This window comes from uncultured Parolsenella sp., assembly GCF_958346945.1.
Lineage (GTDB): Bacteria > Actinomycetota > Coriobacteriia > Coriobacteriales > Atopobiaceae > Parolsenella.
On the sequence record NZ_CATVTL010000011.1, the window covers coordinates 1 to 49,245 of the forward strand.

Genomic DNA, 49,245 nt, shown 5'->3' on the forward strand with positions numbered 1-49,245 from the left:
AGCGGGGAGCGGGCCAGGGAGGAGGCGCCCGCGAGCAGGGCGTCGCGCAGGCCGCGGGTGGGGGCCTCGGCCACCACCAGGGCCGAGGGGGCCGCCGGGGAGGGGGCTACCAGCACCCAGGAGCCGCCGGCCAGGCCCAGGCGCAGGCAGCCGGCGGGGTGGGAGACACTCTCGACGGCGACTCCTGCGACCTCGGGCGGGTTCACGCCCGGCAGGGCCACCCTAAGCATCTGAGCCTCCCCGGGGCCAAGCCTGACCTCCTTGCGGCCATACTCCATGCGGCCAAGCCTCGTATCGAGATCGGCCACGATCTGGGACACGGGCCTCCCGTCGCGAGCGAATATGTCCATAAGGAGGGTTGCTGCCGCAAGGGAGTCGCGCTCGTAGCCAAGCTGGGGCACGCAAACGCCGCCAACGGCATCGCCCGCGCAGACGACGTCCCCGGTGGCGACCTCCTCGCGCATCCATGCGTAGCCGATGGGCGTCACCGTCAGGGGCAGACCCAGGCGCTCGGCCTGCCTGCGCACGATGGAGCTCACGAAGACGGGGGCTGCAAGCCTACCCTTAAGCCCGCGAACCTTCACGAGGTACTCCATGATGAGCGACAGCGTCTTGTGCGGGTTCACATAGTTACCGTGCTCGTCGACGAGGGCGATGCGCTCCCCTGCTCCGTCAAGCGCAATGCCGTAGGAGGCGCCGTTCGCGGTCACGGCCTGCTCGCAGTCATCGATCCAGGGCTCCGCCACCATGGGATGGATTCCGCCAAAGTCCTCGGCGTCGTCGGCATGGATCTCGACCACGCGGGCACCGAGGGAGGACATGAGACGGCGGGCGATCGAGGTCTGCGCGCCATACATCGGGTCGCACACGACGAGGGGCGACTGAGCGCGAATCACCTCGTCATCGACGAGGCTGGAGACCTCCTCGAGATAGCGGCTTACGAGGTCGATGAGCTCGACCTCGCCGCGCGACATGGGGAGCTCGGGCACAATGTAGGACTCGAGCAGGTCGGTGTCGGAGGAGGTGGCGGCAGAGCCGTCGGCCATGCAGATGCGCACGCCAAAGTAATCGGCAGGCCTGTTGCCCGCCGTGAGCATGACACCCACAACCGCCTCGCGGTCCCTGCGCACGGCCTCGTTGAGAACCGAGGCAGGGCAGTGAACGTCGCTCACGCGCGCCTTGATCCCGTAGGAGGCGACGACCTCGCCCATCTCGAGCGCGATGGCGGCATTGAGCGGGCGGCTGTCATAGCCAATGACCACGTTGCCCTCGGGCTGACGGTCCTTGACGAGGCGGCCGAGGGCGCTCGCGATGCGCAGCGCGTCGGCATGGGGCTCACCCTCGTCAACGCGCACATACCAGGCATCGCCCAGGAAGTTGATGACGCTCATAGATGCATCCTCCAGGAATCGGGCACAAAAACGCCCCGCGGGCTCCTGGGTCCGCGGGGCGTGGGTCACATGTGGAGCCGGAGCTATCGAATGAGATCGGCAGCGCCGCCAAGAGCCTCGATGAAGGCCTCGCGCGTGGCGGGGTCCTCGAGAGCGGCCCTGGCGCACACGCCTGCCCAGGCAGCGGGGGTACCGGTGTCGCGGCCCTCGTCGACGTCGACGACAAGAGCGTACATCTCCTCGGACTCGAGGAGGCGCACCATGGCGTCGGTGAGCTGAATCTCGTTGCCGGCACCGGGACCCTGCGTGGCGAGAAGGTCCATGATGCGCGGCGAGAGCAGGTAGCGGCCCACGATGAACAGGTGGCTGGGGGCATCCTCGGGAGCGGGCTTCTCGACCAGGCCGGAGATGCGCCAGACGGAGCCGGGCTGCTCGGGATCGCCCTTGGTGATGCAGTCGCCGGCGATGATGCCGTAGCGCGAGACCTGGTCGGCCGGCACTGCGGCGACGGCGATCACGGAGGCGCCGTTGTGCTCGTCGGAGACGGCCTTCATGCGGCGGCACATGTCGTGGCCGGGCACGAAATAGTCACCCAGCAGGATGAGGAACGGGTCCTCGTCCATCTGGGGGGCAGCCTGCAGCACCGCGTGGCCCAGGCCCTTGGCCTCGTCCTGATAGACGAAGGAGACCGGGAGCTCGGAGGCGTGACGCACCGAGCTGGCCAGGCCGTCCTTGCCGCGGCCGAGCAGGGTCTGCTCGAGCTCGTCGTCGGCGGCAAAGTGACGCTCGATGGCAGGCTTGTCGTGCGAGTTGACGATTACGACACCGTCAACGCCGTCGACGGCGAGCGCCTCCTCGACGACCTGCTGGATGACGGGGAGACCCTGGACGGGGAGAAGCTCCTTGGGAACGGCCTTGGTGGCCGGGAGAAAACGGGTGCCGAGTCCGGCGGCGGGGATGACTGCCTTCACGATGCTCCATTCAACGGTTTACCCCGAGCGCAGGTTCGCGCCGGGAACTTGAATACGCATATGCGTTCAACTTTGCGATAGTACCCGCCCACGGTACAAAAAGGGTCGTCTACATAGAAAGAGCGCCGCGCAGACGCGAAAAGTCCGCACGGCGCTCCCGCTTAAGCGATTAAAAGCCCAACTATTCCTTGTCGATGGTGACACCCTGACGCTCGAGATACTCGAGCAGATGACGCGAGGTGTCTGCGGAGAGGGCATGCTCCATGAGGCAGGCCTCCTCGTCTGCCACCTCCTCGTCGACGCCAAGCTCGACGGTGAGGAACGTGCGCAGCATGCGGTGACGGCGCCAGACCTCCGCGGCATACCCGCGGCCGGCCTCGGTGAGCTTAACGCGGCCGTAATGGGTCTGGTCGACGAAGCCGCCATCCTTGAGCGAGGAGAGCGCCTTGTTGACGCTCGCCTTGGTGACGTCGAGTCGTTCGGAGACGTCGACCGAGCGGACCGAGTCGTCGCCGGGGTGCTCAAGGATGAGGCAGTAGATGGCCTCGAGGTAGTCCTCGCCCGCGTTCGTGAGGGCGTGACCCTCGTTCTTTGCCTTCATGATGCGGACCTCCATACCTGGCAGGCACAGCCTGCGATTAAAGTTAGCTTTAGTTTACACTGCGCCTTAGCGCCGAAGGGCGAGAAAAACGCAGGCGAGCACGACGACGATGGCGGCGACAACCGCCGCAGTGAGGACGGAGCGCCTGCGCATGCGCCTGCGGACCATGCGCTCGTGGTACGTGGAGCCCGAGGTCGTGCGGTCGCAGTCGTAGAACCCCGTGGTTCCGGGGTCTTTAGCAGAGCCAAACAAGGCTAGTCCTCGACCGAGACGTCGGGCACGGTGTCGCGCCAGACGTTGGCGCCCAGGCCGCGCAGCTTCTCGACGAAGCGCTCATAGCCTCGCTCGATGTGGTAGATGTTCGAGACCGTGGTCTCCCCTTCTGCCACGAGGCCCGCGAGCACGAGCGAGGCGCCGCCGCGCAGCTCGGGCGACTCAACCTGGGCTCCGGAAAGGCGCTCCACGCCGCGAACGATGGCGTGGTGCCCCTCGATGCGGATGTCGGCTCCCATGCGCGCGATCTCGCCGGCGAACATGAAGCGGTTCTCGAAGACGTTCTCGGTGATGACGCACTGGCCGTCTGCCAGGGAGAGCATCGCCATGGTCTGCGCCTGCATGTCGGTGGGGAAGCCCGGGAAGGGCAGCGTCTGGATGTCGACGGACTTGAGACGACCCTCGCTCGAGGCGATAACGCCATCGGGCTCGCGCTCGATCTTGACGCCCATGGCCTCGTACTTCTTGAGGACGAGGCCAAGGTGATCGGGGTTGAAGCCCCGAACGCGGACGGGGCCGCCGGCCATGGCGGCCGCGGCGATGAACGTGCCGGCCTCGATGCGGTCGCCCACGACGGCGTGGGTGACGGGGTGCAGCTCGGAGACGCCCTCAATCTCGATGACCGGAGTGCCGGCGCCACGAACCTTGGCGCCCATCTCGTTGAGCATGTTGGCGAGGTCAACGATCTCGGGCTCGCGGGCGGCGTTGTCGATGACCGTGGTGCCCTTCGCATGGACCGAGGCCATGATGAGGTTCTCGGTGGCGCCGACGCTCGCGAACTCGAGCGTGACGGTGGTGCCGATGACGCCGTTGGGCGCGCTGGCGTGGATGTTGCCGTGAGCAACCTCGAACTCGACGCCCAGGGCCTCGAGGCCGAGGATGTGCAGGTCAATCTTGCGAGCGCCGATGTTGCAGCCGCCCGGCATGGCCACGACGGCCTTGCCGAAGCGAGCGAGCAGCGGGCCCATGACGGCGGTGGAGGCACGCATCTTCGCCACGAGCTCGTAGGGCGTCTCCCAGTTGTTGACATTGGTGGTGTCGATCACGAGCGTGTGCTCGTCGACCACCTCGATGGTTGCGCCGAGGCGCTTGAGAACCTTGCCCATGACGTGTACGTCGGAGATGTTGGGCACGTTGGTAAGCGTGTTGACGCCAGGGGCCATAATCGTGGCTGCCATGAGCTTGAGCGCGGAGTTCTTGGCACCCTCGACGGTAACCTCGCCGTGGATGGGCAAGCCGCCCTCTACCTTGATGACGTCCATGTTCCTCCCGATCCCATTGCATATGAGCAGGTGGGCGCCCGGCTAGCGGACACCCACCTGGGTCTATCCAACGCTTAATTGTAGACGAGCCGCTACTCGGCTGACGAGGACGCGCCGGCCTCCTTTAGAAGAAGATCGCACCAGGCCATCTTGTTCTCGTAGTAGGCGCGCTGGTGGTCGTCCTCGGCAAGGGAGTCGCGCTTGTCGCGGGCGGCATCGTGGGTGCGGCGAACCGTCTCGACCTCGATGTCGTCGGTGGCGCGAGCGTGGTCGGCGATGATCACGACGACGTCATTACAGATCTCGGCGTAGCCGCCGGAAACCACGACGTCGCGCTCGCCGCCGCCATCCTCCTCAAGCCTCTTGATGCGCACCACGCCGTCGCCCAGAGCACAGATCTCTGAGGCGTGACCGGGAAGCACACCAAGCTCGCCCGAGTAGGTGACGAGCGTCATCGAGGCGCACTTGCCCTCGAAGAGCTGCTTGTCAGGCCTCACGAACTTGCAGGTTAGATACGCCATCCATGCCTTCCCTACTCGGCCTTGGCCTCGTCGGCGGCCATCTTGGCGGCACGCTGGCGCACGTCATCGATGGTGCCGGCAAAGCGGAACGCCTGCTCGGGGATGTCGTCGCACTCGCCGTCGATGATGGCGGCGAAGGAGCGGACGGTGTCCTCGATGCGCACGTAGCAGCCGGGGTTGCCCGTGAACTTCTCGGCAACGTGGAACGACTGCGAGAGGAACTGCTGGACCTTACGGGCGCGGTCGACGACGAGGCGCTGCTCCTCGGAGAGCTCGTCCATGCCGAGAATCGCGATGATGTCCTGGAGGTCGGTGTACTCCTGCAGAAGCTCCTGCACGGCGGTGGCCACGCGGTAGTGCTCCTCGCCGACGATCGAGGGGTCGAGGGCGTCGGACGAGCTGCCCAGCGGGTCGACGGCCGGGTAGATGCCCAGCGAGGCGATGTTACGCGACAGAACCGTGGTGGCGTCGAGGTGCGTGAACGTCGTAGCAGGGGCCGGGTCGGTGAGGTCGTCTGCGGGGACGTAAACGGCCTGAACCGAGGTGATCGAGCCCTCGCGCGTCGAGGTGATGCGCTCCTGCAGGTCGCCCATCTCGGTTGCCAGCGTGGGCTGGTAGCCAACGGCGGACGGCATGCGGCCGAGCAGTGCGGAGACCTCGGAGCCGGCCTGGGAGAAACGGAAGATGTTGTCGATGAACAGCAGCACGTCCTGGCCGGAGTCGCGGAAGTACTCGGCGGCGGTGAGGCCGGCGAGGCCGACGCGCAGACGGGCTCCGGGCGGCTCGTTCATCTGGCCGTAGACCAGGCAGGTCTTGTTGATGACGCCGGACTCGCTCATCTCGAGGTAGAGGTCGGTGCCCTCACGGGTGCGCTCGCCGACGCCGGTGAACACCGAGGTGCCGCCGTGCTCCTGGGCGAGGTTGTTGATGAGCTCCTGGATCAGGACCGTCTTGCCAACGCCGGCGCCGCCGAACAGGCCGGTCTTGCCGCCGCGGACGTAGGGCTCGAGAAGGTCGATGGCCTTGATGCCGGTCTCGAAGATCTCGGTCTGGGTCGTGATGTCCTGGAACTGTGGGGCCGGACGGTGGATCGGGTAGTACTGGACGCTCTCGGGTATGGGGGCGCCGTCGACCGGCTTGCCGGCGACGTTCCACACGCGGCCGAGGGTGGCCTCGCCAACGGGCATCATCATGGGCGCGCCGGTGTCGTGGACGCGCAGGCCACGCTGCAGGCCGTCCGTGGACTCCATGGCGACGCAGCGGACGACATTGCCCGGCAGCTCACTCTCGACCTCGAGGGTCACGTTGATTGCGCCAATGGGCGTCTCGCCCTTGACGACGAGAGCGTTGTAGATCGCGGGGACCTTGTCGTCGAACTTGACGTCGACGATGGAACCCACGATGCGGATGATGGTGCCATCGCCAGCGCCGCGCCTCATGTAATCGAGGGCGGCCTCCTCAAGCACCGTGCGCTTCTCAGTGGTTTGTGCCATCAGTTGTCCTCCAATGCGGACGCGCCGCCGATGATCTCGTTGAGCTCCGTGGTAATGGAGCCCTGCCTCACGCGGTTGTACGTGCGGCTCAGGTTGGTGATGACTTCCTCGGCGTTCTCAGTCGCCGAGTGCATGGCGCGACGGCGTGCGCCATGCTCGGCCGCCGCAGAGTCAAGCATCGCGTGGAAGATGACGGTGCGGACATAGGCCGGGATCAGGTAGCCAAGCACCTCGGAGGCGGAGGGCTCGAACTCGAACGGACTGTTGAGGTCGTGCTCGAGCGTGCTCATGGCCTCGGGGTTGCGCGGCTCGTTGGGCATCTTGAAGGCGTCCGGGTTGATCGGCAGCAGCTGCTCGTTGACGAGCGTCTGCTCGACGCGGTTCTTGGCGTGCCAGTAGATGAGCTCGACGCGATCGATGGAGCCCTTGGCGTAGGAGTCCATCACGTACGTGGCGATCTGGTCGGCCTGGTCCATCGTGGGCTCAGATGAGGTCCCGGTGAACGAGATGGTCGGCTCGACGCCGCGGTACTTGAAGAAGTCCGTGGGCTTGCGGCCACTGGTGATGACCTCGTAGCTCACGCCCTTCGCCTTGAGCGCGTCGATCTTGCGCTGCACGTCGCGCTGGGGCTGCACGTTGAAGCCGCCGGCAAGGCCGCGGTCCGAAGCGATGACGATGAAGAGAACCCTCTTCTCCTCGGCATGCTTGGCGAGCAGCGGCTGACGCTCGTCGAGGCTTGCGCCCACGACGGCACCCATCATGCGGCTGATGGCGTCCTTGTACGGCTCGGCCTCCTCCGCACGCTCAAGCGCGCGACGGATCTTCGCCGTGGAGACCATCTCCATGGTGCGCGTGATCTGCATGGTCGCCTTGACCGACGAGATGCGCCTCTGAATTTCGCGGAGATTCGACATGGGCCGATGCCTTACGCCTTCCCCTGGTCGTCCGAAGCGGTCAGCGCGGCCTCGGCCTCAAGATCTGCCTTCCTCGGGTGCTGGAGGAGGAACTGCTTCTTGAAGCTGGCGATGTGACCCTTCAGGCGCTCAGCGGTGTTGTCAGAGATCTTGCCGCCACGGACCTCGCGACGAAGCGCCTCGTGACGCTCCTGCATGTAGGTGGCCAGCTCGTTGCGGAAGGTGCAGACCTGGTCGACGTCGAGGTCGTCGAGGTAGCCCTCCTTGCCGGCGAACAGCACGATGATCTGGTCGGCGACGTCGAGAGCGGCGTAGCGCGGCTGCTTGAGGAGCTCCGTCATGCGGGCGCCGTGGGACAGCTGGTACTGTGTCGAGGCGTCAAGGTCGGAACCGAACTGCGCGAAGGCCTGCTTCTCGGCATAGCTGGCGAGGTCGAGTCGCAGCGTACCGGCAACCTGCTTCATGGCCTTGAGCTGAGCGTCGCCACCGACTCGGGACACGGAGATGCCCACGTCGACAGCAGGGCGCTGGCCCTGGAAGAACAGGTTGGACTGCAGGTAGATCTGACCGTCCGTGATGGAAATCACGTTGGTGGGAATGTAGGCCGAGACGTCGCCCTCCTGCGTCTCGATGATCGGGAGCGCCGTGAGCGAGCCGCCGCCGTTGGCGTCGGAGAGCTTGCAGGCACGCTCGAGCAGACGAGAGTGCAGGTAGAAGATGTCGCCGGGGTAGGCCTCGCGTCCGGGCGGACGGTGCAGCGTAAGCGACATCTGACGGTAGGCCACTGCCTGCTTGGACAGGTCGTCATAAATGACGAGAGCGTGGCCGCCGGGGTGCGTGGCATCGGCGGGGTTGCCGTTGGCGTCGTTGTACATGAAGTACTCACCGATGGCAGCGCCGGCCATAGGGGCGATGTACTGCATGGACGCGGAGTCGGCGGCGGTGGCGGCGACGATGACCGTCTTGTCGAGGACGCCGTGGGCCTTCAGCGTGCCCTTGATGGCGGCGACGGTGGAAGCCTTCTGGCCAATGGCAACGTAGACGCAGACCATGTCGGTCTTGGCCTGGTTGACGATGGCGTCGATGGCGATGGCCGTCTTGCCGGTCTTGCGGTCGCCAATGATGAGCTCACGCTGGCCGCGTCCGATGGGCACCATCGCGTCGACGGCGAGCAGGCCCGTCTGGACGGGCTCGCAGACCGGCTGGCGCTCCATAATGCCGGGGGCCTTGAACTCGATGGGGCGACGATCGGTCGTGTCGATGGGGCCACGGCCGTCGATGGGCTGGCCAAGGGGGTTCACCACGCGGCCGAGCATGGCGCGGCCCACGGGGATGTCCATGACGCGGCCCGTGGTGCGGACCTCGTCGCCCTCCTTGATGGCATCGACGTCACCAAACAGAACGGCGCCGACCTCGGACTCGTCGAGGTTCTGGGCCAGGCCAAAGACGCTCTTGCCCGACACGGAGCTGGTGAACTGTAGCAGCTCGCCAGCCATGGCGCTCTTGAGGCCGGAGATGTGCGCGATGCCGTCTCCCACCTCGGTGACGACAGACGCTTCCTGCTCATCAACCGTGGCGTTGATCTGCGACAGCTGCTCGCGCAGCGTGCGCATAATCACGTCGGAGCTGATCTTGTCTGCCATTAATCCTCACTTCCCATGAAGGTCGAGGACAACGTCTTGCGGATGTTCGCAAGCTGGGCGCGCACGGAAGCGTCGTAGCGGTTGCCACGAGCCTCGAGTACGACGCCGCCGATAATCGACGGGTCAACGCGCTCAACCAGGTAAACCGGGGCGTTCATGTCCTTCTCGGCCTTGGCAATGACCTTCTGGCGAAGGTCGTCATCCAGCGGGACGGCAGTCGTCACCGTAACGGAGACGGTCTTGTCCTCGCTGTCGAGAATGTCCTTGTACGTGCGGGCGACGTCGCCGACGAGGCTGAGGTCATCCTCGCTGCGCATGGCGGCGAGGGTCTCGAGAACCTCGGGCGAGAACTTGAGGGCGTGGTTCCACTGGACCAGGTCCTTGTTGGCCCTGCCCTCCTGACGCGCGGCATCGATGAGGGCGCGAGCGTACTTCTCGGACTTCTCCTGATCGCTACGCTTCGTTGTCATGACCGGTGCCCACTTCCGCGAGGTACTTCTCGGCCAGCTTGCGCTGGTCCTGCTCGCTGAGGTCGTTGCCAATGATCTTGCTGGCGATCTCGACGGACAGGTCGACGACGGAGCTCGAGAGCTCGATCATGGCCTTGCGGCGCTCGGAGGCCACGGCATCGTGCGCCTTGGCGACGGTGGCGGCGGCGTCCTCCTGGGCCTTGGCAAGGATGTGCGAGCGCTCGGCCTCGGCCTCACGCTTGGCCTTGACGATGATCTCGTCGGCCTCGCGGCGCGCCTCGGCAACCTGCTGCTGGTACTCGCGGTGCTCCTTCTCGGCGGCGAGCTTCTCGTTGGCGGCCGCGTCGAGGTCCTCCTGGATCTTCTGCTGACGCTTCTCCATCATGCCCAGAATCGAGGGCCAAGCGAGCTTGGCAAGGACGACCCAGATGACGAGGAAGGCGATGAGGGCGGGGATGAACTCCGCCATCTTCGGAAGCAGAAGGTCCGCACCGCTTGGCGCCTCGGCGAGTGCCGGCGTCGGGACAAGGGTGCCAAGGGCAGCGATGCCTGCGGCGAGCCCAAGCCTCTTAGTGTTGCTGTTCATTCGTGCCTCCACTGATCGTTTTCGACGTTCGCAAACCTTAGGAGATCAGCGTAACGACGAAGCCGATGAGTGCGAGGGCCTCGACGAAGGCGGAGCCCAGGATGAAGACCGTGAACAGGCGGCTCTGCATCTCAGGCTGGCGCGCGATGGCCGACGTGGCGCCGTAGGCGGCAAGACCAATGCCAATGCCAGCACCGATAACACCAAGACCATAACCGATAGCTCCCACGATTCCTCCTTTGTTAGTCGCCCAATGCTTATCCCGGGCGATTCGTGAGCGTTGTCTATGCACTGCGGGACGGGCCCGCGAGTTGCCAATGATGTGCGGCGATGCCGCGAGGCTGCTAGTCGCCCTGCTCGGCGAGCTGGATGTAGACGGCGGACAGCAGCGTGAAGACGTAGGCCTGGATGATGCCGACCATGATCTCGACCAGGTAGATGATGATCAGGATGGCAACCCAGAACACCGAGGCGCCCGCCTGGCCCAGGGCCATCAGAGAGAAGCCCTGCAGCAGAGGCTCAAAGAAGAGCGAGGCCAGGATGGCGAAGGCGCCCATGACCACGTGGCCGGCGAACATGTTGCAGAAGAGTCGGACGGCCAGGGTGATCAGACGCAGGAACGTCGAGAAGAGCTCGATGACCCACACGAGGATGTTGATCGGGAAGGCCACGCCCTCGGGCGCGAGGCTCTTGATGTAGCCGATGACGCCCAGGCGCTTGCAGCCCACCACGATGAAGTAGACGAACGAGCACAGGGCCAGCGCCGCCGTGACGCCAATCGTGCCGGTGCCGGGGTGGCAGCCGGGGATGACGCCGATGATCGAGTTGGCGCAGATGAAGAAGAACAGAGCGGCCAGGAAGGGGAAGTGCTTCTTCCAGGTCTGCTCGCCAACGATCGACTTAACCATGTCGTCGCGCACGAACTCAACGACATACTCGACGCCGTTGACGAATAAGCCCTTGGGCACGAGGCTCTCGGCCTGCTTCTTCTTGAACACGAACAGGACCACGAGCATCAGGGCAAGCGCGATGGCAAGCCAAAAGATGTAGGTGGTGAGACCCACCGTGGTATCGCCCACGATGGCGTGGGACATGAAGCTATCGAGAAGAGAGTCGATCTCCTCGGGAAGCTTGTCTAGTGGAGACATGCATCGTCCTTTCGCTTGCCCCGCAGCGGCACCTAGCCGCTCGCTTTCCCGCGGGCTGTCTGCGCCCGTACGGTGTCTGGGATTTTACCCCTTGTGCGGGATAGTATTTCCCAGCGAAGACCGTACGACGGACTCGCGTCGCACGCTCCTCCTTCTAAATCCGAATGGGCATACTAGCACTTCCGCATTCGGGTGGTAACACTATTTTTTGCGGGGTCTGAGCTTGTTATTTCCATAAGCTGTAAAGTTCGAGCTACCGCGTTTGTTACGCTCGCCGAATTTTTTCTCGCACTCATGGATTTCTGGATGAACGGGGCCGTTCGCCTCTTAGGGGAGCCTGCGCCAGGTGACGAGAGCGGCTACCGTGACGCCGGCGAGAAGTGCGAGCGCCGCCGAGACCGCTACGGGCACAAAGGCCGCAGGGTTGGCGCGCCTCGCGAGGGCCGCCCCCACCAAGATGATGGCGGAGGAGACGATGACGCACGCAAGCCCGCTCTTGACGCCGGGGCCCTTGCTGCCCCGCGCAGCCGAGCGCGTGAGCACAACGGCGAAGGGCGCCGCCCCGGCCAGGCCTAGGACGACGCCCGCGAGAATCTGTGCGGCCACGACTAGAGCGTTCCGAAGATGCGATCGCCGGCGTCACCCAGACCGGGCAGGATGTAGGCGTGGTCGTTGAGCTCGCGGTCGACGGCGCAGGTGTAGAGCCGCACGTCGGGGTCGAAGTCGAGCACGGCGCGCACGCCCTCGGGAGCGGCGACGAGCACGAGCAGGCGGATGTTGCTCACGCCCGCGCGGCGGAGGTACTCGATGGCCGCGGTGGCCGAGCCGCCGGTGGCGAGCATCGGGTCGACGATCAGGCAGGTGCGGCTCTCGACGTCGCCGGGGAGCTTGCAGTAGTACTCGCGCGGGACGTGCGTCTCGGGGTCGCGCTCCATGCCGACGTGGCCCACACGGGCGGCCGGGATGAGGTCGAGAATGCCGTCGACCATGCCGAGGCCGGCGCGCAGGATGGGCACGATGGCGACCTTCTTGCCAGCGAGGTGCTGGCAGACGCAGGTCTCGAGCGGCGTGGTGACCTCGACGGGCTCGAGCGCGAAGTCGCGCGTGGCCTCGTAGCCCTCGAACATGGCAAGCTCGCGCACGATGTCGCGGAACTGCTTGGTGCCGGTCTGCTCGTCTCGCAGAATCGAGAGCTTGTGCTGCACGAGCGGGTGGTCGACGACCGTGAGACGGGCCGCCTGCTCCGGCGTGAGGTTGAGTCTGTCTGTGTTCTCCACGTTGTGCTCCTTTATGAGGGTGGCCGCCGCTTGAGCGACGGCCACGCGCATGTCGCGCTCGAGGCGCGGCCGTTCCTGGCAGCTGGCGCTACTTGCGCTCGTCCTCGGCCATGATCTTGGCGACGCGGCCCGTGTGGCGTCCGCCGCCGAACTCGGTGGTGAGGAAGGTCTTCACGAACTCGCAGTTGTCCATCGGGGCGGTGAAGCGGCCCGATAGGCAGATGACGTTGCAGTCATTGTGCTCGCGGCACAGCTCGGCGAATTTGTTGGTCTGGACAACGGTGGCGCGCACGCCCGGGACCTTGTCGGCGGTCATGGCCATACCGATGCCCGTGCCGCAGATCAGGATGCCGCGATCGGCCGTGCCCTCGGAGACGCGACGGGCGACCTTGTCGGCGAAGTCGGGGTAGTCGACGCGGTCGGCAGTCTCGGGGCCCAGGTCCTCGACCTCGTGGCCAAGGCCGCGGACGAAGTCGCAGATGACGTCCTTCTGGCAGAAGCCGGCGTGGTCGGAAGCAACGACGATGCGCATGAAAGCTCCTTTGTTACGCATGAATGTGACGTCAGAAGCGTACCACGCGCGGCGGATGCGCGGCGGCTCGCACAATGTCCCTAGCTTATCGTGCGGCGAACGGCCTCGTGCCAGCCCTCGAGGAGCTCGGCGGCGCGCTCGGCGGGCATGGCGGGCGCATAGGCACGCTGCCCCTCTGCGAGGCTCGCGAGCTCCTCCCGGTCTGCCCAGAAGCCGCAGGCAAGGCCCGCGAGAAATGCCGCGCCCAGCGCGGTGGTCTCCGCACAGCCAGCCCGCACGACGTCGATGCCGAGAAGGTCTGCCTGAAACTGCATGATGAAGTCGTTGTTGGCCGCTCCCCCGTCGACGGCGAGCGCGGAGAGGGCGTGCCCCGAGTCCGCCTCCATGGCCTTGAGGATGTCGTAGGTCTGGTAGGCCATGGACTCGCAGGCAGCGCGCACGAGACGGGCCCGGTCGGTACCACGGGTGATGCCCGCGATGAGGCCGCGGGCGGCGGGGCGCCACCAGGGCGCGCCGAGGCCCGTGAAGGCCGGCACCACGTAGCAACCGCCCGCGTCTGGCACCGACGAGGCGATGGCGGCCGTGTCGCCGGCATGCTCGATGAGGCCCAGGCCGTCACGCAGCCACTGGATGACCGAGCCGGCCTGGAAGACCGAGCCCTCAAGCGCATAGTCGACCCGCCCGCCCTCGGCGATGCCGATCGTGGTGACCAGACCGTTTTGCGAGGTCACAGCCCTGCTTCCGAGATTCATGAGCATGAAGCAGCCAGTGCCGTAGGTGTTCTTGACGCCGCCGGGGTCAAAGCAGCAGTGACCAAACAGCGAGGCCTGCTGGTCTCCGGCAACGCCCAGGATGCGCGGGTGATGGCGCATGATGTCGGCACTGACCTCGCCAAAGCCGCCCGACGAGGGGCGCGGCTCAGGCAGCATCGAGCGGGGCACGCCAAAGATCTTGCAGAGGTCGTCGTCCCAGTCGAGGCGATGAATGTCGAAGAGCATCGTGCGGCTGGCGTTGGTGTAGTCGGTGGCGTGGACGCGGCCGCGCGTGAGGTTGTAGATGAGCCAGGTATCGACGGTGCCGCACATGAGGCCGCCCGCTTCGGCGAGCTCGCGCGCACCCTCGACGTTGTCGAGAATCCAGGCGATCTTCGATGCCGAGAAGTACGGGTCGGGAACGAGGCCGGTGCGCTCGCGGATGAGGTCGCCGTAGCCCTCCTCCACGATCTTCTCGATGCGGCCCTGCGTGCGGCGGCACTGCCAGACGATGGCGTCGTAGATGGGCTGGCCGGTCTGGCGGTCCCACACGACGACTGTCTCGCGCTGGTTGGTGATGCCAATGGCATGGATGCGGTCTGAGTGGATACCGCTCTTGAACTGCACCTCGATCATGCAGGCAACTTGGGCCGAGAGAATCTCGACCGGGTCCTGCTCGACCCAGCCGGGGTGCGGGTAATGCATCGTGAGCGAACGCTGTGCCACGGCGACCTTGCGGCCATACTCGTCAAAGAGAATGGCGCGCACGCTCGTGGTACCCGCGTCGAGCGCCATGATGCAACCCTCGGGCGCCGCCTGCACGCCCATCGCGTCGTCGTAGGCCGAATCTATGACGCTGTCCATGATCGTTGCCATCGCAAGCCTCCCATCAGTTGATTGCGACCAGTGTAGGAAGGTGCGGACGCGTGACGACGATGCTGTCGGTGGACGGCCCGGGCGGCGCAGGCTCGCCGCAGGCCCCTATGCGGAGGCGACGATGCGAGCGACGAGCTCGGCGGGGATGGGCCCCTCGCGAATGATGCGCGGCTCGGCGCCGGTGGCGTCGACGATGGTCGAGGAGGCGCCGTCGGGCGTGGGGCCGGCGGCAAGCGTGAGGTCGGAGGCCTCGGCGATGCGGCGCTCGATGTCGTCCGAGGTGGCGGGTGCGGGCATGCCATGGGTGTTGGCACTCGTCACCGCAAGCGGCCCCACCTCGCGAGCAAGGGCGCGCACGAGGTTCGAGTTGGGAACGCGCAGGGCAACGGTACCATTGCGCTGGTAGTCTGCCGGCACGTCATCGCTCGCACGGAGCACAAGGGTAAGGGCACCAGGCCACAGGCGGTCTGCGAGGGCGTGGGCCCAGGTGGGGACGTCGACCGCCAGGCGGTCGAGTTCGGAGGCATCGCTCACAAGCAGCGGCAGCGTCTGGGAGAGATCGCGACGCTTGATGTCGAAGATGCGGCGATGGCCGGGGTTGTTGGGCGTGGCCGCGGCACCAATGCCATAGACGGAGTCGGTGGGCATCACGACGACACCGCCCTCGCGCAGCACGGCGGCGGCGTCTGCCACGACCTCGGACGCGGGGTCGTCCTGGCTGCACTCGACGATGCGGCCGGCAGCCTGGTGCTTGGGTGCCACGGCGGGCAGCTCGCCCGCGAGGCGCGCGACGATGAAGCGCGCGCGGCCCGTGAGGTCGCGGCGGATCTCGACGCTTGCCCACACGCCCTGCTCGCGCGCGAGGGCAGCGGCGGCATCGAGGCAGTCCTCGTGCAGCTCGACGGCCATGAGGCCGCCGGGCACGAGCGCCATGGGCGCAAGCTCGAGCAGGCGGCGATAGATGTCGAGGCCGTCGGCGCCACCTGCAAGCGCGAGCGACGGCTCGAACTTGGCAACCTCGTCGGGAAGGATGCGCATCACGTCGTCGGGTATATAGGGCGGGTTCGAGACGAGCACGGCGAAGGTGCCCATGAGCTCGGGCGACACGCCGGCGGCAAGGTCGCACTCGACGATGTCGATGGCATCGGCAAGGCCCAGGGCGTCGCGGTTCTTGCGCGCGAGGGCCGCTGACATGGGCGAGATGTCGGTGGCGACCACCTGGGTGCCGGGGCGCTCGCTGGCGATGGCGCAGCTCACGCAGCCGGTGCCGCAGCCAATCTCGAGCACGCGCACGGGGTTAAGCGCGCGGGCGGCGTCGATGCCCTCGAGGGCCGCATCGACCAGAAGCTCGGTTTCGGGGCGCGGGATGAGCACGCCGGGGGCGCAGGCAACCTCAACAAAGCGGAAGCTCGTCTTGCCCGTGATGTACTGAAGCGGCTCGCCCGCCGCACGACGCTCGATGAAGCCGTGCATGAGCGAGAGCTCCTCGGGAGAGAGAGGCTCGTCAAAAGCCATGTAGAGGCCCGTGCGGTCCTTGCTCGTGGCGACGGAGAGCAGCCACTCGGCCGAGAGGCGCGCATGCTCGTCTCCCTTGCGTGCGAGGTAGTCACGCGTCCAGGTGAGGCAGCGGTTGATGGTCCAGACGTTGTCCTGTGCCATGGGAACTCCCGGGTTGGCATTGACGTTGCGGGCGCGGCGAGCGCGCGAAGGTACTACGTGTGCGAAACGCGCCTAACTATCATGCCTGGGGCCGATAATTAGGCGCGCTCGACGCACGTCATGGTTGGCTTGCGAGCGCGAGGGCGCCGCGAGGGGCTACACCTGCTGAGCGAGCTTCTCGGCACGGTCGGCCGCGGCGAGGGCCTCGATGACGTTGGAGAGGCCGTCGCCAAGCAGCACCGCGTTGTAGGTGCTGTTGAAGCCGATGCGGTGGTCGGTCACGCGGTCCTGCGGCTGGTTGTAGGTGCGAATCTTCTCGGAACGGTTACCGTGTCCGATCTGGCTCTGGCGCTCGGCACCCAGCTCGGCCTGCTGACGCTCGAGCTCGGCCTCGTAGAGGCGGGCGCGCAGCATCTGCATGCAGACCTCGCGGTTCTGAATCTGGGAGCGCTGGTCCTGCGACTGCACGACCGTGTTGGTGGGCAGGTGCGTGATGCGCACGGCCGAGTAGGTCGTGTTGACGCACTGGCCACCAGGGCCGGAGGCGCAGTAGGTGTCGATGCGCAGCTCGGTGGGGTCGATCTGGATGTCGATCTCGTCGGCCTCGGGCAGCACGGCGACGGTGGCCGTGGAGGTCTGGATGCGGCCCTGGCTCTCGGTCTTGGGAATGCGCTGGACGCGGTGGACGCCGCTCTCGTACTTCATGACCGAGTAGACCTTGTCGCCCGTGACCTTGAACTCGATGGTCTTGAAGCCGCCGGCGTCGGACGGGCTCGAGGACAGGACCTCGGACTTCCAGCCCTTCTGGGCAATGAAGCGCTCGTACATCTTGAACAGGTCGCCCGCGAAGATGCCGGCCTCGTCGCCACCCACGCCGGCGCGAATCTCGACGATGGTGTCCTTCTCGTCATTGGGGTCGCCAGGGATGAGCATGAACTTGATGTCTTCCTCGAGCTGGGGGAGTTTCTCCTCGTTGGCGGCGATGTCCTCCTGCAGCATGGCCTTCTCATCGGCGTCGGTGGCTTCGTGCAGCATCTCCTTGGCCGCCTCGATGTCGTCGAGGGCACCGAGGTACTGGCGGGCGGCGGTCACGAGGTCGGTCTGGGAGGCGTGCTCCTTGGCAAGGCGCGCGTACTCCTTCTGGTCGGCGAGGACGGCCGGGTCGGAGAGCTTCTTCTCAAGCTCCTCGTAGACGGCAATGAGCTTCTCGAGCTTGTCACGCATGGGAACTCCTTGGGATAGCTGACCGGGGCAGGGCGCCACGCCGGCCAAAGGGCGATTCGACACGATTGAGGGGCGGCGGGCACAAGGCCAGCGCCGTCTTGGGCAAGGTAGCTAGAGCTTGTCACACCTCAGGTACATGAATCCCCTTTCGCACAATTGCTCGTATCATACCCCGAGATGGTTGGGGCGGCCACCCGCACCCCTCGCCTTCGCGAGAGCGACACGAGCGAGAGCGTTCGGGTGGGCGGCAGACGTGCCGTGGGGCACGAGGGCAAGTCAAGAGCGTGCCACAGCGCCTGGCGGCCGGCGGGCCATCAGCGAGTCAGGCCGGCCCACCGAGCTCTCAACCGCATCAAATGGGTAACCTACCAACTACGATTGAGACGCACGAAACCGCGCCCACAGGAGGACACATGCCCAACAAGCCCGAGCCGCTCTTCGTCAACGGCCACTACGTCTACACGCTGAGCTCGTACGACCCCGTCGAGGTCACGCTCACGATTCCGCACCTCTCCGACGACGAGGTGGGCATCGCCATGGGCTCGCTCATCGCCCAGCACGGCTGGAACAGCGCTGACGTCCCCAGCGACGCCTGGATTGCCGAGAACATCACGGGCATCTCCAACTTTGACGAGCTCAGGCAGGCGGTGCGCGAGGAGCTCGAGGCCATCAACGACCAGTACGTCGAGTCGACCAAGACCGGCCTGTGCGCCGAGAAGCTCGCTGAGCGCCTTGAGCAGAGCATTCCGGCCGAGGCCGTGCAGCACTCGCTCGACACCCTCTACCAGGGCATTGCCATGCAGGCGCACGACGCCGGCCTCTCCCCCGAGCAGGCCATCGCGTCCATGGGCATGACCCCCGACGAGTTCGAGCACGCCATGACGCACGAGGCGGAGGGCCTTGCCGCCCAGGACGCCGCGCTCGACGCCATCGTCGACGAGTACGCCATCTTCGTTGATGAGACCGAGGTGCCCGAGCTGCTGGGCGTCTCGCCCAAGGACGCCCAGTCCATGATCGAGGACGCCAAGGAGCACCACGACTTCGACGAGATGATGGCCTTTTGCCGCCGTCGCAAGGCCGTTGCCGCCGTGGCGCGCGACGCCAAGTACACGATGGAGCACGAGACGGCCGAGCAGGCGGCACAGCGCGTGGCCCAGATGCGCGCCCAGCTCGACGCGATGGCGGCGGGCGAGAAGGGCGAGGGCGACGACCAGGCGAGCGGCCACCCGCACCTCGAGCTTGTCTAACCAACACGGACGACATGGGGGCGGCCGCCAGTGGGATGGCCGCCCCGAACAGAAAAAGGGCCCGCGCTGCAGGTGCAACGCGGGCCCTCGTTCTTGCCTATGAGAGCGAATGCTACTCGGCAGCGGCCTCGGTCTCGGCGGGAGCCTCGGTGGCCTCCTCGGCAGGAGCCTCAGCGGCAGCCTTGGCAGCCTCGGCAGCGGCCTTCTTCTCGTACTCGGCGGCACGCTTGGCCTTCTCGGCGGCCTTGGCCTCACGCTCGGCCTTCTTGGCAGCGGCGGCCTCGGCGGCCTTGGCCTCGCGGGCGGCCTTGGCGGCAGCGGCCTTCTCGAGCTGGGCGGCAGCGGCGCCACCGAACTTGTCGGCGAAGCGCTGGACGCGTCCACCGGTGTCGACGAGCTTCTGCTGGCCGGTGTAGAACGGGTGGCACTTGTCGCACAGGTCAACCGTCAGAGAGGGGACGGTCGAGCGGGTGACCCAGGTGTTGCCGCAGCTGCAGCGGACGGTGCACTCGACGTAGTCGGGGTGGATACCATTCTTCATGAGCAGGACTCCTTCTTGCTTCGCGCCTGGTTCCGACCAGGCTCTGGATGCTCCCGCGTGCGTGCACGCGGGATGCTCTGGTTTCCGACCAGAGCGTACAAGCCTTTGAATGGTAGCATGGCACCAGTTCCGTGTCACGAAAAAGTCGCGAAGCCGCCGCTCACGCGCGCCAGGCTCCACGCCTTCATCACCTTGGGAGTCGCCATGTTCCTTGCGATTGACGTTGGCAACAGCCAGACAACGGTTGGCCTGTTCGAAAGCGGCGCCGTGCAGCGTCACTGGCGGCTCAAGACCGACCGCCTCGACACGGCAGACGAGCTGCACGCCCAGCTGCGTTCCTTCCTCGCCCTCGAGGACATTGCGCTCGAGAATGCCGAGGGCGTGGCCGTTGCCAGCGTGGTGCCCCAGCTCACCGCCATGTGGCGCCGCGCGCTCATCGACGCCACGGGCTCCGAGCCCTTCGTCGTGAACGCGGCGGCCGCGAGCGCCATGCGCATCGACATGCCCTACCCCGAGCAGGTGGGTGCCGACCGCATCGCCAACGCCGTCGAGGCACACGCCACCTATGGCGCGCCCGCCATCGTGGTCGACTTTGGCACGGCCACAAACATCGACGTGGTCGACGCAAGCGGCTCCTACCGCGGCGGCTGCATTGCCCCGGGCCTCATGCTCTCCGCATCGGCGTTGTTCGAGAAGGCCGCAAAGCTTTCGAGCATCCCCATCGAGGTGCCGCCCGCGCCCATTGGCGACACCACCGAGCACGCCTTGCAATCTGGCCTGGTGCTTGGCGCGGCGGCGCAGGCCGAGGGCCTTGTTGCCCGCATCAAGGCCCAGCTTGCCCGCGAGCAGGACGCCGAGAAGATCGACTGCCCCGTCATCGCGACGGGCGGCCTTGGCGGCGTGGTGGGCCAGGCGACCGACGTCTTTGACGCCGTCGACGTGGACCTTACCCTGCGCGGCATCTGGCGCATCTGGCAGCAGGCAAGGTAGCAGCCGACGCGCCGCCTGGGCGGCGCACATCGAAATGATGAGGGCGGCAGGGACGTTCGAATCCCTGCCGCCCTTCTCGTCGACCTTGAAGATGAGGCAGGAGGGCTGTCCCTCCGTCTCATTTAGCGAAGGCTTGCCTGCTCGGGCGAGATGACAAGCTCGCGGCCATCGGCCAGGTGCACGGTGGCGCGGCCCCAGACGTCGACCGCCGTGAGGGTGCCCGCGGCGGCAACGCGACCGTTGGGATAGACGACGCTCGCCTCGCGCCCCATCAGGGCCAGATCGTCAAAGAACTCGGAGAGGATGGGTGCGAGCGGCCCAGCGGCGCCGCGGCCAGCCCTGACGTCCGCGGCCCAGGCATCGACGCGCGCGCAGATTGCGCGGGCAAGAGGCTCGGCGTCCTTCTCAGACAGGAGGCCCGCACACGTTGCCTCGCAGACGGCAAACATCCCCGCCTCGCCGGTACCGGCGTGAACGTTCAGGCGGCAGAGCTCGCTCGTGGCATGGCCGTCCCCGTCCACGAGCACGACGTCGCCCGGCCACGCGAGCGTGGCCGCCGGGCTCTTCACGCGAAGGGCATCGAGGGCACCCAGCGCGCAGACAGGGCGCGTGCCCATGAGGTGCCCCATGGGCACGCCAGGACGCAGCAGCACCGCTAGCCGCAGCGCGCCATCGGCGGCCTCGCACAGGCAGGCGCCAGATGCCTCGCCGGCACGTCCGCGCTCGACAAGGTCCTCGGTTACTCCCATGCCAGCTCCCCCAGGTCGGCGCGGACAAGGCCCACGCGCTGCTCGCGCGGCAGAACGCTCACGCCCGCGTGCGCAAGGAAGCGCACCGGATCGTGCATGAGGTCCTCCATGGGCACGATCACGAAGTCGCGCTCGCCCAGACGCGGGTGCGGAAGCACCAGCTTGCGACCGGCGTGCGTCTCGCCCTCGACCCACATAAGGTCAAGGTCGATCGTGCGGGGACCGTGCCCCTCCTGGCCGGCAGGGCGCGTGCGGCCCAGCTTCTTCTCGATTTCGAGCAGCTCGTCGATGAGGACAAGCGGAGCGAGCTCGGTGCGAATCTCTGCCACCGCGTTGGCGACCGGCATCGCGATGCCGTAGGCGGGGTCCGTCTCGTAGGCGCGGCTCACGCCCGTGACGCACGTGAGCGGGATGGCGTTGATGAGCGCGGCGGCGCGGCACAGGTAGTCGAGGCGGTCGCCCACGTTGGAGCCAAGAGCCACGAAGGCACGACGCGGGTCGGGGTGGGCAACGGACCAGTAGGAGTTGAGCGCCTGAGAGACGCCGGCCACGTCATGGACGCGCAGGATGCGGGCGCCGGCCTCGACGGCGGCGATGCAGACGCCGGCGGTGGCGGCATCGCGCGAGGCGGCGTCGGTGACGCCGGAGACCGCGCCCACGAAGCGCTTGCGCGAGACGGCGCAGAGCACCGGATAGCCCATCGAGACCATCTTGGCATTGGCACGCTGGATCACAACGTCCTCGTCGGCGAGCTTGCCAAAACCGGGGCCCGGGTCAATGCAGATGCGCTCGCGGGCAACGCCAGCACGCATGAGCTCGCGGGCCTGGTCGCCCAAAAAGCCCATGACGCGGCGCATGATGGGGGCAGACTCAGGCAGCGTGAAGCGGCGGTTGCCGCCGGCAAGCGTCACCGTTGAGCTCGTGACGCCACGGGCGCTGCGGCGCATGACCTCGTCGAGACGCTCGGCGGCACGGGCGTCGGCGCGCTCGGCCTCGGTGGGAGCGCTCTTCTCGGCAGCGTTCTTCTCGTCCGCGTCCTTGTCGGCATGGGCCGCGGCAGCGCGGGCCGCGGCGGAGGAGTCGAGCGTGACCGAGCGGCGCGGCACGCGCTCGGAGACCTCGCCCGCGTGCATGACGATGCAGCCGCAGTCGCTCTCGACCGCGACGCGCACCATCTCGGGGTTCGTGAAGCCCGTGACGTCGTTGACGATGGCGGCGCCAAGCTTTACGGCAAGGCGGGCAACCTCGGGGTGGCGCGTGTCGATCGAAACGATGGCACCGGCGTCGACGAGGGCGCGCACCACGGGAATGACGCGGCGGGCCTCCTCGTCGGGCGAGACCGGGCGAAAGCCGGGGCGCGTCGACTCGCCACCAACATCGATGATGTCGGCGCCATCATCGAGCAGCTTGAGGCCCCACTCGATCGCGGCCTCAGTGGTGTCGTGAGCGCCGCCATCCGAGAAGGAGTCGGGCGTCACGTTGAGCACGCCCATGATGCGCGGGCGCGCGAGCGTGAGGGCATGCTTGCCGCAGTGCCAGGTCATGAGATCTTCTCGAAGCATAGGCACCTCTCCGTCGTGATTAGCTCTCTCGATTGTAGCGGGCGGGCAGATTTCGCGCCGTCGCGCGGAAAGCCAACACAGAACGAGGCCGCGGATGACACGCGTGTCAAAAAAGGGCGGCCCCAAAAGGCCGCCCCATCAAACGCTATCTTCCGGGAAGAACCCGGCGGCTTCCCTACCTCTCGCTACGCTTGCGAGCAATCACAGAGCCAGCTACGGCAACAACGCCGAGAAGCGCGACGGCGAAGATTGTCGCGTTGGCACTATCGCCGGTCTGGGGCAGGGCGGTATTGCCCTTGCCACTCGCAGGCTTGCCGGAGTCGCTCGGCTTGCCAGGAACAACGGACAGCTTCGCGATGGGCTCGGTCCTGGTCTGGGTCTCGAAGGCCGTGTTCTCGAAGGTGGCGGTGTAGGTGCCCACGCCCTCCTTCAGGGTCGAGGCGGGAGTGGTCACCTGGTAGGAGGCCTTCACGGTCTCCTCCTCCACGTGGCTGGCGTCACGCTTGCAGACGCGCTTGGCGGTGCAGTACCAGTCGTCGCCCTGCTTGGCCCAGGAGTACTCGGGCTCGCCCCAGTCATGGCCGAGCGGGTCGAGGTCGTCGGACCTGGTCTGAGCCGTGAAGCACTTGTGCTGGAAGGTGGCGGTGTAGATGACCTTGCCCTTCTCGGTGCAGCTGGTCTCGGTCGTGGCATTGGCCTTTACGGTCTCATCAATCTCATAACCGCAGTAGCCGCACTTGGCGTAGCCGGTGCAATACCAGTCACCGTCCCTCTGCTCCCATTTGTAGCCGTTCTGGCCTCTGCTCTCGTCGACCTTGTAGTTGGGCTCGTGCTCGCCGTCGGTGTAGTCGTGGGTGAGCATCTTGCCCTCGGACCACACGAGAGTGTCGCCGATGGTGACATCGGTGCGGCCGGAGTTCTGGTTCCTCCAGAGCCCGCTGTATCCGCCGAAGCCAAACACCCTAGAGCACGTGAACGGATCAGTCGCAAGGCCGGTGGCGACGGTATCGCCCGCTATGTTGATCTTGTACTTGAATCCGCCCATGTTGCTGTCGTCGATATTGAGGGCGGTCTTAGCGGTCGAGGTCGAAATGAATTTGCAGTTTTTCACGTTGACGGTGATGTCATGCTTGCCCGCGCTGTAATCGGCGTGGACGTAGATTGCCTTGCCGCTGGCGTTGAAGGTGCAGCCATCAAACGTCATGGTTGGCGAGCTGTACGTCCAGATGGCGTAGTCGCCCTTCGGGGCATTGAACGTCGTATTGTTGAACTCGGCGGACTCGTAGCCCCAGTAGAACGTCTTGCCGTTAACGACGCAGTCGTCAAGCACGGTCTTGTTGGCGCGAATGAAGCCAAGGTAGTCGGCACTGCCGGAACGCATCGTCATGTTCTTGAAGGTGACGGTGCCGGCGCCGTCGAAGGAGTAATCGCCGTTGTACTCGGTGCCAAAATTATCGGGGTTGGGAACCTCTGCACCGATGTTCCATGCGGTCTTGTCCGCGCCCAAGCCCACAAAGGTAAGGTCCTTGCCCTTGGTGAGGCCCTCGGAGCTCTTCCCGTAGAGGGTGTAGTTGCCCTCACCGAGCATAAGGGTGTCGCCACTCTCCGCCTGTTCGGTGGCGACGGCGATGTCGGTGTAGGTTGCCTTGGTGCGATCGTTAGTGATGCTCGGCTCGGCAGCCAGCGCCGGGGTGGCGCTCACGAACAGGGCGCAAACCATGCTGAGAATGGCCGCTGCTACGACCCCCCCCCCGCTTAAACAGGGTTCCACACTTACGTTCCATTTGAATCTCCTTTCGACGCTCGCGCATCCGCCACGCGAAGCGAACCCATTGCCACGCCCGAAGTCATTAGGTCGATTGAAGTCAACCGATTTAATTAGAACGCCACATAATAATAGAACTTTCCCGTAATATACCTTATATACAATTAGTTAGGATCACTTCGACCGTCGGAGGCAATCTAGAAGTCGAACGCCTTGGCGATGTCGGCCTGGATGATGACGCTGGCACGCGAGCTCACGGGAATTTGATCGCGGTTCACAACCACGAGCTCCCGGCCAAGGAAGTAATCGACGAGGCCCGCCGCGGGATAGACCACGAGGCTCGTTCCGCCCACGATGAGCATGTCCGCCTCGCGAATGGCGCGCACGGACTCCTGCACCACGCGGTCGTCGAGGCTTTCGCCGTACAGGACCACGTCGGGCTTGATGGGACCACCGCACTCGGGGCACACCGGCACGCCGCGATCGTCCTCATGCTCGCGCGCCATAATCCACTCGGCGGAATAGGTAGCGCCGCAGCGACGGCAGATGTTGCGATGGACCGACCCGTGCAGCTCGAGCACGTTCTTCGAGCCCGCAGCCTGGTGCAGACCGTCGATGTTCTGGGTCACCACAGCAGTAAGCTTCCCCTCGCGCTCGAGCTCGGCGAGCTTGAGGTGCGCCTGGTTGGGCTTGGCGCCAAGCGCAATCATCTTCGTACGATAGAACTCGTAGAACTCCGCCGGGTGAGTCTCGTAAAAGCCGTGGGAGAGCATGGTCTCGGGAGGATAGGCAAACTTCTGGTGGTAGAGCCCGTCGACGCTGCGGAAGTCGGGGATGCCGCTTGCGGTGGAGACGCCCGCGCCACCAAAGAAGACGATGCGGTGCGCGCGCTCGACGCGGCGCGCCAGCTCGGAGGCCGCCTCGGACGCGTCGGTGATGGTAACGGCGTTGCTCATACTTCCTCCGTATACATAGGGCTTCTGAGGTCATGTTAGCGGACAGACATGTTATCCCAAAGGTAATCCTTTCTCGCATAAGCATATCTAGCTGCGGATTTGCAAATTAATGCAGCTTTTTCAGACCCTATCTGAGAGAAATGTACAGCTATTCAGGCTATCCCCGGCGCCCGAGTGTAGCTTTTCATGGACGAGAAGAGCGGACGGGCTTTACTCGCGGTCTCTTCCGAAATAGCCGCACGAGACATCCTCGGAGGCACACGCCGTACGGGTCGCGCCCGCCTTCGGGGCTAAAATGGCTTGCATTGTGGGTGCCTCGCCAACGAGCCCAGCGCCCAGAAAGGACGACCATGTCGCAGCCAGACAGCTTCATCGCACCAGACGTCGCACTCGTGCTCGAGGGCGGAGGCATGCGCGCCGCGCACACGGCGGGCGTCGTGGCCTCGCTCATCGAGCACGAGGTCTGGCTACCCTACGTCTGCGGCCTCTCCGCAGGCTCATCCAACGCCATCAACTACATCGCGCGCGACGCCGACCGCACGCGCCGTTGCTTCGTGGAGATTGCGGGTGACAAGCGCTTTGGCGGCTTTGGCTCGTTTGTGCGCCACAACGGCTTCTTTAACTCTGACTTCCTCTACATCGAGGCCATCGAGGACGGCACCTTGCCCATGGATTGGGAAGCCTACCAGGCAAATCCCACCAAGCTGCGCATCCAGTCCTTTGAGCGCGACACCGGCCGCGACGTTACCTGGACGCGCGCAGACACCACCGACCCCCTCACCACCGCTGCCCTCGTACGGGCAAGCTCCACGATGCCGTTCGTGATGAACCCCATCAGCTTGGGCGGCCAGGTCATGCTCGACGGCGGCCTGGGCACGGGCGCGGGCATTCCCCTGCACATGGCCGAGGAAGACGGCTACGAGCGCTTTCTCTTTGTGACGACACGCCCAGCCGGCTACCGCAAGTCTCCCATGCATCGCGGGCAGCGCGGTCTGCTCCGCAGGCTCTGTGCCGGCCAGCCCCACCTGTTCGAGGCGCTCGACACTCGAGCTGAACGCTATAACGCCGCACTCGACCATGTCGAGGAGCTCGAGCGACAGGGCCGCACTCTTGTCATCCGTCCCGAGAGCATGCCCATTCAGAACACCGAGACCAATGTCGAGCGCCTGCGCGCCGTCTTTAACCACGGCCACGCCCTGGCTGAGCGAGAGATGGACCGCTGGATCGACTGGCTTACCCGCTAGCCCCAAGGAGGCACCATGAGCACCACCCACGAGCTGAGTCTTGTTTCTTGGAACGTCAACGGCCTGCGTGCCGTCATGAAGAAGGATCCGAGCTTTGTCGACGTCGTCGAACAGCTCGACGCCGACGTCTTTGCCGTCCAGGAGACTAAGCTGCAAGAGGGCCAGATTGAGCTCGACTTGCCCGGCTACCACCAGACCTGGAGCTACGCCGAGCGCAAGGGCTACTCGGGCACCGCGGTCTTCTCGCGCGAGGAGCCCCTGCGAGTGCTGCGTGCCGATGCCGTGCTCGAAGTTGCCCACAATGCGTTGAGCGCCGAGGACGAGGCGCTCGTGGCCGTTGCCGCAACCGAGGGTCGCGTCTGCGCGCTCGAATTCGACAGCTACTGGTTTGTGAACGTCTACACGCCCAACGCCCAGGGCGAACTCGCGCGCATCGACACGCGCCTTGCGTGGGATACCGCCTATCGCAAGTTTCTCGTGAAGCTTGCCGCCGAGAAGCCCGTGGTGACCTGCGGCGACTTTAACGTGGCACACGAGGAGATCGACCTCAAGAACCCCGGCCCCAACCGCGGCAACGCCGGCTTCTCCGACGAGGAGCGCGAGAGCTTCACGCGCCTGCTCGATGCCGGCTTCACCGACACCTTCCGCGCCAGGTTCCCCGAGCTCGCGGGCGCCTACAGCTGGTGGAGTTACCGCTTCAGGGCCCGCCAGAACAACGCAGGCTGGCGCATCGACTACTTCCTCGTCTCGAACGACGTGACTGAGCGCGTCACCGGAGCATCAATTCTCTCCGAGGTCATGGGCAGCGACCACTGCCCCGTGGAGCTCTCCATCGAGCTGTAAGGAACAGCGGGCGGACGAGGGTCAAAAACTCGCCCGCCCGCTTCGTCTCAATTAGGTGAGGCAGGGATACCCCACGCCCCTTGCCTACAGAGCAGGAGCGCCGATGCCCGACTCGTCGAGCGCGGCGAGGAACGACTGCCTGCTCGCCGTGGCGATGAGCTCAGGCGGGAAGTGGATCTCCTCGAGCATGGCCAGCGCATGGTCAAAGTGCCCCACGCCCACGCAGATGTGAGCATCGGTGTTGACGGCAACCTTGCAGCCCAGCTCGGCGCACGTCTCGGCAATCTTCTTGCAGGTGGCATCAACCGCGGGACGTCCAAAGTCGAGGCTGTGCTCGTTTATCTCGATGAGTTTGCCCAGTCGCTTAGCCTCGCCTACTACCTCGGGGATGTCGAAGGGCACGGCCGAGCGGCCCGTGTGGGCGAGCATGAGAACCTTGGGGTTCCGCAGGGCGTTGAGGTACATCTGCGTTGTGGCCGCAAGCGAGGCGTCGCGCGAGAAGGAGCGGTCGTGCACGCTGGCGATCACGTAGTCGCTGCGCTTGAAGACGTCGTCGCGCAGGATGCGCGGCTCATCGAGCGGGCAGCCGTTGATCTCAATCTCGACCGGAATGTCGTGACCAAACATGTTGCCCTCGAGGTCGACGATGTCGGCCTCACAGCCATGGAGCAGCGTGACGCCCTCCCACTCGCGCGGCCAGCACGAGTAGTTGTAGAAGAACTGGAAGTTGCGCATGTGCTGGTCGGGGTAGAGCATGCAGCTGAAGTGGTCGGTCGAGGCGAGCAGCTCAAGGCCGGCATCGCGCGCGGCCAGGACGTTCTCGCGGATCGTCGAGTAGGAGTGGCGCGAGTAGAGCGTGTGGGTGTGGGTATCGCAGAGGTTCTGGTACATGCGGTTCCTTCCCGGGACTTACATCCCCATCAAAACGGGACGGCAGCCCTCCGGGGCCAACCATCCCAAAGAAAGGGCCGGGCACGCGATGCGCCCGGCCGCCAGCCATTACTTGTACTCGGCCGCAAGCGCGCGCCAGGCGGACATGGAGTTGACGATGGTGTCGTAACTCACGCAGTAACCAACGCGCACCCAGCCCGGGCAGCCAAAGCTGTCGGAGGGAACGGGCAGCAGCTCATGGGCGCGGGCACGCTCGAAGAACGCATTGGCATCGGGCTCGAGGGCCTTGACCCACAGGTAGAAGGCGCCCGCCGGCTCGATGTACTCGTAGCTCGCCTCGGCAAGGCCGGCCGTGAGGGCCTCGCGGTTGCGCGCGTAGGCGTCGACGTCACTCGGCACGTCGACGCAGTCGATGAGGACGCGCTGGAAGATGGCCGGAGCGCAGACAAAGCCCAGCGTGCGACCCGCACCAGCAACCGTGGGGATAAGGCGGTCGTGCTCGGGGTTGGTGGGAGGCACGAGCACCCAGCCAATGCGCTCGCCCGGCAGCGACAGGCTCTTGGAGTAGCTGTAGCACACGATGGTGCGGTCATAGATCGCAGGCACCCACGGCACCTCGGCGCCATAGGTGATCTCGCGGTAGGGCTCGTCGGAGATGAGGTAAATGGGGTGACCCAGCTCCTCGCCTCGCCTGGCCAGCGCCCCGGCGAGGGCCTGCAAGGTCTCGCGGGCGTAGACGGTGCCCACCGGGTTGTTGGGCGAGTCGACGATGACGGCGGCGGTGCGCTCGGTGATAGCGGCGGCGACGGCCTCGGCGTCGATCTGGAAGGTGGCGGGGTCTGCCATGACCTCGACGCAGGTGCAGCCGCAGGTCTCGATCCAGACACGGTACTCGGGGAAGTACGGAGCAATGACGATGACCTCGTCACCAGGGTTGGTCACCGCATGGAGCGTGATGGTGAGCGAGGCGGCGGCGCCACAGGTGATGTAGAGGTCGCCAGCGGCAGCCACGTCACGGCCGCCCATCTCGGCGGAAAAGCGACGCGTGAGGGAGGCAGCGACGGCCTCGCGGCAGGCCGGCAGGCCGTTGGCGGGCGTGTAGCCGTGGATCTGCGCCGGGGGAAGTGCGGCAGAGGCCGTGAGCGAGGCGGCGACCTCGGCGGGCGCCGGGACGCTCGGGTTGCCCAGGCTAAAGTCGAAGACGTTCTCGGCGCCAATCTCGGCCTTGCGGGCGGCGCCATAGGCCGCGATCTCGCGGATGGAGCTCTTGGAGGCTCCGTAGCCGTACATGGTCTCGTTGATCATTTACATCCCCCTCGCGCTAAAGGCAGACGGCCGCGCAAGCGCGACCGTCCGTCGTGGTTACTCGTTGTTGCGGTTCTCGTCAGACGCGCCTGGCTCGGCAGGCACGGCCGAGGCGGCGTCAGCGTCGACGGCCTCAGAGGCATCGTCACTCGCGTCCTCCGCGGCAACCGCGGCGCGCGCGGCCTCCGCAGCCTCGGCGGCAACAGCCTCGTCGAGCTCGCCGGGCTTCACGTCCTGCGAGGGCGTGGCGGCAGTCCCCTCCTCGGGATGGGCCTCGACGTAGGCATCCCACTTGTCGTCGAGCAGGGCCTCGACGACCTCGCCCTCGACCGTCTCGCGGGCAAGCAGGACGTTGGCCATCGTGTCCATCTGGTCACGACGGGCCTCGAGCACCTCGCGGGCGCGCTTGTGGGCCTCGCGCATGATGCGCTCGACCTCGTCGTCGATGCGCTTGGCGGTCTCGGCCGAGTAGTCCTGGTGGTCGGCGTAGTCGCGGCCCAGGAAGACCTCGTGCTGGGCCTCGCCAAAGACCTGCGTACCCAGGGCCTCGCTCATGCCAAGGCGCGTGACCATCTGGCGGGCGATCTTGGTGGCGCGCTCGAGGTCGTTGCTGGCACCGGTGGTGATGTCATCGCAGAAGAGCTCTTCGGCAGTGCGGCCGGCGAGAAGGACGGCGATCTGGTCGAGCATGCCGTCGCGCGTGTTGAGGAAGTGGTCCTCCTCGGGCAGCTGCAGCGTGTAGCCCAGCGCCTGGCCGCGGGCAATGATCGAGATCTTGTGCACCGGGTCGGAGTTCTCGAGCACGTGGCCCACGAGGGCGTGGCCGCTCTCGTGGTAGGCAATCGTGGTGCGCTCCTTGGCCGTCATGACGCGGCTCTTGCGCTCGGGGCCGGCGATGACGCGCTCCATGGCCTCCTCGACCTCGTCCATCGTGATCTTGGACTTGCGGCGACGCGCGGCGAGCAGGGCGCTCTCGTTCATGAGGTTCATGAGGTCGGCGCCCGTGAAGCCAGGCGTGAGCTTGGCCAAGCGGGCAAAGTCGATGTCACCGGCGAGGGGCTTGCCCTGCGCGTGCACGCGAATGATCCGCTCGCGGCCGGCGACGTCGGGGCGGTCGACCGTGACCTGACGGTCAAAGCGGCCGGGACGCAGCAGCGCCGGGTCGAGGATGTCGGGACGGTTGGTAGCAGCAATGAGAATCACGGCGTCGTTGGCATCGAAGCCGTCCATCTCGACGAGCAGCTGGTTGAGCGTCTGCTCGCGCTCGTCGTGACCACCGCCCACACCGGCGCCGCGCTGGCGGCCCACGGCGTCGATCTCGTCGATAAAGATGATCGAGGGGCTCGCGGCCTTGGCCTGCTTGAACAGGTCGCGCACACGGCTGGCACCCACGCCCACGAACATCTCGACAAAGTCAGAGCCCGAGATGGAGAAGAACGGCACGCCCGCCTCGCCAGCAACGGCCTTGGCAAGCAGCGTCTTGCCCGTACCCGGAGGGCCCACGAGCAGCACGCCGCGCGGAATCTTGGCACCCAGCTTGTGGAAGCGCTCGGGCTCGGCGAGGAAGTCGCGAATCTCGCTGAGCTCCTCGACCGCCTCGTCAACGCCGGCGACGTCTGCGAACTTGACCTTGGGACGGGTCTCCTCGGTGGTCTTGGCCTTGGTCTTGCCAAAGCCCATGGCCTGGCCGTTCTGGTTCTGGACGCCACGCATGAAGAAGACAAACACGCAGATCATGAGCAGCGTTGGCAGCACGGTGAACAGCAGCGTCTCGACCCATTCGTCACTCGAGGTGTCCACGGTGTAGGAGACCTTGGGGTGCTCCGCCATGAGCTCGGAGAGGCTGTCGTTTCCGGCATAGGTGCTCTTGAACGAGACGAGCTTGGAGTCGTTGCCCTTGTCGGCGTCGCTCTTCCAGTACTTGCCGGTGACCTCGCCGGAAGACACCTTGTAGGTGAGCGAGGAGACGCGATCGTCCTTTACGGCCGCCACAACGTCGCTCGTGGGGATGCTGGCAGACGCGGAGGAGACGCCGCCAAAGAGCGAGGGCATCATCGAGTAGACCAGGTAGCCAACGAGGGCAATCACAATGATTGCCGAGATGACGTTGGTGCGCGGCGTATTGGGACCGCCCTGCTCGGGCGGGCGCGGGCTGTTGTTATTGCTGCTCATAGACTACTTTCCGTAGACCTCCGGCTTGAGGATTCCAATGTAGGGAAGGTTGCGGTAACGCTCGGCGAAGTCGAGGCCGTAGCCCACGATGAACTCGTCGGGCACGTGCGCGCCCACGTAGCGCGGGGTCACGGCGGTCTGCTGGCCCGGGACGTCCTTCACGAGGAAGGCGGCGATCTCGAGGGAGGCCGGGTGGCGCGAGCGCAGGTTCTTCATGAGGTACTTGAGCGTGAGGCCCGAGTCGAGGATGTCTTCGATGATCAAGACGTCGCGGCCCTCAATCTTGGTGTCGAGGTCCTTGACGATGCGGACGACGCCCGAGCTCACCGCGCCGTCGCCATAGCTCGAGACGGCCATGAAGTCGATGCCGAGCGGGCAGTCGATGGCACGCATGACATCGCCCATGAAGACGACGGCACCGCGGAGAACCGCGATGAGCAGCGGGTTCTTGCCCGCGTAGTCGCGCGTGATGTCGGCGCCCATGCGCGAGACGATGCCCTTGATGTCCTCCTCGGACAGAATGACCTTGCTAACGTCGGGATGAATCTGCTCCATGGCGCGTTCCTCTTTCCTTCCCGAGGCAGGCAGCCTCATGTACCACCGGCGCCGCTCGTCAGGCACACTCAGTGGAAATTAGATTCTAGCAACCCTCACGGACTGATATTGCGCGCGGCCCAAACCATTTGGGTGCAAGTTAACGTTGGGTTCCGAAAAAGTTAGTCAAGGCAAGCTACTGAGTATATTTACTAATCGTAATGAGTAAATTTGCTCATTACGATTAGTAAATGATAAAGACGCAGGTAAAAGCATGCGTGACTTGCTCAGCAACACTCGCGCGCCTACTCGTTGGGCCGCCATGAGAGTTCGAGGGCAACGCGGGTGGCGCTCGTGACGCGGGCGCGCTCGTCGGCTCGCAGAGGCGCCACCCACACAACAGGTCCGCCAACACCACTGCGCACCACGGGCACCGCACCGCGCAGGCTCGCCTCGACCTTGGCATCAATGAGCAGGTCGGACAGCTTCTTCGACTGCCCATGCATCCCCAGGGGACACAGCACTTCGCCAAGCTCCGGGCCAGAGACCCATAGCCTGCCGCCCAGCTGTCCCACGCCACACGCGGCGGCGTCGAGCAGAACCGAGAAGCCCTCCCACTCGCGCGCGTGCGCCCTTGCCACCGCCACGGGGTCGCTTCCCACCGTGAGCTCGCGCAGCCTCGCCGAGAGCGTCCCCGCCGCAAGGTCGAGCTCGCCCACCTGGCCCGGGGCCGCAATGGTGGCCGACTTGCCCGCGACGCCCGCGAGGGCCGGCACCTCGAGCCAGCCGCTCGTCTCGCCCAGCCCCTGCGCCTCGCGCGCCCTGATGCTCAGCGCCCCGTAGCTCACGCGGACATCGACCCCGCTCGGCAACGTGGCAGACCCCGTGCCAGCGGCAACGATCTGCAGCACGCGCGCCACGTGACCCGCCTCGATGCGGCACTCGGGGCACGCCTTCGCGACCGCCATCCGCACGACCCGGCGCGCAATCGCCACGTCGGTCGCAGCGAGGCGCGCGGCGTCGAGGGCAACCAGGCCGTTCGCGCGGCGCCGCTCGAGGGCGCGGTAGGCACGCGCGGCCACCTGCGTGAGATAGGAGTCCTCGTCCGAGAGAATCTCGCAGGTGGAGGCCATCGACTCGAACAGCCGCGGGTTGCGCTGGCGGGCAAGCGGCACGATCTCATGCCTCACGAAGTTGCGCAGGTAGTGGGTATCGGCGTTCGTGGCGTCCTCATGCCATTCGACGCCACGCATACGCAGCAGGTCGCACAGCTGCTCGTGGGTCATGTCCAGAAGAGGCCGCACGATGCGGTTGCGGCGGCGCGGAATCGAGGAGAGCCCCTGCGTGCCCGACCCCTTGATGGCGTGCATGAAGAACGTCTCGGTGCGATCGTTCGCCGTGTGCGCCGTGACGATGCGCGCGCTCGACCTTGGCAGCCCCGCCTCGGCGCACAGCTCGTTTGCCAGGTGGTTTGCCGCGGCATAGCGCACCTCGCGCGCCACGTTCTCGACGTTGGAGTCGCCCCACTCGGCAGAGGCAGCAAGCGCCGCCACGTCGACCCGGCGCACCGTTACAGGGATCCCCAGGCTCTCGGAGAGCTTGCGCACAAAGCGCTCGTCGGCATCGGCATCGGCACCCCTGAGCTGGTGGTTTACGTGCAGAACATGCAGGCGCTCGCGGGCGATGCGCGCACGTCCGCGCCCGTCGTCGATATCGAGCTCGCCCGTCGCGGCCAACACGAGCAGCGCCGTTGAGTCCGCGCCGCCCGAGACCATGAGCACCACGGGGCCAAGCTTCTCGGCACCGGCGCGCCCGCTTGGACGCTCGAAGGCCTGACCCGAGCCATACCTGCTGCTCACGCTCGCCACGCCCGCTCACCCCATCCGTTTGGCCCGCGACGCTCCTCGCGGGCTATCCTATTGGCTTGTCTAGTGTACGACCACGAGGGGCCGCCCGACACTCCCCTCACAACCAATTCGCCGCAGCTAGCGACACACATAAGGAGCCAACCATGGCATACCAGCTAGAACTTTGCTGCCCCGCAACGCCAGGCGAGCAAGACTATGACGCCTCGCTCGCCACAAACGCCACGCGAACCTTCGTGGGCTTCGAGGGCCAGGGCGCCATCGAGGCGCGCGCGCAGCGCCCCGACGCCTTCCGCGTCTTTGTGAACGGCTCGCCCATCTCGCTCGCAGGAAAGGCAGACGCCGAGGGCTGGGTGCGCGCAAGCATCGCCCACGCAACCGTCAATGGCGACAACTACCTGCAGGTCAGCACCCTCGAGGCCAACGCGGGCACCATCGAGGTGCGCATTGCCTACCCAACCCTTCGCGACGACACCGCCGCCTGGGAGAGCAACCCCTCGCTCGCCCTGCTCGACCAGGTCATTAACGCCGAGGTCAAGGCCGGCTTCTCGTGCGGCCAGCTCGTCGTGGCAAAAGACGGCGCCATCATCGCCCGCCGTTGTTACGGGGCCACCAACTCCTACCTGCCAGATGGCACGCCCCTCCCGGCCGCCGAGCGAAGGCCCGTCACGGACGAGACGCTCTTCGACATGGCGAGCAACACCAAGATGTATGCCTGCAACCTTGCCCTGCAGAAGCTCGCGAGCGAGGGCAGGCTCGACCTCGCGGCGCGCGTGCGCGACTACCTGCCCGAGTTCCGCGACCAGCCGGGCGCCGCGATTCCCGGCAAGGACGAGCTCACCATCACCGAGCTGCTCCAGCACCAGGCGGGCTTCCCGGCAGACCCCAGCTACCACAACGTCGACTACGACCCCCAGCTCCACAAGGTCGTGGCCGGCAGCCGCGCCAACGCCGTCCTCTTTACCCAGAGCCGTGATGAGGCGCTCGAGAAGATCATCGCCACGCCGCTCGAGTACGCCCCCGGCACCGCCACGCGTTACTCGGACGTCGACTACATGCTGCTTGGCTTTGTGGTCGAGGCCATAACCGGCCGGCGCCTCGACGATTACGTGCGTGAGCAGATCTATGAGCCCCTGGGGCTTGCCCGCACCACGTTCGAGCCTCTCAAGCACGGCTTTTCCAAGGATGACTGTGCGGCGACCGAGCTCATGGGCAACACGCGCGATGGCGCGGTGGGCTTCGAGGGCGTGCGCCGCCACACCGTTCAGGGCGAGTGCCACGACGCCAAGGCCTTCCACGTGATGGGCGGCGTCTCGGGCCATGCCGGCCTCTTCTCCTGCGCGAGCGACGTTGCCGTGCTCATGCAGGTCATCGTCAACCGCGGCGGCTACGGCAACGTGCGCCTCTTTGACGAGGACACCCTCGACCGCTTCATCAAGCCAAAGGACACCGACCCCACCTTTGGCCTGGGCTGGCGCCGCAAGGCCCACGCCGGCTACACGCAGATCTTCTCGCAAGTACCCGACACGGCGAGCGTTGGCCACACCGGCTGGACCGGCACCTTTACCCTCATCGACCCCGTGAACCACCTTGCCATCGCCTGGCTCACGAGCCGCCGCAACACGCCCGTGCTCGACCCCGCCACAGACCCCAACGACTTCGTGGGCTGCCACTTCCTCGCCGGGCGCTACGCCATCGTTCCCACCCTGGTCTACCAGGCACTCCACACCTCGGCCGAGGCGGCGGACGCCCTGCTTGCAGACCTCGTGCGAGCAAAGCGCGCTGAGCTCACCGGCGGCGGGGCCTTTGACACCGCCCCCGACCGAGCAGACCTCGCCGCCCTCGAGAGCGTTGCCCGCGAGCGAGGTGTGCGAGCGTGAACGGATGGGAGACCGAGTTTGGCACGCACGATGCCGCAAGCGACCTAGACCTGCCCTGGCCGCAGGAGGCCACCCCACTGGCGCCGCTCATGCACCTGCATGTTCTGGCGAGCGGGTCCAAGGGCAACGCCGCGGTGGTAGAGGGGCCGCAGGGAAGCGTCCTCATCGACGACGGCCTGAGCCGCCGCGAGCTGCTGCGCCGCGCCGACGAGCTGGGCGTCAACATGGATCGCGTTGGCTGCGTCGTGGTGACGCACGAGCACAGCGACCACGTGAGCGGCCTCACCGTCTTCTGCAAGCGCTACTCCGGCAGGCTCGTTGCCACAGCCGGCACCGCCAGCGGGCGCAAGTACCTCGCCACGTTGCCGTTTGAGCTGGTGAACAGCACAGACGAGTTCGAGACCTGCGGCATGCGCGTGCGCACCTTCCCCACCTCGCACGACGTGGCCGACCCCTTTGGCCTGCGCTTCGACTGCGAGACGAGCGCAGGCGCCGACAGCCTGGGCTACTGCACCGACACGGGCGTGCTGGGCAACCGCGCGCTCGAGCTGCTGCGAGGCGTGCGTATCCTGGCCCTCGAGAGCAACCACGACGAGCGCATGCTCGCCACCGGCCCCTACCCCGCCATCCTCAAGGAGCGCGTGGCGGGCGACCATGGCCACCTGTCAAACAACCAGGCAGCGGCCGCGCTGCGCGAGCTCACGGGCCCCACAACCGAGACGGTGGTTGCTATGCACCTCTCGCAGGAGAACAACCGTCCCAGCATCGCGGTGCGCACGCTCGCCGCGGCGGTTGGCGCCGAAGCGGCCAACACCACGTTCACCGAGGCTCGCACGCCAGACGGCGCGCTCACCATCTGCGCCGCCGGCCAGGACAAGCCCATGACCATCTGGTAGGGAGCCAGCGAGCCACGCGAACCCGATGACCACGCGTGTCTCGCCCCGCCGCCTGGTCCGCGAGCCGCCCACAACTTACCGTCATGCAAAAGGCGGCCCGCCCCGGAGTATTCCGAGACGGGCCGCCAGCTTGTGCGGAGCTATGCCACTCGAACGCTACGCGCGCTCGATCTTGTCGCAGCCCATGTAGGGGCGCAGGACCTCGGGCACCGTGATAGAGCCGTCGGCGTTCTGGTAGTTCTCGAGAATGGCGGCCATGGTGCGGCCGGCGGGCAGGCCGGAGCCGTTGAGCGTGTGCAGGAAGCGCGTGCCCTTGAAGTTCTCGGGGTCGCGGTACTTGATGTTGGCGCGGCGGGCCTGGAAGTCGCCGCAGTTGGAGCAGGAGGAGATCTCCTTGTAGGCGTTGTAGCTCGGCAGCCAAACCTCGATGTCGTAGGTCTGACGGGCAGAGAAGCCCAGATCGCCGGTGCACAGCGAGATGACGCGGTAGGGCAGGCCCAGCTGCTGCAGCAGGTACTCGGCCTCGTGCGTCATGCTCTCGAGCTCGGCGTCGGACTCCTCGGGCTTGGCGAACTTGACCATCTCTACCTTGTCGAACTCGTGCTGGCGAATGATGCCGCGGGTGTCGCGGCCAGCGGAGCCGGCCTCCTCGCGGAAGCACGGGGTAAAGGCGGTGTAGCGACGCGGCAGGGTATCGGCGTCGAGGACCTCGCCGGCGTGGAGGTTCGTGAGAACGACCTCGGCCGTGGGGATCAGGAAGTTGTCGCCCGACACGTGGTAGGCGTCATCCTCGAACTTGGGGAGCTGGCCGGTGCCAAACATGGTCTGACGCTTGACGACGATGGGCGGCCACCACTCCTTGAAGCCGCGGGCCGTGTGCGTGTCGATGAAGAAGTTGATGAGGGCGCGCTCGAGGCGGGCGCCGGCACCACCAAGCACGGTGAAGCGGCTACCGGAGAGCTTGTTGCCACGGTCGAAGTCGAGGATGTCGAGGTCGATGCCAAGGTCCCAGTGGGCCTTGAACTCGAAGCCCTCGGCCTCGAAGTCGCGCGGGGTGCCCCAGCGACGACGTTCGATGTTCTCGGTCTCGTCGACGCCCACGGGCGTGGCCTCGCACGGGATGTTGGGCAGGTGGGCCATGAAGTCATAGAGGTCGGCCTCGAGCTTGGTGCGACGCTCGGCCAGGCCCTCGATCTTCTCGTTGACCTCGCGGACAGCCTCCTTGGCGGCCTCGGCCTCGTCCTTCTTGCCCTCCTTCATGAGGGCGCCAATCTTCTTGGACTCGGCGTTGCGCGTGGCCTGGAGCTCCTCGACCTCACCAATTACGGCGCGACGCTCGTCATCGAGCTCAAAGAACTTCTCGCGGTCCCAACTGGACTGACGGTTCGCCATGGCAGCATCGATAGCATCGGGGTTTTCGCGAACGAACTTCATGTCGAGCATGTGAGTAACCTCTCGTTGCCGTCTGGACGCGCGGCTGAATGCCGCTCGCCTCATGCGGGCATAAGACCCGCAGGATGAACTGGTAGCCAAGTATATACTTATGACCGTTAATGACGAACACGCGCACCATTGCCACATTGGCGAAAATGACGCTGGAAGGGCGGCTCACGGTGGATATCGCAGGCATCTTTACCTGGCTCTTTAGCTCGCGAGAGGGCGTCTTTGTCCTGCTCGGCGTCATTCTTGTTGGCTTCCTCATCGCGGCGCTTCTGCTCGAGCGCAAGACACGCAAAGACTTCGACTGCTACGATGACGAGACGGACGACGAGAGCGGCTGGTCGCTCTTTGACGACGACAACAAGTAAGGCCTAGGGGCGCGGGAGACCGCGCCCTACTGATATGTAGAGTCGGCGCAGCACTACAAGGCGTAGCAAGCAGTAGCCGAAGCTTGCGGGCAGACGCAGGGCAAACGATCACTGCCACACGGGCCAATCAGCCAAGCACCCGCTTTTACGCACCGCCGCCATCCGAACACTCGCCTCTACACATCGGCACCAACCGAATATCAGCCTCTACACATCGGCACCAACCGAGCACCCGCCTTTGCGCTTCGTCTACCATCGAGCACCCGCTTTTACGTGCTAGAAGCCCTCTGAGCGCGTAAAAGCGGGTGCTCAAAGTTTTTGGTGCGTAGATATGGGTGCTCGAGTGGCCGGAATCTATGCGAAAGAAGCAGGACATCGAAGTCGGGGGCGTCAGCGACCCCCCCAAAAAAGAACGTCAATGGCCACAGGGTGGGAAGCACCAATGGCCCCAATAGCATTGTTGCCGAGAAGAGCGACGGCCTCGCGGCCCTTTTCGGCAACAAAAAAGGCTCCAGCGAACCGGAGCCTCTCAAATTCATGGTGCGGGCGAAAGGACTTGAACCTTCATGGGGTTGCCCCCATACGGACCTGAACCGTACGCGTCTGCCAATTCCGCCACGCCCGCAAATGCAGGATTGATATTACCCGATGCCCCAACTCACACGCAAGAACTTTTTTGAAAAATGTGCCGAGAAGGACCAAAGTGCCGTCCCTCGCATAATGGGCGCCCTTCTCCCCACATAAGCTGCGCCTCCAATACGGGGTAAAATCGTGCCGAGAATTCGCACCGGCACACGCAGCTGAAACGAGGAAGGCCGTGCAGGACCCCAACCCCACACAGATGGGCTGGGCGGCGCCGCCCCAACAGGCGCAGCCCCAGGCCGAGCAGCCCCTGCTGCTGGCCAGGTACCGCGTGGTCGAGACGCGCGGCACAGGTGGGTTTGGCGCGGTCCACGTCTGCTGGGACACGCGCCTCGAGCGCAGGGTCGCCATCAAGTGCATGCCGCTCACGGCGGCTCCGGGCATGTCCTCCTCCACCTTGGCCGAGGCGCTCGACGAGGCCCGCATCACCTCGCGCCTCACGCACCCCAACATCGTCACCGTCCACGACTTTGCGGTCGAGGGCTCGGTTGCCTATCTCATCATGGAATACGTGAACGGCCTCACCCTGGCCGAGCTCATGAGCCGCGTCGAGGGCGGCGTGCTCACCTATGACGAGTGTGCCCACGTGCTCTCGAGCCTTGCCGCCGCACTCGACTTTGCCCACGCAAACGGCGTGCTCCACCTCGACATCAAGCCCTCCAACGTCTTCATCGACGGCTCGGGCATCGTGAAGCTCGGCGACTTTGGCATGGCGAGCCTCTCGAGCGTGGCCGGCTGGGAGGGGGCGCGCGGCGGCACCGTTGGCTACATGCCTCCCGAGCAGCTCGAGGGCGGTCTCGTCGACGAGCGCACGGACATCTTTGCGCTGGGCGTCGTGTGCTATCAGGCGCTCACGGGCACGAGCCCCTTCGCGGCCAAGGACGCCGAGACGTCGCGCAAGAAGATTGAGCGCGGCGCAAAGCCGTTGGGTAAGGTCGAGGGCGAGCTGGCGGGCCCGGTGAGCGACCTTCTGGGCCGCGCCATCTCGGCAGACCCCTCGGAGCGGCCCAACACGGCGGGCGAGCTTGCCAAGCAGGTCGTTCCCTACCTGGGAGACGAGGACGAGGGGCGCGCCTCGGTGGCCTCGCTCGTGGCCCAGGCAAACGGCGAGCCAGACCCCAACGCCGAGGCCTGGGAGCAGGCTGCCCACGTGAGCGCCCGCGAGCGCTGGCCTTGGCTCCCCGGCCTCTGCGCGAGAGGCTCCGTCGCCCTCGCCTGCGCCGGGGTGGCCGCACGCGTCGCCACCCCGCTCGCGCTTGCGGCGGGCATCGACGCGCCGCCTGCCGCCTGCCAGCTTGTCGCCGCGGGCGCGCTCGCGCTTCTTAGCGGGCTTTTGCCCAGCGTGGGAGGCATGGTGGCCAGCGCGCTCGTTGTCTGCTCCATGCTGTGCGGCGGCATGTACTCGCCTGCCTTCCTCGTGGCGCTGCTCGCCGCGGCCGGGCTCGTGGCATGGCACGTCGCCTTCGCCGCAGGCCAACGCCTGGGCCCCGCAGCCCTGCTCATGCCCGCGGCGCTCTGCTCGCCCTACGCGGCTCCCGCGCTTGCGGCGGGCGCCCTCAAGCCCCAGGTGGCGCTGGCAACCGCACTCCTGGGAGGCGCCTTGGGGCGTCTCATGCCCCTCGCCACCACGGCACCGGACGGGGAGCAGTTCGCGCAGGCCGCGCTTGACCTCGCGACGAGCCCCGCCACATGGATCTGTCTCGCAGGATGCGCACTGGCCGCCTGGCTGGGATCTGCCCTGGGCGCCAGAAGAGGCGGGGCACGGGGAATGCTGGGTCAGGTTGCGTGCCTCGCCACCCTCGTGGGCACCCAGCTGCTGTCCGCACGAGTGGAGAATGGCGGGGTTTGGGGTCCGCCCGCCGCGGGCGACCTTGGCGTTGCGCTAGGCTGTTCAGTACTTGTGATCATTGTCATCTCGACCCTCGGCCCCCTGCCGAGTCTTGCGGAGGATGAGTAGCGTGAACTTTCTAAACGTGTTCGAGCAGCGCGTCGGAGGACTCTTTGGCGCAACCGCCCAGGGCCTCACCGCCCCGTTCTCCTTCAAGAAGCTCGCCAAGAAGGCCGCGCGCGAAATGGAGGCCGAGACCTTCGTCATCGACGGCGTCGACACGGCGCCCGCCCTCTACACCATTCTGGTGTCGAGCGAGGACGACCTCGCCATGAGGCCGCTCTACGCCCAGCTCACCAGCGAGACCGCCCAGTTCATCGAGGGCCAGGCCCAGGACAAGGGCTACGTCTTCGTGGGCAAGCCCGTCGTGCGCTTCATGGCAGATCCCTCGCTCAAGAGCGGCAAGTTCTCCGTCTTCGCCGAGAACGTCGACGCCCAGACCCTCAACCGCCTGCGCGAGGAGGAGGCCCAGTTCCTGGGCGCTGGCTCCTCGCACGGCAACGGTCTGGGAGGCGCCGCCAGCAGGAACGGCCGCGCCGCAGCCATGCCGGTGCGTCCCGCTGTTCAGCCCGCCGCCGCCACGCCCCTCACGAGCATGGAGGCGGGCCTCGACGTCATGCCCCAGGAGGCCGTGCTCGACGCCGAGCAGGCCCTGCTCGCCCGCGGTGCGGCCGCGCGCCGCTACGAGAGCGTGCCGCTTGCCGGCTCACGCCAGGCAAGCATCCCGGCCATGACCCCCGGCTACGGCGCTCAGCCCGTGCCCGCCATGCGCCCCGCGGCCGGCATGCAGCCCGTCGCGGGTGCGCAGCACGTCGCCGCCCCGGTGCCGCCCGCCATTCCCAACATTGCCGCGCCGGCAGCGCAGGCGCCCGCAGCCGCGGTGCCCACGCCCGCTCCCGCTCCCATGTCGGCCCCAGCGCCCGTCTCTGCCCCGCCGACTCCCACCGCGGCGCCCCAGACCGTCCGCGTGGCCCCGGCCTCACCGGCTCGCCCAGCCGCAACCTGCCTGCTCATCGACCGCCAGTCCGGCCGCACCTTCACAGCCTCGGCGCCGCGCACCATCATCGGCCGCGAGCGCACGCCCGGCGGCGTGCTGCTGCGCGACCCCAACGTCTCGCGCAGCCACGCCGAGCTCAGCTTCGACGGCCAGGGCTGGCGCATCCGCGACCTCAACTCCACCAACGGCACGCTCGTGAACGACGTCGACGTCGACGAGTGCCCCCTGCGCGATGGCGACCTCATCACGCTGGGCCTCACGAACCTCGAGTTCCGGGAGAACTAGCATGATCGACCTCGTCCTCTTCATAGGCCGCATCGCCCTCGTGGCCATCCTGTACCTCTTCCTCTTCGTTGTGATGAAGACGGGCATCGGCCTCGTCAAGGGCCAGCGCAAGGATGCCGCGATCTGGTGCGTCGACGTCGACAAGGGCCCGCGCAACCTGCGCGGCCTGCACGTCGACATGCTGGGGCCGGTGGTCGTGGGTCGCTCGCAGTCGAGCGACATCGTCATCAACGAGCCGTTCGTCTCGTCCACGCACGCACGCTTCACGCTGCAGGGACCGGCGCTCGTGCTCGAGGACCTCAACTCCACGAACGGCACGCTCGTCAACGGGCGCGCCATCATCGACCCCGTAACGCTGCGCGACGGCGATGAGGTCCAGGTGGGCGACGTGGTCATGAGGGTGAGCCGCCGATGAGTGACGTCGAGCAGGACATCCCCAGACGCAAGGGCTCGACGGGCCCCATCCCCATCGTCACGCGCATGGCGCACGCGGCGGAGGGGCTGGCCGAGGCGCGCCGCGCAAGGCACACGGCGCCCATGACGCCCATGGCCCAGACCGCCATCGACCTCGACGCGCGTCCCGGCGGCGGGGTCGAGATGGGCGCAGACACGCGCCTCTCGTGGGCGGCCCGCACCGACGTCGGCCTGGTCCGCAGTCACAACGAGGACTCTTACCTCGTGCGCAACCCCCTCTTTGGCGTCTGCGACGGCATGGGCGGACACGCCGCCGGCGAGGTCGCGAGCGCCATTGCCGTGCGCACGATTGCCAGCCACGCCCCCGAGCACGCCGACGACGCGCTGATGGGCGCTGCAGTCGAGGCGGCCAACGAGGCCGTCATCCAGGGTGCCGAGACGGGCGAGGGCAAGCCCGGCATGGGCTGCACCGCAAGCTGCTGCCTCATCGAGGGCACGCAGATGGCCGTGGCCCACGTGGGCGACTCGCGCATCTACCTGCTGCACGCCGGCACCCTCGTGCGCGTCACGCACGACCACTCCTATGTCGAGGAGCTCGTCGACGCCGGGGAGATCACGGCCAACGAGGCGCGCGTCCACCCCTCGCGCTCCATCATCACGAGGGCCCTGGGCTCCGACCCCGACATGTACGCCGACCACTTCACCCTCGCCGTCGAGCGCGGCGACCGCGTGATCGTCTGCTCCGACGGCCTCTCCTCGATGGTGCCCGACAGCCAGATCGAGGCCCTCGCCGTCTCGAGCGCCACGCCCATCGACTGCACCAACGAGCTCGTGAGCGCCGCCCTCGCCGAGGGTGGCCACGACAACGTGTCGGTCATCGTCGTCGACGTCGTGAGCGACGGCCGAGAGGAGCAGAGGCGCCTGGCGCGCCGTCGCGCCGTCCTCGGATGCCTTGGCGCCATCGCGGGCCTCGTCGTCGCCGCGGGCATCGTGCTCGCGCTCATCGTGAACAACTCTTGGTACATCGGCACCGACGCCGGAAACGTTGGCATCTACAAGGGCATTCGTGGCTCTTTCCTGGGCATTCCCCTGTCGGAGCTCGAGGAGACCACCACCGTGAAGTTGCAGGACCTGCCCGAGGCCACGCAGCACCAGCTCGCGAGCGGCATCACGGTCGAAAACGTAGACAAGGCCCGCAGCACCGTGAGCGCCTACGCCACCCAGATCGAGGAGGAGCAGGCGAAGGCCCAGAAGGCCGCGTCCGACGCCCAGTCGGAGAGCACGGACGGCTCGGTTGGAAGCGAGTCGGGAGACGCGGGCCCCGAGGCCGCGCAGCCGCAGAACGCACAGGGAGGCGAGTGACATGGCACATGCAATCGGAGGTTCCAGGCGCACGACCGAGCTGCTCCTGCTGTGCACGGGTGCCATCCCGGTGCTGCTCCTCTACTCCATGTACGTGATGAACACCGGGGCCGAGCTCAACCTCACCACGCTCGCCGTGCCCATCGGTCTCATCGTGGCCTTCATCGCGGCGCACATCGGCGTGCGCGTGTTTGCCCCCGGCGCAGACCCGGCCATCCTGCCCATCGTCTTCGTGCTCTCGGGCATCGGCATCACCTTCGTGACGCGCCTTGCCCCCGAGGACGCAACGGGCCAGGTGGTCTGGCTCTTCGTATCGGTCGCCACGATGGTGGGCGTGCTCGCGCTCGTCCCCAACCTCGACCGCCTCGCCCAGTACAAGTACACGATTGGCATCGCGGGCGTGGCCCTGTTGCTGCTGCCCGCCCTCGTGGGCACCGAGATCTACGGCTCCAAGCTGTGGATTCGCGTGGGTTCGTTCTCCTTTCAGCCCGGCGAGATCGCCAAGGTGCTGATCGCCGTCTTCCTCGCGGCCTATCTGTCCGAGAACCGCGAGCTGCTGAGCGCCTCCTCGCACAAGGTGGGTCCCTTCACGCTGCCGCGCCTGCGCATGCTCACGCCCATGCTCGTCATGTGGGGCATGTGCCTGCTCGTCGTCATCTTCGAGAGGGATCTGGGCAGCGCGGCGCTCTTCTTCACCATGTTCGTGGTCATGCTCTACGTCGCCACGGGCCGCATCGGCTACGTGCTCGTGAGCCTCGTTTTGCTCGCGATTGGCGGAGCCCTCTGCTACCAGCTGTTCAACCACGTCCGCGTGCGCTTCCAGATCTGGCTCGACCCCTTCGCCGACCCGTCCGGCTCGGGCCTGCAGATCGTGCAGTCGCTCTTCTCCATCGCAGACGGCGGCCTTGCCGGAGCCGGCATCGGCAAGGGCATGCCCACGCTCATCCCGGTCGTCAAGAGCGACTTCATCTTCTCTGCCATCGCCGAGGAGATGGGCCTGCTGGGCGGCTCGGCCGTGCTGCTGCTCTTCATGCTGTTCGCCATCCGCGGCCTTGCCACCGCGGCGCGCGCCAAGAGCGACATGAGCGCCTTTACGGCCGTGGGCCTCGTGGCGTCGCTGTCGTTCCAGGCCTTCCTCATCGTAGGCGGCGTCACGCGCCTCCTGCCCCTCACGGGCGTCACGCTTCCGTTCATGAGCCAGGGCGGCTCGTCGCTGCTCTCGAGCTTCATCGTCGTGGCGCTGCTGCTGCGCGCCGGCGACGAGGGCACGGGGCGCGGCACCCTCCCCGCAGGCGACGGCACCACGAGCGCGGCCTCGCCGCTCGCGGCGCTGGGAGCCACCGGCCAGGCGGCCACCATGCAGGGCAAGCACGCCCGCGCGAGCTTTGGCCTGGGCACACCCGAGGGTGGCGTGCTGGGCCGCGTTGCCCTGAGCAACCGCCTCACCTCGCTCGTGACGTTCTTCGCCATCCTGTTTGCCCTGCTCATCGCCAACCTCACCTACATCCAGGTGATCAAGGCCGCAGACTACCAGGAGATGCCCAACAACAACCACACCATCGCCCGCAGCGCCTACGTGCAGCGCGGCGCCATCCTCACCTCCGACGGCGTGACGCTCGCCGAATCGCTCAAGCAGGCAGACGGCACCTACGTGCGCACCTACCCGCAGGGCTCGCTCGCGGCGCACACTGTGGGCTACCTTTCGACCCAATACGGCGCCACGGGCGTCGAGGCCTCGATGAACGACTCGCTCACCGGCCACGCCGACTACTCCAATTGGCAGAGCACACTCTACTCGCTCGCCGGCGTGAGCCAGCCGGGCAACTCCGTGGTGCTCACCCTCGACTCTCGCATCCAGCAGGCCGCCGAGGAGGCACTGCAGGGCCACGTGGGCGCCATCGCCGTGCTCGACCCGAGCACGGGCGCGGTGCTCGCCAAGGCCTCCTCGCCCACCTTCACCTACGGCGAGATCTCCAACATCCTCTCGGGCGGCGACTCTAACGGCGAGCTGCTCGACCGCTCCACGGGCGCCCTGTACACCCCGGGTTCCACGTTCAAGACCGTGACGCTGTCCGCGGCGCTCGACTCCGGCCAGTTCACGCTCGACTCGCCCATCTCGGGTCCCGCGTCGATCGAGATTGGCGGAGCGGCCGTCACCAACATGCACAACGACGACTTTGGCGAGACGAACCTGCGCGACGCCTTCGCCCACTCGTCCAACACCTCGTACGGCCAGGTTGCCACGCAGCTCGGCGCCGACACGCTTGTGCGCTACGCCCGCGCCTTTGGCTTTGGCACCTCGCTTGGCCAGGACTTCTCCACCGCCACCTCGCTCATGCCCGATCCCAGCGAGATGACCGAGTGGGAGACCGCCTGGGCAGGCGCCGGCCAGCCCGTGGGCGAGCACGCGAGCCCCGCCGGCCCGCAGGTCACCGTGATGCAGGGGGCGGTCATCGCCGCGGGCATCGCCAACGGTGGCGTTGTCATGAACCCCTACGTCGTCGACCACGTGCTGTCGCCCGAGGGCGTCACCGTGAGCACCACGGCCCCCAAGAGCCTGGGCCAGGCCATCACCGCCGAGACGGCCGAGCAGGTCAAGGAGGCCATGCTCGAGGTTGTCCAGAGCGGAACCGGCGTTGCCGCGCAGGTTCGCGGTGCGCGCGTGGCGGGCAAGACGGGCACGGCCGAGCAGGGCGGCCATGTGAACTCTGCGTTCATCGGCTTTGCCCCCTATGACAGCCCCACGCTGGCCATCTCGGTTTACCTCGAGGGCTCCGACACCGACGACGTCTCGGGCCTGGCCGCCCAGCTCGCCGGCCAGGTGCTCTCCAAGTCCCTGAACGCCCAGGCCCAGGGAAGTGATCAGTGATGACGGCACGAGATTCGCGGGTTACACCCGCCTGTCCTGAAGCCGGCCTCGCGGCCGTGGCCTCACGACGAACACGAACTCCGCGGAGGCACAAACTGACAGCCCCGCGACAGGCATTTGATGCGATGATTGAACAATGGCGCGCCAGCGGGCGCGAGTACTCGATGGGAGCAGAGCATGGCAGATAGGGTTCTCGGCGGACGCTACACCGTCCAGGACAAGATTGGCATCGGTGGCATGGCCACCGTCTACCGTGGCCTGGACGAGGTGCTCGGCAGGACGGTCGCCATCAAGACGATGCTGCCGCAGTATGCGGCCGACCCGTCGTTCGCGGCTCGCTTCAAGCAGGAGGCCCAGGCGGCCGCCGCACTCCAGAGCCCCTACATCGTGGGCGTCTACGACTGGGGCAAGGACGGCGACACATACTACATCGTGATGGAGTACCTGCGCGGCACCGACCTCAAGACCGGCATCAAGCGCCATGGTGCACTCGACTGCCGCAAGGTGGCCCAGATTGGCTCGCAGATCTGCCAGGCACTCTCCGTGGCGCACGGGCACGACATCATCCACCGCGACATCAAGCCGCAGAACATCATGGTGCAGCCCGACGGCAACATCAAGGTGATGGACTTTGGCATCGCCCGCGCCAAGAACAGCCACCTCACGGCCGACAACTCGGTGCTGGGCACCGCCCACTACGTCTCGCCCGAACAGACGCAGGGCAAGGAGCTTGGTCCGCAGTCTGACCTCTACTCCCTGGGCATCGTGATGTACGAGGCCGCCACCGGTCGCGTGCCGTTCGACGGCGACGACGCCATCTCGGTGGCGCTCAAGCAGGTCAACGAACAGCCGGTGCCACCCAGCCAGATCAACCCCAACATCGACGCCACGCTCGAGGGCATCATCCTCAAGTGCATGCGCAAGAACCCGGCCGAGCGCTTCCAGACGGCCGACGAGCTGCGCCGCGTCCTCAACGACTACCTCGCGGGCCGCATCGTGAACCTGGGCGAGGCCACCTCGCTCATCACCGCGGCGCCCACCTCCCAGCTCAACCGCACGCCCGGCGGCCGCACGCAGGCCATGCCCCGCGCCGCCGTGACCCCCACGGCCACCGGCCGCATCTCGGCCTCCGGCTCCACGCAGGGTGGCATGCAGGTGCCCGAGGAGAAGAAGGGCGGCAAGGGCAAGGTTGCCGCCATCGTCATTGGCGTCATCGTTGCCATCGCGCTTATCGCGGGCGGCGCCATGGCCATCATGGGCAACGGCTCGACCACCAAGGCTATGCCCAACCTCGAGGGCACGACCAAGGACGAAGCCACGGCCAAGCTCGCCGAGGCCGGCGACGGCTTCTACATCGTGAGCACGTCCGAGCAGTACAACGACGACATCGACGAGGGCAAGCTCATTAGCCAGGACCCTGCGCGCGACACGCAGTGCAGCAAGGGCACCAAGGTCACGCTCGTGTTCTCCAAGGGCAAGAAGCCCGCGGCCACCGTCACCGTGCCCGACCTCAAGAACAAGACGCCGTCCGAGGCCGAGGCGGCGCTGGCCAAGCTCAACCTCAAGGGCGCCGTGGGCGAGTCCGTAGAGTCGTCCGAGGTCGAGAACGGCAAGGTCGCGAGCCAGGACCAGGCCGCCGGCAGCGACGCCAAGGAGGGCGACACGATCACGTATCACCTCTCCACGGGCGTTGGCAAGGCCGATGCGGGCAACCACGCGGGCGAGTACTACCTTACGGTCCAGAGCGAGCTCACGAGCGCCGGCTTCACCAACGTGAAGGTCGACCGCGAGTACAGCGATTCCGTCGAGAAGGACTGCGTCATCAGCCAGAGCCCCACGGGCAGCCAGAGCAAGGACACGCAGATCACGCTTGTGATTTCCAAGGGTCCCAAGCCCAGCTCCAACACGAGCACGGGCGGCAACAACTCGGGTACCACGGGCGGCAAC

General features: G+C 66.4%; 43 protein-coding genes and 1 tRNA gene. 13 read left to right on the forward strand and 31 right to left on the reverse strand.

The genetic code is table 11. The features are described 5' to 3' along the window. The 19 genes from Q3866_RS06435 to prfA all read right to left on the reverse strand — a co-directional run. A partial coding sequence (locus tag Q3866_RS06435; RefSeq protein WP_301830493.1) for a hypothetical protein occupies positions 1-1,391 on the reverse strand: 1,391 nt, incomplete at its 3' end. Positions 1,392-1,474: 83 nt separating this feature from the next. Beyond that, a complete protein-coding gene (locus Q3866_RS06440; RefSeq protein ID WP_301830495.1) occupies positions 1,475-2,362 on the reverse strand; it encodes a UTP--glucose-1-phosphate uridylyltransferase in 888 nt (295 codons plus the stop codon). A gap of 181 nt (positions 2,363-2,543) precedes the next feature. Further along, on the reverse strand, positions 2,544-2,963 hold the full coding sequence (locus tag Q3866_RS06445) for a metal-dependent transcriptional regulator (RefSeq protein ID WP_301830497.1): 420 nt from the start codon (positions 2,961-2,963) through the stop codon (positions 2,544-2,546). Between the two features lie 66 nt (positions 2,964-3,029). After that, entirely contained in the window at positions 3,030-3,215 is a 186-nt protein-coding gene (locus Q3866_RS06450; RefSeq protein WP_293674141.1) for a hypothetical protein, read from the reverse strand. Positions 3,216-3,217: 2 nt separating this feature from the next. After that, a complete protein-coding gene (murA, locus tag Q3866_RS06455; RefSeq protein ID WP_301830499.1) occupies positions 3,218-4,498 on the reverse strand; it encodes a UDP-N-acetylglucosamine 1-carboxyvinyltransferase in 1,281 nt (426 codons plus the stop codon). Between the two features lie 92 nt (positions 4,499-4,590). Then, complete coding sequence (atpC, locus tag Q3866_RS06460) at positions 4,591-5,019, reverse strand: ATP synthase F1 subunit epsilon (RefSeq protein WP_301830501.1); 429 nt, start codon at positions 5,017-5,019, stop codon at positions 4,591-4,593. Between the two features lie 11 nt (positions 5,020-5,030). Beyond that, a complete protein-coding gene (gene atpD / locus Q3866_RS06465; RefSeq protein ID WP_293674138.1) occupies positions 5,031-6,512 on the reverse strand; it encodes a F0F1 ATP synthase subunit beta in 1,482 nt (493 codons plus the stop codon). Then, positions 6,512-7,426, reverse strand: coding sequence for an ATP synthase F1 subunit gamma (atpG, locus tag Q3866_RS06470; protein WP_293824521.1), 915 nt, complete (start codon positions 7,424-7,426; stop codon positions 6,512-6,514). The genes atpD and atpG overlap by 1 nt, the downstream gene beginning before the upstream one ends. 11 nt (positions 7,427-7,437) lie before the next feature. Then, on the reverse strand, positions 7,438-9,069 hold the full coding sequence (gene atpA, locus Q3866_RS06475) for a F0F1 ATP synthase subunit alpha (protein ID WP_301830506.1): 1,632 nt from the start codon (positions 9,067-9,069) through the stop codon (positions 7,438-7,440). Next, positions 9,069-9,539: a F0F1 ATP synthase subunit delta gene (locus tag Q3866_RS06480; protein WP_293673492.1), complete on the reverse strand. Its 471-nt coding sequence runs from the start codon at positions 9,537-9,539 to the stop codon at positions 9,069-9,071. Before Q3866_RS06480 ends, atpA begins: the two co-directional genes overlap by 1 nt. Beyond that, positions 9,523-10,125: a F0F1 ATP synthase subunit B gene (gene atpF, locus Q3866_RS06485; protein ID WP_301830511.1), complete on the reverse strand. Its 603-nt coding sequence runs from the start codon at positions 10,123-10,125 to the stop codon at positions 9,523-9,525. The genes Q3866_RS06480 and atpF overlap by 17 nt, the downstream gene beginning before the upstream one ends. A 37-nt stretch (positions 10,126-10,162) precedes the next feature. Beyond that, positions 10,163-10,354 (reverse strand): ATP synthase F0 subunit C, encoded by a 192-nt coding sequence (atpE, locus tag Q3866_RS06490; RefSeq protein WP_293673490.1) that lies wholly within the window; start codon positions 10,352-10,354, stop codon positions 10,163-10,165. A 115-nt stretch (positions 10,355-10,469) separates the two neighbouring features. Next, positions 10,470-11,273, reverse strand: coding sequence for a F0F1 ATP synthase subunit A (atpB, locus tag Q3866_RS06495; RefSeq protein ID WP_293673489.1), 804 nt, complete (start codon positions 11,271-11,273; stop codon positions 10,470-10,472). Between the two features lie 327 nt (positions 11,274-11,600). Then, complete coding sequence (locus Q3866_RS06500; protein ID WP_301830514.1) at positions 11,601-11,879, reverse strand: hypothetical protein; 279 nt, start codon at positions 11,877-11,879, stop codon at positions 11,601-11,603. A gap of 2 nt (positions 11,880-11,881) precedes the next feature. Continuing rightward, positions 11,882-12,550 carry a uracil phosphoribosyltransferase gene (gene upp, locus Q3866_RS06505; protein ID WP_301830517.1) on the reverse strand — a complete coding sequence of 223 codons (669 nt, stop codon included), beginning with the start codon at positions 12,548-12,550 and terminating at the stop codon, positions 11,882-11,884. An 88-nt stretch (positions 12,551-12,638) separates the two neighbouring features. Next, entirely contained in the window at positions 12,639-13,082 is a 444-nt protein-coding gene (gene rpiB, locus Q3866_RS06510) for a ribose 5-phosphate isomerase B (protein WP_293673486.1), read from the reverse strand. 80 nt (positions 13,083-13,162) lie between these two features. Beyond that, a complete protein-coding gene (glpK, locus tag Q3866_RS06515; RefSeq protein ID WP_301830554.1) occupies positions 13,163-14,662 on the reverse strand; it encodes a glycerol kinase GlpK in 1,500 nt (499 codons plus the stop codon). Positions 14,663-14,815: 153 nt separating this feature from the next. After that, positions 14,816-16,369, reverse strand: a complete 1,554-nt coding sequence (gene prmC / locus Q3866_RS07820; RefSeq protein ID WP_367881377.1) for a peptide chain release factor N(5)-glutamine methyltransferase — start codon at positions 16,367-16,369, stop codon at positions 14,816-14,818. A gap of 156 nt (positions 16,370-16,525) precedes the next feature. Continuing rightward, positions 16,526-17,593 carry a peptide chain release factor 1 gene (gene prfA, locus Q3866_RS06530; protein ID WP_293673485.1) on the reverse strand — a complete coding sequence of 356 codons (1,068 nt, stop codon included), beginning with the start codon at positions 17,591-17,593 and terminating at the stop codon, positions 16,526-16,528. Positions 17,594-18,006: 413 nt separating this feature from the next. Between prfA and Q3866_RS06535 the strand changes: the two genes are divergently transcribed. Next, entirely contained in the window at positions 18,007-18,840 is an 834-nt protein-coding gene (locus Q3866_RS06535) for a hypothetical protein (protein ID WP_301830519.1), read from the forward strand. A 112-nt stretch (positions 18,841-18,952) separates the two neighbouring features. On the opposite strand, the gene rpmE is transcribed toward Q3866_RS06535, so the two are convergent. Continuing rightward, on the reverse strand, positions 18,953-19,381 hold the full coding sequence (gene rpmE, locus Q3866_RS06540; protein ID WP_293673483.1) for a 50S ribosomal protein L31: 429 nt from the start codon (positions 19,379-19,381) through the stop codon (positions 18,953-18,955). Positions 19,382-19,585: 204 nt separating this feature from the next. On the opposite strand from rpmE, the gene Q3866_RS06545 reads away from it, so the two are divergent. Continuing rightward, positions 19,586-20,371 (forward strand): type III pantothenate kinase, encoded by a 786-nt coding sequence (locus Q3866_RS06545; RefSeq protein ID WP_301830520.1) that lies wholly within the window; start codon positions 19,586-19,588, stop codon positions 20,369-20,371. A gap of 122 nt (positions 20,372-20,493) precedes the next feature. On the opposite strand, the gene Q3866_RS06550 is transcribed toward Q3866_RS06545, so the two are convergent. From Q3866_RS06550 to Q3866_RS06565, 4 genes are all read right to left on the reverse strand, one after another. Continuing rightward, entirely contained in the window at positions 20,494-21,120 is a 627-nt protein-coding gene (locus Q3866_RS06550) for a hypothetical protein (protein ID WP_301830523.1), read from the reverse strand. Continuing rightward, the gene (gene folP / locus Q3866_RS06555; RefSeq protein ID WP_301830525.1) at positions 21,111-22,682 is read right to left on the reverse strand and encodes a dihydropteroate synthase; all 1,572 of its coding nucleotides are present in this window, start codon (positions 22,680-22,682) and stop codon (positions 21,111-21,113) included. The genes Q3866_RS06550 and folP overlap by 10 nt, the downstream gene beginning before the upstream one ends. A gap of 175 nt (positions 22,683-22,857) precedes the next feature. Then, positions 22,858-24,402, reverse strand: a complete 1,545-nt coding sequence (locus Q3866_RS06560; protein WP_301830527.1) for an LPXTG cell wall anchor domain-containing protein — start codon at positions 24,400-24,402, stop codon at positions 22,858-22,860. A gap of 242 nt (positions 24,403-24,644) precedes the next feature. Further along, positions 24,645-25,403: an NAD-dependent protein deacylase gene (locus Q3866_RS06565; RefSeq protein WP_301830529.1), complete on the reverse strand. Its 759-nt coding sequence runs from the start codon at positions 25,401-25,403 to the stop codon at positions 24,645-24,647. Positions 25,404-25,753: 350 nt separating this feature from the next. Here Q3866_RS06565 and Q3866_RS06570 point away from each other — a divergent pair, with 350 nt between their 5' ends. After that, positions 25,754-26,647 (forward strand): patatin family protein, encoded by an 894-nt coding sequence (locus Q3866_RS06570; protein ID WP_301830531.1) that lies wholly within the window; start codon positions 25,754-25,756, stop codon positions 26,645-26,647. A 15-nt stretch (positions 26,648-26,662) separates the two neighbouring features. After that, complete coding sequence (locus Q3866_RS06575; protein ID WP_301830533.1) at positions 26,663-27,490, forward strand: exodeoxyribonuclease III; 828 nt, start codon at positions 26,663-26,665, stop codon at positions 27,488-27,490. An 84-nt stretch (positions 27,491-27,574) separates the two neighbouring features. On the opposite strand, the gene Q3866_RS06580 is transcribed toward Q3866_RS06575, so the two are convergent. The 5 genes from Q3866_RS06580 to tilS all read right to left on the reverse strand — a co-directional run bounded on the left by Q3866_RS06580 (position 27,575) and on the right by tilS (position 34,251). Further along, positions 27,575-28,381, reverse strand: coding sequence for a phosphatase (locus Q3866_RS06580; RefSeq protein ID WP_301830535.1), 807 nt, complete (start codon positions 28,379-28,381; stop codon positions 27,575-27,577). A gap of 108 nt (positions 28,382-28,489) precedes the next feature. Next, positions 28,490-29,686, reverse strand: coding sequence for a pyridoxal phosphate-dependent aminotransferase (locus tag Q3866_RS06585; RefSeq protein ID WP_301830536.1), 1,197 nt, complete (start codon positions 29,684-29,686; stop codon positions 28,490-28,492). Between the two features lie 57 nt (positions 29,687-29,743). Further along, entirely contained in the window at positions 29,744-31,858 is a 2,115-nt protein-coding gene (gene ftsH / locus Q3866_RS06590) for an ATP-dependent zinc metalloprotease FtsH (protein WP_301830538.1), read from the reverse strand. Positions 31,859-31,861: 3 nt separating this feature from the next. Beyond that, positions 31,862-32,413 (reverse strand): hypoxanthine phosphoribosyltransferase, encoded by a 552-nt coding sequence (gene hpt, locus Q3866_RS06595; RefSeq protein WP_293673472.1) that lies wholly within the window; start codon positions 32,411-32,413, stop codon positions 31,862-31,864. Positions 32,414-32,697: 284 nt separating this feature from the next. Next, a complete protein-coding gene (gene tilS / locus Q3866_RS06600; protein ID WP_367881378.1) occupies positions 32,698-34,251 on the reverse strand; it encodes a tRNA lysidine(34) synthetase TilS in 1,554 nt (517 codons plus the stop codon). 152 nt (positions 34,252-34,403) lie between these two features. On the opposite strand from tilS, the gene pbp4b reads away from it, so the two are divergent. Both pbp4b and Q3866_RS06610 read left to right on the forward strand, forming a co-directional pair. Beyond that, a complete protein-coding gene (pbp4b, locus tag Q3866_RS06605; protein ID WP_301830540.1) occupies positions 34,404-36,137 on the forward strand; it encodes a penicillin binding protein PBP4B in 1,734 nt (577 codons plus the stop codon). Next, positions 36,134-37,033 carry an MBL fold metallo-hydrolase gene (locus Q3866_RS06610; protein ID WP_367881379.1) on the forward strand — a complete coding sequence of 300 codons (900 nt, stop codon included), beginning with the start codon at positions 36,134-36,136 and terminating at the stop codon, positions 37,031-37,033. Before pbp4b ends, Q3866_RS06610 begins: the two co-directional genes overlap by 4 nt. A gap of 156 nt (positions 37,034-37,189) precedes the next feature. On the opposite strand, the gene serS is transcribed toward Q3866_RS06610, so the two are convergent. Beyond that, positions 37,190-38,476 (reverse strand): serine--tRNA ligase, encoded by a 1,287-nt coding sequence (gene serS, locus Q3866_RS06615; protein WP_293673466.1) that lies wholly within the window; start codon positions 38,474-38,476, stop codon positions 37,190-37,192. Between the two features lie 146 nt (positions 38,477-38,622). On the opposite strand from serS, the gene Q3866_RS06620 reads away from it, so the two are divergent. Continuing rightward, the gene (locus Q3866_RS06620) at positions 38,623-38,841 is read left to right on the forward strand and encodes a DUF6724 family protein (RefSeq protein ID WP_301830542.1); all 219 of its coding nucleotides are present in this window, start codon (positions 38,623-38,625) and stop codon (positions 38,839-38,841) included. Between the two features lie 538 nt (positions 38,842-39,379). On the opposite strand, the gene Q3866_RS06625 is transcribed toward Q3866_RS06620, so the two are convergent. Next, positions 39,380-39,466, reverse strand: a tRNA-Leu gene (locus Q3866_RS06625). A 192-nt stretch (positions 39,467-39,658) separates the two neighbouring features. On the opposite strand from Q3866_RS06625, the gene Q3866_RS06630 reads away from it, so the two are divergent. The 6 genes from Q3866_RS06630 to pknB all read left to right on the forward strand — a co-directional run. Beyond that, entirely contained in the window at positions 39,659-41,440 is a 1,782-nt protein-coding gene (locus Q3866_RS06630; RefSeq protein WP_301830544.1) for a serine/threonine-protein kinase, read from the forward strand. After that, entirely contained in the window at positions 41,433-42,653 is a 1,221-nt protein-coding gene (locus Q3866_RS06635) for an FhaA domain-containing protein (RefSeq protein ID WP_367881380.1), read from the forward strand. Before Q3866_RS06630 ends, Q3866_RS06635 begins: the two co-directional genes overlap by 8 nt. Position 42,654: 1 nt before the next feature. Beyond that, positions 42,655-43,068: an FHA domain-containing protein gene (locus Q3866_RS06640; protein ID WP_293673081.1), complete on the forward strand. Its 414-nt coding sequence runs from the start codon at positions 42,655-42,657 to the stop codon at positions 43,066-43,068. Then, positions 43,065-44,429 (forward strand): Stp1/IreP family PP2C-type Ser/Thr phosphatase, encoded by a 1,365-nt coding sequence (locus Q3866_RS06645; protein WP_301830547.1) that lies wholly within the window; start codon positions 43,065-43,067, stop codon positions 44,427-44,429. The genes Q3866_RS06640 and Q3866_RS06645 overlap by 4 nt, the downstream gene beginning before the upstream one ends. A 1-nt stretch (position 44,430) precedes the next feature. Continuing rightward, positions 44,431-47,298, forward strand: a complete 2,868-nt coding sequence (locus Q3866_RS06650; protein ID WP_301830549.1) for an FtsW/RodA/SpoVE family cell cycle protein — start codon at positions 44,431-44,433, stop codon at positions 47,296-47,298. 177 nt (positions 47,299-47,475) lie between these two features. Next, a partial coding sequence (pknB, locus tag Q3866_RS06655; protein ID WP_301830551.1) for a Stk1 family PASTA domain-containing Ser/Thr kinase occupies positions 47,476-49,245 on the forward strand: 1,770 nt, incomplete at its 3' end.

What these genes read in the sequence shown, in the direction of transcription:
- Q3866_RS06445 (WP_301830497.1), bottom strand. Translation starts at nt 2,963, where the DNA reads ATGAAGGCAAAGAACGAGGGTCACGCCCTCACGAACGCGGGCGAGGAC.
- murA (WP_301830499.1), bottom strand. Translation starts at nt 4,498, where the DNA reads ATGGACGTCATCAAGGTAGAGGGCGGCTTGCCCATCCACGGCGAGGTT.
- atpC (WP_301830501.1), bottom strand. Translation starts at nt 5,019, where the DNA reads ATGGCGTATCTAACCTGCAAGTTCGTGAGGCCTGACAAGCAGCTCTTC.
- atpD (WP_293674138.1), bottom strand. Translation starts at nt 6,512, where the DNA reads ATGGCACAAACCACTGAGAAGCGCACGGTGCTTGAGGAGGCCGCCCTC.
- atpG (WP_293824521.1), bottom strand. Translation starts at nt 7,426, where the DNA reads ATGTCGAATCTCCGCGAAATTCAGAGGCGCATCTCGTCGGTCAAGGCG.
- atpA (WP_301830506.1), bottom strand. Translation starts at nt 9,069, where the DNA reads ATGGCAGACAAGATCAGCTCCGACGTGATTATGCGCACGCTGCGCGAG.
- Q3866_RS06480 (WP_293673492.1), bottom strand. Translation starts at nt 9,539, where the DNA reads ATGACAACGAAGCGTAGCGATCAGGAGAAGTCCGAGAAGTACGCTCGC.
- atpF (WP_301830511.1), bottom strand. Translation starts at nt 10,125, where the DNA reads ATGAACAGCAACACTAAGAGGCTTGGGCTCGCCGCAGGCATCGCTGCC.
- atpB (WP_293673489.1), bottom strand. Translation starts at nt 11,273, where the DNA reads ATGTCTCCACTAGACAAGCTTCCCGAGGAGATCGACTCTCTTCTCGAT.
- rpiB (WP_293673486.1), bottom strand. Translation starts at nt 13,082, where the DNA reads ATGCGCATCGTCGTTGCTTCCGACCACGCCGGCTTCTGCCAGAAGGAC.
- glpK (WP_301830554.1), bottom strand. Translation starts at nt 14,662, where the DNA reads ATGGGCGTGCAGGCGGCGCCCGAGGGTTGCATCATGGCGCTCGACGCG.
- prmC (WP_367881377.1), bottom strand. Translation starts at nt 16,369, where the DNA reads ATGGCACAGGACAACGTCTGGACCATCAACCGCTGCCTCACCTGGACG.
- prfA (WP_293673485.1), bottom strand. Translation starts at nt 17,593, where the DNA reads ATGCGTGACAAGCTCGAGAAGCTCATTGCCGTCTACGAGGAGCTTGAG.
- Q3866_RS06535 (WP_301830519.1), top strand. Translation starts at nt 18,007, where the DNA reads ATGCCCAACAAGCCCGAGCCGCTCTTCGTCAACGGCCACTACGTCTAC.
- rpmE (WP_293673483.1), bottom strand. Translation starts at nt 19,381, where the DNA reads ATGAAGAATGGTATCCACCCCGACTACGTCGAGTGCACCGTCCGCTGC.
- Q3866_RS06545 (WP_301830520.1), top strand. Translation starts at nt 19,586, where the DNA reads ATGTTCCTTGCGATTGACGTTGGCAACAGCCAGACAACGGTTGGCCTG.
- Q3866_RS06550 (WP_301830523.1), bottom strand. Translation starts at nt 21,120, where the DNA reads ATGGGAGTAACCGAGGACCTTGTCGAGCGCGGACGTGCCGGCGAGGCA.
- folP (WP_301830525.1), bottom strand. Translation starts at nt 22,682, where the DNA reads ATGCTTCGAGAAGATCTCATGACCTGGCACTGCGGCAAGCATGCCCTC.
- Q3866_RS06560 (WP_301830527.1), bottom strand. Translation starts at nt 24,402, where the DNA reads ATGGTTTGCGCCCTGTTCGTGAGCGCCACCCCGGCGCTGGCTGCCGAG.
- Q3866_RS06565 (WP_301830529.1), bottom strand. Translation starts at nt 25,403, where the DNA reads ATGAGCAACGCCGTTACCATCACCGACGCGTCCGAGGCGGCCTCCGAG.
- Q3866_RS06570 (WP_301830531.1), top strand. Translation starts at nt 25,754, where the DNA reads ATGTCGCAGCCAGACAGCTTCATCGCACCAGACGTCGCACTCGTGCTC.
- Q3866_RS06575 (WP_301830533.1), top strand. Translation starts at nt 26,663, where the DNA reads ATGAGCACCACCCACGAGCTGAGTCTTGTTTCTTGGAACGTCAACGGC.
- Q3866_RS06580 (WP_301830535.1), bottom strand. Translation starts at nt 28,381, where the DNA reads ATGTACCAGAACCTCTGCGATACCCACACCCACACGCTCTACTCGCGC.
- Q3866_RS06585 (WP_301830536.1), bottom strand. Translation starts at nt 29,686, where the DNA reads ATGATCAACGAGACCATGTACGGCTACGGAGCCTCCAAGAGCTCCATC.
- ftsH (WP_301830538.1), bottom strand. Translation starts at nt 31,858, where the DNA reads ATGAGCAGCAATAACAACAGCCCGCGCCCGCCCGAGCAGGGCGGTCCC.
- hpt (WP_293673472.1), bottom strand. Translation starts at nt 32,413, where the DNA reads ATGGAGCAGATTCATCCCGACGTTAGCAAGGTCATTCTGTCCGAGGAG.
- pbp4b (WP_301830540.1), top strand. Translation starts at nt 34,404, where the DNA reads ATGGCATACCAGCTAGAACTTTGCTGCCCCGCAACGCCAGGCGAGCAA.
- serS (WP_293673466.1), bottom strand. Translation starts at nt 38,476, where the DNA reads ATGCTCGACATGAAGTTCGTTCGCGAAAACCCCGATGCTATCGATGCT.
- Q3866_RS06620 (WP_301830542.1), top strand. Translation starts at nt 38,623, where the DNA reads ATGACGCTGGAAGGGCGGCTCACGGTGGATATCGCAGGCATCTTTACC.
- Q3866_RS06635 (WP_367881380.1), top strand. Translation starts at nt 41,433, where the DNA reads ATGAGTAGCGTGAACTTTCTAAACGTGTTCGAGCAGCGCGTCGGAGGA.
- Q3866_RS06640 (WP_293673081.1), top strand. Translation starts at nt 42,655, where the DNA reads ATGATCGACCTCGTCCTCTTCATAGGCCGCATCGCCCTCGTGGCCATC.
- Q3866_RS06645 (WP_301830547.1), top strand. Translation starts at nt 43,065, where the DNA reads ATGAGTGACGTCGAGCAGGACATCCCCAGACGCAAGGGCTCGACGGGC.
- Q3866_RS06650 (WP_301830549.1), top strand. Translation starts at nt 44,431, where the DNA reads ATGGCACATGCAATCGGAGGTTCCAGGCGCACGACCGAGCTGCTCCTG.